This is a genomic window from Streptomyces sp. NPDC001027 (assembly GCF_040299045.1).
Taxonomy (GTDB): domain Bacteria; phylum Actinomycetota; class Actinomycetes; order Streptomycetales; family Streptomycetaceae; genus Streptomyces.
Genome location: NZ_JBEPBI010000008.1, coordinates 1 through 57,117, shown reverse-complemented (window position 1 = coordinate 57,117; position 57,117 = coordinate 1). Strand labels below are relative to the sequence as shown.

Below are 57,117 nucleotides of genomic sequence, written 5' to 3'. Positions count from 1 at the left end.
GTCGAGCTGGGCGACGTCGTCGACCATGACGGTGACGGCGGCGGCGAGCTTCGGATCGGCGGCCAGCTCGGCGTAGCCCCCGCGGTCGGCCGACGGGTACGCGAGGAGGACGTCCTCGAAGCCCGAGCGGGCCAGCCACAGCGACTCGGCGAGGGTGAAGGACATGATCCCCGCGAAACCGTCCTTGGCCAGGACGCGTTCCAGCAGCGTGCGGCAGCGCACGGACTTGCTCGCGACCCGGATCGGCTTGCCGCCGGCCCGGCGGACCAAATCCTCGGCGTTCGCGTCGAAGGCGTCCAGGTCCACAAGGGCGAGCGGGGCGTCGAGGTGGGCGGTGGCCCGGTCGTATCGGGCCCGGTCGGCGGCGCGCGCAGTCATGAAGGAAGCCTGCCAGACAGGATTACCGCAGGGTAGGGGGACGTTCCGGGCTAATGCCCCGGGGGCCGCCGACTGGTTCTCGTTCGAGCGGCGACAAGCCGTAGAGTGACGCGCACGTACGGAGGACGGCTCCGGCCGGACAGCCGCGTCGGGATGCCGGTCCGCCCGCGTGGGTATGCCTGCCCGCGACGGACGACCGGGTCGTGCCGGATCGCCCGGACGAACCGACGGCCCGCGTACGAGAACGACGGCCCGGGGACGAGGAAACGGGGGGTGCATGAGCACGGAAGCACGCCGCGCCTCGGTCCCCCCGCCCCCGGACCTGCCGCCCCACCCCGGCGTCCCGCCCCGCCCGAGCGTGCCGCCCCGCCCGGCCCAGCCGCCCGCCCCCGACGCGGCGGACACCACGACGGTCGGCGCGAGGACCGCCCGCCCCGCCGGCCCCGGCCGGCCCCGGCAGGAGCACCCGCACGGTCCGGCACACGACCGCGAGGAATCCGAGGCCGCGCCGCAGACGACGACCGACCCGGCCGGACGGCAGGCCACGCACCGGACGGCGCCCGCCCCCGGGGCGCCGGCGCCGGACACCGGCGCCACCGAGGACGGCGGTGTGCCCGCCTCCGGGGACGCCGCTCCCCCCAGCCCCCGCACCGCCCCCCGCTTCATGCCCCTGCGGGCCCAGCACACGGACGCCATGACCCCGCCCCCACCCCCCGCGTCGGCCCGCTTCCCGGACACTCCGCCGCCGCCGAGCCGCCCCGCGCAGCCCCCACGGCGCGACGACGCCGCGCGGCCCGCCTCGGCCGACGAACGTCCGCCCGCCGCCCCGCGGTCCGCCCCACCCCACGACTTCCGTCGCGCCCCGCGTCAGGCGAGGCCGGCGCCCCGCCCCACCGACGGCCAGGAAGCCGCCGGCACTGCCGCCGCGCGCCCCTTCACCACGAGCTTCTTCCGCCCCTCGCCGTCCCCCCGCCCCACGCCCCCGGACGCCCCGAGCCCCCCAGCCGCCGAGCCCCCATACCCCACCACCAGCGCCCCCCGACCCCCCACGCCCGCAGAACCGCCGCGCCCCGCGCCCGCCGGTCCCCGGCCTCCCACGGCCGGTCAGCCGCCGCATGCAACGACCGGTGAGGCCCGGCTTTCCGCGCCCGGTCAGCCGCCGCACGCCGCGCCCGGCGGCTCCCGGCCCCCCACGGCCGCCGAGCCGCCGCGCCCCGCGTCCGGCGGTCCCCGGCCCCCTGCGTCCGGTCAGCCGCCGCATGCAACGCCCGGCGGCCACCGGCCTTCCGCGCCCGGCGGCTCCCGGCCCCCCACGGCCGCCGAGCCGCCGCGCCCCGCGCCCGGCGGTCCCCGGCCTCCCGCGGCTGACGAGCCTTTGCGAACCGCGGTCGGGGACGCTCGGCGTCCCCCGTCCGCCGAGGCCTCGCGTCCCTCGGTCGGCGACACCTCGTCCGCCGCCCACGCCGACCGGTCGGCCGGTCAGGCCGCAGGCCGCACCGCCGGCCCTGGTCCCTTCCGGCCCTTCGACCCGTCCCCTCGGCCCGTCCGGCCGGACGCCTCCGGCGTCACCCCGCCGGCCGCCCCGCGCCCCGCCGAAGGCGAAGATCCGCGTGCGTCGGAGCGACGGGGTTTCCGCCCCGGCCCCGCCCCCGCCGACGGCGACGCTCCGCTTGCTTCGGGCCGGCAGGGTTTCCGCCCAGCCCCAGCCCCCGCCGACGGCGACCAGCCGCGTGCGTCGGAGCGGCGGGGCCCGCACCCCGCCCCCGCCGACCGGGACGGCCAGCACCTTGCCGGCGCCGGCGGTGCGCATACGTCCGACCAGGCCTGGACGCCGTTGCCGCGTGACTGGGTGCCCGCGCCGGAGGCGGCCGGCGCCGCCCCGCGCTCCGGCTTCCCGAGGGTCTCGCCGCCGGACGACGGACCGGCGTGGACTCCCGCCGCGTCCCTGCGGCGACCCGACTTCGCCGTGCCGCCCCCGCCCGCGCCCCCCGCACCGCAGGCTCCACGGCGGCCCGAGGCGGCCCCCGACGCGGCGGGCGGACCCGACCCGTCGCTCTCCTGGAGCGCTCCGATGTCCCCGGACGGCGGTCACGGCGCCCGGCGGCCCGTGGTGACGTTCGCCCGGCCCGAGGGATACCGCGACACGCCCTGGATCCTCGGCCGGCGAGGACGCACCGCCGCGGCCGCCGTGTGCGCCGTCCTCGGACTCGGCCTCATCGGCGGTGCCCTGACCGGCAGTTGGCTCGTCGGCGGCTCGGGTGACGGCGGCGATCGCAGTGCCTACGTCACCGCAGGCGGCCTGTGGCACAACGTGCCCGTCGACCAGCTGTTCCCGCCCACGGTGGACGGGCAGGGCGCCGGTCCCGGCGGCGCCGACCGCGCCTGGACGCGGATCGCCGTCGCCCCGGACGGCGGCTGCGCCGGCGCCCTCGACCCGCTGCTGCTGAAGGTCCTCGCCCCCGTCGGCTGCGAGCGACTGCTGCGGGCCACCTATACCGACGCCACCCAGAGTTACGTGACCACCGTCGGCCTGCTGTTCACCACGGCCGACGCGCCCGCCATGCGCTCCCTCGACGCCCGCTTCACGAAGGAGGGCCTGGCGAAACGGGCGGATCTGATGCCCCGTCCGTACGCCGCCAAGGGCACCGCGGCCGCCGCCTTCGGCGACAAGCAGCGCGCCGCGTGGACGATCTCCGTCCTGACGGACGCGCCGGTCGTCGTGTACTCCGTCTCCGGCTGGGCCGACGGCCGCGCCGTGGACGCCCCGCAGCCCGCTCCCGCCGCCACCGCGAACGGCGCCACCACCGCGCCCGCCCAGGCAGGTCTCGGCAACGAGGCCCAGGGCCTCGCCGACCGCATCGAGCGCGGCCTGCGCAAGACCGTCGTCACGCCGCCCTCGGAGCAGCCCTCATGAGCCGACGCACCACCGCCCGCAGGGCGGGCCTCCTCAGCTGCCTGCTCGCGTGCTCCGTGGCGTTCCTGCCGGCCGCCCAGGCCCACGCCGACGGCATCCGCGCCCAGCAGTGGGCCCTCACCGCCCTGCACACCGAGCAGGCCTGGCAGACCACCAAGGGCAAGGGCGTCACGGTCGCGGTCCTGGACACCGGGGTCGAGGCCGACCATCCCGACCTCGTCGGCAACGTCCTCACCGGCAAGGACCTGGTCGGCTTCGGCGCCGTGCGCGGCGACCGCGCCTGGGCCCGCCACGGCACCGCCATGGCGAGCATCATCGCCGGTCACGGGCACGGCTACGGCAACGACGACGGCGTGCTCGGCATCGCGCCGGAGGCGAAGATCCTCCCCGTCCGCGTGATCCTCGAGGACGGCGACGCGCAGCGAGCCAAGGCCCGCAACACCCGGGGGAACGCCCTCGCCGAGGGCATCCGCTGGGCCGCCGACCAGGGCGCCGACGTCATCAACCTCTCCCTCGGCGACGACTCCGCCTCCGCGCATCCCGAACCCGCCGAGGACGAGGCCGTCCAGTACGCGCTGAAGAAGGGCTCGGTCGTCGTCGCCTCGGCCGGCAACGGCGGCGAGAAGGGCGACCACATCTCCTACCCGGCGGCCTACCCGGGCGTCATCGCCGCGACCGCCGTCGACCGCTACGGCACCCGCGCGTCCTTCTCCACCCGCCGCTGGTACGCCACGGTCAGCGCGCCCGGCGTCGACGTCGTCATCGCAGATCCGGATCACAAGTACTACCAGGGCTGGGGGACGAGCGCGGCCTCCGCGTTCGTCTCGGGAGCGGTGGCGCTCGTCAAGGCCGCCCACCCCGGTCTGACCCCGGCGCAGATCAAGAAGCTCCTGGAGGACACCGCCCGCAACGCCCCGAACGGCGGCCGCGACGACTCCCGCGGCTACGGCTTCATCGACCCGGCCGCGGCGATCAGGACCGCGGGCCGCCTCGAGCCGGAGGGGCTGCAGTCCGCGGCCTACGGGGAGCGCTACTTCGGCTCCGGACCGGACGAGGCGAAGACGCAGGACGCCACGTCGAGCTGGGCCGGGCTGCTCGCGGGCGGCGCGGGAGGCGTGCTGCTGGTGACGGCGGTCCTGCTGTGGCGCGGCCGCCGCGAACGCGACCGGCACGAGCCGTACGAGGCCCTCTGAGGCAGCGGCACGCGGCCGGCGCGCTCCGGCGGGGCTACCCGGAGGCGGAAGCGGAGTCGGACGCCGCCGACGCCGACGCGGACGCCGTTGCCGTCGGGGAGGCCGATGCCGAGGTCGCCGACGGGGCCCCGGGGGCCGGTTCCGCAGCGCCGCCCGCCACGACCGCCACCGCCTTCCTCGCCACCGTCTCCACCAGGGAGATCCCCGCGGCCTGCGTCGCGTTGCCGTTCGACAGCACGGCCACCAGGTAGTCGCGGCCGCCGGCCGTCACCCGCCCGACGCTGTCGACGTCCCACAAACCGGTGGCACTGCGGGGCAGCCAGCCGTTCTTCAGCGCCCACGACGAGCCGTCGGCCGCGGCCGAGACGCCCCACTGCTGGCCCGCGGCGATCCGGCCCATCAGGCCCCGCAGGTAGGTCCGCGAGGCCTCGCTCAGTTCCGACGTGTCGCCGAACACCTGCTGCAGCAGGGTGAGTTGGTCGGCGGCCGTGGTCTGGGTCAGCCCCCACAGCATGCCTTCGCCGCCCGCGGTGCCCGTCAGCCCGAACCGCTTGTTCGCCGCGTCCAGCCCCTCGGCCTTCCCGATGCTCCGCCACAGCGCCGAGGCCGAGTCGTTGTCGCTGTCCTCGATCATCGCGGCGGCGTACGCCTTCTCGGCCGCCGTGAGGCGACGATCGGCGTCCTGCGCCTGCAGCAGCAGCGCCGCCAGGATGTCCACCTTCACGATGCTCGCCGTGTCGAAGGCGCTCCCGCCGTACACGGCTGCGGCCCCGGAGTCCATGGCGAGCACCGCCACGGACACGGCGGCCCCGCCCGGCACGGTCACCGACTCCATCGCCGACGCCAGCAGCGCGTCGTGGTCCTCCTCGGGCGCCGCCACGTGCTCCACCGCCACCTTCCCGCCTCCCGGTGCGGACGCCGAGACGGACGGCGTCGTCGCAGTGGACGACGATACGGCTCCCGCGCGCGGGAGGGACCGCGCCTTCACGTAGACGGTCCCGCCCGCCGTCGCCCCGAGGGCGGCGGCCACGGCGAGCGCGACCGGGAGGAACGGGCGGCGCCGGGAGGGACGAGCGCGGCGACTGCGACGTGCTCCGGAGGACTCCATGCCCGCGAGGGTGGAGGCGGCGACTGTGCGGACCGTGGGACGGACGTAAGAGCAGCCTCAGCGGGGACTGAGAATCCCGTGAAAGCGGTCACCGGCCTGTTTCCCGGCCCGCCCCCGCCCGGGCCCGCCCCGGCCCGGCACGAGCCCGGCGGCGTCCCCCCGATAGGGTCGACGACCGTGGCGAACAAGAACATTCCCGACCCCGGCTTCTCCGACGACGACGGCTCCGCCGACCCCCGGCTGAGCGCGGCGCTCGCCGCCTGGGCCGAGGACCGCACCGCCGTGGGGCCGGTGCTGGAGGCCCTCAGGGGCGCCCGGCTCCTGGTGCCCGTGGTGGCCGTCCTCGGCGAGGTGGAGGAGGACGAGAACGGGCTGCGCCGCGAGAAGACCAGCGACATGGCGGTTCCGACCCTGAAGGCCGGCGCCCGCACCGCCCTGCCCGCCTTCACCTGCACCGACACCCTCGCCCGCTGGGACCCCGAGGCCCGCCCGGTGGCCGTCCCCCTGCACCAGGCGCTGCAGGCCGCCGCGCACGAGAAGGCGGACACGCTCGTCCTCGACCTGGCCGGACCGGTGCCCTTCGAACTGACCGGGCCGGCGCTCCTGGCGCTCGCCGAGGGCCGCACCTCCACCGACCCGCTCGCCGACCCGGCGGTCGTCGCCGCGGTCCGGGCCGCCGTCGCCGCCGGACCGGAGGTCGTCCGCGCCCATCTCGGGCCGGGCGGGGCGGACGGCACGCTCGCCCTCGTCCTCGACCCGTCGGCCGATCCCGCCGAGGCCGCCCGGGCGGTGGCCCGGCGACTGGCCGCCGACGAGACGCTGAGGGCCCGCCTGGTGCGCGGCCTCGACCTGGCACTGCTGCCGGCCGGATCCACGCCCCCTGGCGAGCCCCTGTACGTTCGCGGCTGAACCGTCGGCGGATCAGCCGTAGATCGGGCCCGTGTACTTCTCGCCCGGGCCCTGGCCCGGCTCGTCCGGCACGACCGACGCCTCGCGGAACGCGAGCTGCAGCGACTTCAGGCCGTCGCGCAGCGGCGCGGCGTGGAAGGAGCTGATCTCGGTCGTGCTCGCGTCCAGCAGCCCGGCGAGGGCGGTGACCAGCTTGCGGGCCTCGTCCAGGTCCTTGTACTTGTCGCCCTCCTCGGTCAGCCCGAGTTTCACGGCGGCGGCGCTCATCAGGTTCACGGCGACCGTCACGATCACCTCGACGGCGGGGACCTCGGCGATGTCGCGGGTCATCTCGTCGAAGTCGGGGGAGCCGGCCGCATCGCCGGGGGAGGTGTCACTCATGCCCCACACGATAGGACCCGCCGCCCGCCCTCTTGACAGCAGGAGGCGGGCGACGGCTGATTAGCGCCCGCCTGTCCGAGCTGCTAATCTCGTGTAACGACCGGTCGGACACGCGTGCCATCCAGCAGCGGGCCCGGCCCACAAGTGGAGGCTCCGAACTCCCACCCGATCGCCCCCCGAGGGCGGCGGGTCACCCCGGTCAGGCGGTCGCCATCGTTCCGTACGGACGATGGAATCGCCCGGTAGTGCGCCCCGCGATCCTCGCGGCGGTGCTCCGGTAGTGCTTGGAGCCCCGCATGTGATCGTCCGGGGCATTTTTTGTGCGTCGACGTGGTTGAACACATATCGAACACAGACGTTACGTGGCTGTCCGCCAGACTGCCGTGTGGTGCTACCGAGGAGGATCCATCAGCACCGAGCCCCGCATCAACGACCGGATTCGCGTTCCCGAAGTGCGACTTGTCGGTCCCAGTGGCGAGCAGGTCGGCATCGTGCCGCTTGCCAAGGCACTGGAGCTTGCGCAGGAGTACGACCTCGACCTGGTCGAGGTGGCCGCGAGCGCACGCCCGCCGGTCTGCAAGCTCATGGACTACGGGAAGTTCAAGTACGAGTCGGCCATGAAGGCCCGTGAGGCGCGCAAGAACCAGGCGCACACGGTCATCAAGGAAATGAAGCTCCGGCCGAAGATCGACCCGCACGACTACGACACCAAAAAGGGTCACGTCGTCCGGTTCCTCAAGCAGGGCGACAAGGTCAAGATCACGATCATGTTCCGCGGCCGCGAGCAGTCCCGCCCCGAGCTGGGCTACCGACTGCTGCAGCGTCTCGCGGAGGACGTCCAGGACCTCGGGTTCATCGAGTCGAACCCGAAGCAGGACGGCCGCAACATGATCATGGTCCTCGGTCCGCACAAGAAGAAGACCGAGGCCATGGCCGAGGCCCGTCAGGCGCAGGAAGCCCGCAAGGCCGAGGCGAAGGCCAACCCGGGCCGTTCGCAGAACGCCGCGGACGCCGACGCCGTGAACGCCGAGGCCGACGTCGAGGCCCCTGCCGAGGCTTCCGCCGAGGCGTGATCCACGGGACGCGAGTCCCGAGGGCGTATCCGATACAAGCGACGTTCCACCGTGCCCGGTTTCACGACCGGGCACCGGAACGCCACCGACGAGGAGAGAACGGCGCTATGCCGAAGAACAAGTCGCACAGCGGTGCCAGTAAGCGCTTCAAGATCACCGGCTCCGGCAAGGTGCTCCGTGAGCGCGCCGGCAAGCGCCACCTGCTCGAGCACAAGTCGTCCCGCGTGACGCGTCGCCTCACCGGCAACGCCGAGATGGCCCCGGGCGACGCCGCGAAGATCAAGAAGCTTCTCGGCAAGTGACGTCAGGCGCAGCCAACGCGCCTGATCCCTGACCGGGACCCAATCGTTTCCGGGTCGTGTGAGTCCAACCGCGGCCCCGCTACAAGGAGTTAACAAGTGGCACGCGTCAAGCGGGCAGTCAACGCCCACAAGAAGCGCCGGGCGATCCTCGAGGCGGCCTCCGGCTACCGCGGTCAGCGTTCGCGCCTGTACCGCAAGGCCAAGGAGCAGGTCACCCACTCGCTGGTCTACAACTACAACGACCGCAAGAAGCGCAAGGGCGACTTCCGTCAGCTGTGGATCCAGCGCATCAACGCTGCGGCCCGCCAGAACGGCATGACGTACAACCGCCTCATCCAGGGTCTGAAGGCCGCGAACATCGAGGTCGACCGCAAGATCCTGGCCGAGCTGGCCGTGAACGACGCCACCGCGTTCGCCGCGCTGGTCGAGGTCGCGCAGAAGGCACTGCCCGCGGACGTGAACGCGCCCAAGGCCGCGTGACGCCGCGCTGGCTCTGAGCCGACGTCGGTGAAGGACCCGCAGGTTCCATCCTGCGGGTCCTTTGCTGCTGACGCCCGCTGAGGCCGTCCGTTCGGTGCGGGCCGCCGGTGGCCGGTCGCGCGATTCCCCGCGCCCCTGGCCGGACCACTCGCGCCGGCCGAAAGTCAATGGAGTAGCGAAGGTGAACATGCCCCCCGCCAGCCCCGAGCTGATCTCCCCCCGTTCCCCCCGAGTGGCCGCCGCCCGGCGGCTTGCCCGACGGAACTTCCGGGGGAAGGAGCGGCTGTTCCTCGCGGAGGGGCCGCAGGCCGTGCGGGAGGCGGCCGCCCACGGCGGCGACACCCTCACCGAGCTGTTCGCGACCGTCGAGGCCGCCGAGCGCTACGCCGACATCATTGCCGAGGCCCGCGCCGCCGGCGCCCGCGTCCACCTCGCCGACGAGCACGTCATCGCGGAGATCTCCACGACCGTCACCCCGCAGGGGCTCGTGGGCGTCTGCCGGTTCGTCGACACGCCCTTCGAGGACGTCCTCGCCGCCCGGCCGAAGCTCGTCGCCGTCCTGGCCCATGTGCGCGACCCCGGCAACGCCGGCACCGTGCTGCGCTGCGCGGACGCCGCGGGCGCCGAGGCAGTCGTGCTGACCGACGCCTCCGTGGACCTCTACAACCCCAAGGCCGTCCGGGCCTCCGTCGGGTCGCTGTTCCATCTGCCCGTCGCCGTCGGCGTTCCCGTCGAGCAGGCCGTGGCCGGACTGAAGGCGGCCGGGGTGCGCGTCCTCGCCGCCGACGGCGCGGGCGACCACGACCTCGACGACGAGCTCGACCGGCGGACCATGGGCGGGCCCACCGCCTGGGTGTTCGGCAACGAGGCCTGGGGCCTGCCCGAGGAGACCCGCGCCCTCGCCGACGCGGTCGTGCGCGTTCCGATCCACGGAAAGGCCGAGAGTCTGAACCTGGCGACCGCCGCCGCCGTATGTCTCTACGCGTCGGCCCGTGCACAGCGCGCCCCCGGAGGGTGCCGCTCCGTCACCGGCAGCTAGTAGGGTGGCGTGCTCGGGGCTCCTCGTCTGGGAGGTGGGGTACGGGGATGAGTGTCGGCGCCAACAGCGCACCGGGAGCGGCCCGCGCCGCCGGTGACCTGGCCGAACTCGGCATAGACCCCGACGACCTGCCCGACGGGCTCGTCGTCGCCGACGAGCGCGGTCACGTCGTCTGCTTCAACGCCGCCGCCCAGCGCATCACCGCCGTCGCCGCCGCGGACGCCCTCGGACAGCGCCTCGACAAGGCCCTGCCGCTGGAGGACCTCGAAGGCCGCCGCTGGTGGCAGCTGACCGACCCCTACGGCGGCCTCGCCATCCGCGTCGGCCAGCCCGAGCGCAACCTGCTGCTGCCGGGCGGGCGCGAGGTGCTCGTCTCCGTTCGCTACGTACGCGCCGCACCCACCGGGCCCGTCCGCCGGGTGGTCGTCTCTGTCCGCGACACCGAGGCCCGCCGCCGCACCGAACGCAGCCACGCCGAGCTGATCGCCACCGTCGCCCACGAGCTGCGGTCGCCCCTGACCTCCGTCAAGGGCTTCACCGCCACCCTGCTCGCCAAGTGGTCGAGGTTCACCGACGACCAGAAGCGGCTGATGCTGGAGACCGTCGACGCCGACGCCGACCGGGTCACCCGTCTCATCGCCGAACTGCTCGACATCTCGCGCATCGACTCGGGGCGGCTGGAGGTGCGCCGCCAGCCCGTCGACATGGGGGCCGCCGTGGGACGTCACATCCAGGCCTACGTGGCCGCAGGACAGCCCGCCGACCGGTTCCTGCTGCGCATCGAGCAGCCGCTGCCCGCCCTGTGGGCCGACCCCGACAAGGTCGACCAGGTCCTCAGCAACCTCATCGAAAATGCCGTGCGCCACGGCGAGGGAACCGTCACCATTGACGTCACGCCCGCCGCGTCTCCCCGTGAGGGGGAGGAGACCGGTACCTCGGTCACCGTGAGCGACGAGGGCGCAGGCATCCCGGAGGACTCCATGAACCGCGTGTTCACCCGCTTCTGGCGGGGCAGCAAGCGCGGCGGCACGGGCCTGGGGCTGTACATCGTCAAGGGCATCGTCGAAGCCCACGGCGGCGTCATCACGGTCGGCCGCGCCCAGGGCGGCGGCGCGGAGTTCCGATTTACGCTGCCCGTGAGCACTCCGGCGTATCTCACCTGAGATCGGCCGGGCGGCCCGCGGGCGCGTTCGCACACCTCCACCCCGTTAGACTCGGCCTTTGGCACCTTTGTGTCCCAGGGACGGCCCTCTGACCTCTGCGTGAGCCGGTGACGGGGACCTTCAGCCAGACAATCGGAAGACACGGGAAGAGATGTCGGCACCGAATAAGTCGTACGACCCGGTAGAGGTCGAGGCCTTGAAACCGGAAGAGATCGAGCGCATGCGGGACGAGGCGCTCGCCGCCTTCGCCGCCGCGGACTCCCTCGACGCGCTCCAGGAGGCCAAGGTCGCCCACACCGGCGGCGCCTCCCCGCTGGCCCTGGCCAACCGCGAGATCGGCGCGCTGCCGCCGCACGCCAAGGCCGCCGCGGGCAAGCTGGTCGGCCAGGCCCGCGGCGCCGTGAACAAGGCCCTCGCCACGCGTCAGGAGGAGCTGGAGGCCGAGCGCGACCAGCGCGTCCTGGTCGAGGAGGCGGTGGACGTCACACTGCCCCACGACCGCGTGCCGGCCGGCGCCCGCCACCCGCTCACCACGCTGTCCGAGCGCATCGAGGACGTCTTCGTGGCCATGGGCTACGAGGTCGCCGAGGGCCCGCAGGTCGAGGCCGAGTGGTTCAACTTCGACGCCCTCAACATCGGGCCGGACCACCCGGCCCGCGGCGAGGCCGACACCTTCTTCGTGCAGGGTCAGGGCGGCGCCGAGTCCGGCGTCGTGCTGCGCACCCACACCTCTCCCGTGCAGATCCGCTCACTGCTGTCGCGCGAGCTGCCGGTGTACGTGATCTGTCCCGGCCGCGTGTACCGCACCGACGAGCTGGACGCCACGCACACGCCGGTCTTCCACCAGGTGGAACTGCTCGCCGTGGACGAAGGCCTCACCATGGCCGACCTCAAGGGCACCCTGGACCACATGGTCCAGTCGCTGTTCGGCGAGGGCATGAAGACCCGGCTGCGGCCGAACTTCTTCCCCTTCACCGAGCCGTCCGCCGAGATGGACATGGTCTGCTACGTCTGCCGCGGCGAGTCCGTCGGCAACCCCGACCGCCCCTGCCGCACCTGCTCCTCCGAGGGCTGGATCGAGCTGGGCGGCTGCGGGATGGTCAACCCCAAGGTGCTCACCGCCTGTGGCGTGGACCCGGAGAAGTACAGCGGGTTCGCCTTCGGGTTCGGCATCGAGCGAATGCTGATGTTCCGCCACAACGTCGAAGACATGCGAGACATGGTCGAGGGTGACGTCCGGTTCACCCGGCCGTTCGGGATGGAGATCTGATGCGGGTCCCGCTTTCCTGGCTGCGGGAGTACGTCGACCTGCCGGCCACCGAGACCGGCCGTGACGTGCAGGCCAAGCTCGTTTCCGCGGGCCTTGAGGTCGAGACCGTCGAGCACCTCGGCGCCGACCTCAAGGGCCCCCTGGTCGTCGGCCAGGTGCTGACCGTCGAGGAACTGACGGAGTTCAAGAAGCCGATCCGTTTCTGCACCGTCGACGTCGGCCAGGCCAACGGCACCGGTGAGCCCCAAGAGATCGTCTGCGGCGCCCGCAACTTCGCCGTCGGCGACAAGGTCGTCGTGGTCCTCCCGGGCGCGGTCCTGCCCGGCGGCTTCGCGATCGCCGCGCGCAAGACGTACGGCAAGACCTCCCACGGCATGATCTGCTCCGGCGACGAGCTGGGCATGGGCGACGACGGCAGCCACGGCATCATCGTGCTGCCGCCGGAGACCGAGGTCGGCAAGGACGCCGTCGAGCTGCTCGAGCTGGTCGACGAGGTGCTGGACATCGCCGTCACCGCCAACCGCGGCGACTGCCTGTCCATCCGGGGCGTCGCCCGCGAGGCCGCGATCGCCTACGGTCTGCCGCTGCGCGACCCGGCGCTGATCGACGTGCCGGCCCCGAACGCCTTCGGCTACCCCGTGCAGGTCTCCGAGCCGATGGGCTGCGACCGTTTCACCGCTCGCACCGTCACCGGCCTGAGCCCCGAGGCGCGCTCTCCGATCTGGTTGAAGCGCCGGCTGCAGAAGGTCGGCATGCGCCCGATCTCGCTCGCCGTCGACGTCACCAACTACGTGATGATGGAGGTCGGCCAGCCGCTGCACGCCTACGACCGCCACCTGGTGCAGGGCGCCCTCGGCGTCCGCCGGGCCGCGGAGGGCGAGCGGATCGTCACCCTCGACGGGGTCACCCGCACGCTGCACGCCGAGGACCTGGTCATCACCGACGACCGCGGGCCGATCGGCCTGGCCGGCGTCATGGGCGGGGCCGACACGGAGATCGCCGACCACGACGTCTTCGAGGACGGCGGGCGCTCCACGGGTGACGTGGTCATCGAGGCCGCCCACTTCGACTCGGTGTCGATCGCGCGCACCGCCCGCCGGCACAAGCTGTCCTCCGAGGCGTCCAAGCGCTTCGAGCGCGGCGTCGACCCGCAGGCCGCGGCGGCCGCCGCACAGCGCACCGTCGACCTGCTGGTGCTGCTCGCCGGCGGCACCGCCGACGCGGGCGTCACGGAGATCGTCGCACCGTCCGCCCCGCACACGATCAGCATCCCGGCGAACCACCCGGACAAGGTCGCGGGCGTGGTGTACGGCCGCGAGACCGTCGTGCGCCGGCTGCAGGAGATCGGCTGCGACGTCTACGGGCAGGACGAGCTGATCGTCACCGTCCCGTCCTGGCGTCCCGACCTCGCCGTGGCCAACGACCTGGCGGAGGAGGTCATCCGGCTGGAGGGCTACGAGAACCTGCCGTCCACGCTGCCCAAGCCGCCGTCGGGCCGCGGTCTCACGCACCGGCAGCGGCTGCACCGCCGCGTCGGCCGCGCGCTGGCCGGCGCCGGCTACGTCGAGGCGCCGAACTACCCGTTCGTGAGCGAGCAGGTCTTCGACCAGCTCGGCCTCGACGCCGACGACCCGGCCCGCCGTGTCGTGCGGCTCACCAACCCGCTCAACGACGAGGAGCCCGCGCTCCGCACGTCGCTGCTGCCGGGGCTGCTGGCCGCGCTGCGGCGCAACGACGGCCGGGGCTCGCACGACCTGGCCCTCTTCGAGACGGGTCTCGTCTTCCTCCCGCGCGAAGAGCAGGGCGTCGCCGGTCATCTGCCGGTCGACCGTCGTCCCACCGCGCAGGAGCTGGCGTCGCTGGACGCCGTGCTGCCCGAGCAGCCGCGCCATGTCGCCGTCGTCCTCGCGGGCGCCCGCGAGCAGGCCGGCTGGTGGGGCAGGGGCCGTCCGGCGGACTGGGCCGACGCCGTCGAGGCGGCGCGCACGGTCGCCCGCGAGGCCGGCGTCGAACTGGTCGTCCGCAAGGGCCAGTACGGGCCGTGGCATCCCGGCCGGTGCGCCGAGTTCGCGGTGGTCGTGGACGGCGCGGAGCGGGTCGTCGGTCACGCCGGCGAGCTGCACCCGCGAGTGCTGAAGGCGCTGGGCCTGCCCGCCCGCACCTGCGCGATGGAGCTGGACCTCGACGTCCTCGAGGAGGTCGGCGACGACACCCCGCAGGCGCCGGGCATCTCCTCCTTCCCCGTCGCCACGCAGGACGTCGCCCTCGTCGTCGACGGGTTCGTCCCGCACGCCGAGGTCGAGGCCGCGCTGCGCGAGGGCGCGGGCGAGCTGCTGGAGGCGATCCGGCTGTTCGACGTGTACGAGAACGCGGAGCAGCTGGGCGACGGGCGCAAGTCGCTCGCCTACGCGCTGCGCTTCCGCGCCGCCGACCGGACGCTGACGGTCGACGAGGCGTCGGCGGCGAGGGACGCGGCGGTGGCCCTGGCCGGCGAGCGCACCGGAGCCGTCCTGCGCGGCTGACCACGGCGGACCACACCGACGGCGCGGCTCCTTCCTCCCTTCGCGGGGGGCAGGGGGCCGCGCCGTCGGCCGTGTGACCCGAATCGCCGGGCCGCCGCTTTTCGAGGGGGAGCCGACGGCCCGGCGAACCCCTTGCGAGGCATTCCAGTCAAACCGACCGGAAACGCTCGGCGACAGTGCGCACACCCGGCGATCGCAGGCATTCCGTTCGCACCCCGTGTGAAGGCCGTGCCACTAGGCTGACGGCATCGAGGTACCGGGGGGCCACCCATGCAGCCCAACACTCTGCTCGACGCGATCCTGGACGAGGCGGGCATCTCGCACGCCGGCCTCGCCGCCCACGTCAACCAGGCCGGCCGGGCCCGCGGGCTGGCCCTGCGCTACGAGCACACGGCGGTGGCCCGGTGGCTGAAGGGGCAGCGGCCGAGGGGCCAGGTGCCGGACCTGATCTGCGAGGTGCTCGCGGGCCGGCTGCACCGTCCGGTCACCCTCGACGACATCGGGCTCGGCGTCCCCGGCGAGTCGTCCGCCCCGCACGGCACCTCGCTCTCCGGGTTCGTCGAGCGGGCCACCGCGCTGTGGCGCTCCGACGAGCAGCAGCGTCCGCACATCCTGGGCGCGCCCGCCGTCACCGGCACGCCTGCCGTGATGCCGGTCTGGGAGTGGGAGAACCCGCCGGAGGACGTGGACGTCTCGCGCGGCGGCCGGCATCGCGTCACCTCCGCGGACCTGGAGATGCTGCGGGCCGCCCGTACGCACTACGAGCAGCTGTACCGCAAGGCCGGCGGCATCGCGACGCGCAGTCGCATCGTCGGCTTCCTGAACGCCGAGGCCGCCCCGCTGCTGCGCGGCAGCTACACCGACGAGACGGGCCGTCAACTGCACCGGGCGACCGGGGGGTTGGTGGCGGTCGCCGGGATCTGCGCCTACGACTCGGACGCGCACGGACTGGCCCAGCGCTACTTCCACCAGGCGCTCAGACTGGCGAAGGCCAGCGGGGACCGGGGGCTCGGGGCCTACGTCATCGCCCTCCTCGTCAACCAGTCGCTGTTCATGCGGGAGTACCGGCAGGCGGTCGCCTTCGCGGAGGCCGCGCTGCGGGCGGCGGGCAAGCACATCACGCCCGCTCTCGCCTCGGACCTGTACGCGATGCAGGCCAAGGCGTACGCGCACCTCGGCGACGGCACGAGCGCCCTGTCGTGCATCCGGCGTGCGGAGACGGCCGCCGATCGCATCCTGCGTGGACGCGAGCCCGACGAGACGGGCTATGTCCAGCCGGGCCTGGTCAACGTCCAGGTGGCGGAGGCGCTGCTCAGCCTCGGCGACCTGGCCGCGGCCGCCGAGCACGCGGCGGCCGCCGTCGGCACCCCGGCGCACGACCGGGGCCGGGTGCACCGGCTGGCCATGCTCAGCACGATCGAGCTGCGGCAGGGCAATCCCGACAAGGCGGTGGTCACCGCGATGGAGATGGCCGAACAGGCCCGGGGGATGGAGTCGCAGCGGCTGCGCGACAGACTCCGGGCGGTGCGCGAGCACCTGGTGCGCAGCGGCTGCGCCGGCACGGCCGAGGCCGCCGAACTCATCGACGGGGCGCTGCGCGTACCGCTGTAGACGGGGCCGGCCGCCACCGTCGACGCATGGTTCCTGCTGCGATATTGCCACTTACTCGACGGAAGGTGGCAGAACCGTGCAGTGGACGAAACAGAACGAGCAAACTGTGTATGAAAACCGCTGGTTCAGCGTCAACCTGGCAGATGTGGAGCTGCCCGACGGTCGGCACCTCGACCACTTCCTCATACGGCTGAGGCCGGTCGCCGTGGCCACGGTCGTGAACGCGGCGAACGAGGTGCTCCTGCTGTGGCGGCACCGTTTCATCACCGACAGCTGGGGCTGGGAGCTCGCGGCGGGCGTGGTCGAGGACGGCGAGGACGTCGCCCGCGCCGCCGCCAGGGAACTCGAGGAGGAGACCGGCTGGCGGCCGGGGCCGCTGCGCCACCTGATGAGCGTGGAGCCGTCCAACGGGCTCACCGACGCCGTCCACCACATCTACTGGTCGGACCGCGGGGAGTACGTGGGGCATCCGGTGGACGACTTCGAGTCGGACCGCCGGGAGTGGGTTCCCCTGGAGGCCGCCCCCGACCTGGTCGCCCGGGGGGAGGTCCCGGCCGCCAACATGGCGGCGGCGCTGATGCTGCTGCACCACCACAGGATCGGCTGAGCCCGTGGCCCCGGACCCCGCGGGCCCGCCCGGGTGCGCGTGCGGGGCGCGGGCACACCCGGCGGGTGAACGCCGAGGGCCCGGCGCCGCACGAGCAGCGCCGGGCCCGTCCCGCACGGGGTCGGCCGTCAGTACGTGTAGAAGCCCGAGCCGGTCTTGCGGCCGAGGCGGCCGGCGTCGACCATGCGCTGGAGCAGCGGGGGAGCGGCGTACAGCGGCTCCTTGTACTCGTCGTACATGCTCTGCGCCACCGAGGCCACGGTGTCCAGGCCGATCAGGTCGGACAGCTTGAGCGGGCCCATCGGGTGGGCGCAGCCCATCTCCATGCCGTTGTCGATGTCCTCGCGGCTGGCGATGCCCGTCTCGAACATCCGGATCGCGGAGAGCAGATACGGGATCAGCAGGGCGTTGACCACGAAGCCGGAGCGGTCCTGGGCGCGGATCGCGTGCTTGCCCAGCACCTTCTCCGCGAACAGCTGCGCCCGGCCGAGCGTGCCCTCGGAGGTGGTCAGCGCCGGGATCAGCTCGACCAGCTTCTGCACCGGGGCCGGGTTGAAGAAGTGCACGCCGACGACCTGGTCGGGCCGCGAGGTGGCGACCGCCAGCTTCACCAGCGGGATGGAGGAGGTGTTGGAGGCGAGGATCGCGTCGGGGCGGGTCACCACCTGGTCGAGGACCTGGAAGATCTCCGTCTTGACCTGCTCGTTCTCCACCACCGCCTCGACGACCAGATCGCGGTCGGCGAACTCGCCGAGGTCCGTGGTGAAGCTCAGGCGCGCCAGCGTCGCGTCGCGCTCCTCGTCGGAGATCTTGCCGCGCTCGGCGGCCTTGGCCAGGGAGTTGAACAGCCGGGTACGGCCGATCTCCAGGGCTTCGCCGGTGGTCTCGGCGACCTTGACGTCGAGACCGGCGCGGGCGCAGACCTCGGCGATGCCCGCCCCCATCTGGCCGCAGCCCACCACTCCGACCCGTTCGATGTCGGTCACATCGTCCCTTTCGCCGCGCTGACTTCGTTGGCAGGGGCACGCCCACCGGATTCCGTCAGGCCTGCTCCGATCGTGCACGTTACTAGCAAGTATCGATGATCGATCGCCGGGGTGGGGGCATGCTGGGGCCCGACACGATCCGTGACCGTACGGATCCGCGGAGTATGTGGGGATGTGTGCGATGGGGCGACTGACCCGGCGGGCGTTCGCGCTGGCAGCGCTGTCGGCGTTCACCACGACGGGTGCGGCGGCCGCTCCCGCGGGGGAGCGAAGAGCGACGACCGAGATGCGGGGGATGTGGCTGGCGACCGTCTCCAACCGCGACTGGCCGTCCCGCTCCGGCCTGTCCGCCGCGGCGCAGCGCGCCGAACTGATCGCGCTGCTCGACCTGGCGGTCAGCAGACGGCTGAACACGGTGGTCTTCCAGGTGCGCCCCACCGCCGACGCGCTGTGGCCCTCGCCGTACGAGCCGTGGTCCCAGGTGCTCACCGGCGTCCAGGGCCGCTCGCCCGGCTGGGACCCGCTGGGCACGGCCGTCACGGAGGCCCACGCGCGCGGACTGCAGCTGCACGCCTGGTTCAACCCCTACCGCGTCGCCACCCACGACGACCCCACGAGGCTCGTCGCCTCCCATCCCGCACGCAGGAATCCGGACTGGCTCGTCCCGTTCGGCGGGAGGCTCTACTACAACCCGGGCCTGCCGGAGGTCCGCGCTTTCGTCCAGGACGCCATCCTGGACGCGGTCCGCAAGTACCCCGTGGACGCCGTGCACTTCGACGACTACTTCTACCCGTACCCGGTGGCCGGCCAGACCTTCGACGACGAGGCCGCCTACGACGCCCACGGCGGCGCCTTCTCCAGCCGGGCCGCCTGGCGGCGCGACAACGTCGACCGGCTGGTGCTGGAGACCGCCGCGCGGATCAAGGCCGTACGGCCCACGACCCAGTTCGGCATCAGCCCGTTCGGGGTGTGGCGCAACGCCTCCACCGACCCGCGCGGCTCCGCCACCCGGGCGCTGCAGTCGTACGACGACATCCACGCCGACACCCGCAAGTGGGTGCGCCAGGGGTGGATCGACTACGTCGTGCCGCAGCTGTACTGGAACATCGGGCTGTCGGCCGCCGACTACGCCAAGCTCGTGCCCTGGTGGGCGGAGGTGGCGAGGGGCAGCCGCACCCGGCTGTACATCGGCGAGGCCCTCTACCGGGCGGGCGATCCCACGCAGCCCGCGGCCTGGCAGGACCCGGCCGAGCTGTCGGACCACCTCGACCTGGCGGCCCGGCATCCCGAGGTGCGCGGCCATGTCTTCTTCGCCGCCAAGGACGTGCGGACGGACCGGATCGGGGCGATGCAGAAAGTGGTCTCCGACCACTACCCGAGTCGGGCGGAGGCTCCGCGGTGAGCCGGGGCCGCGGAGCCCGCGCCGCGTGTCACGACCGGGGCTCCCCGGCCGACCTGTGACGGATCTCGGTGTCGGGGCCGGGTGAGCACACACCGACGTGCCCGTCCTCGAAGCGGACGCGGTACGGGGGGCTGCCCGCCTGGCCCATCACCTCGAGGATCTCGCCGACCTTGTCGTGTTGCCCGACCACCCTGCCGTGCTGGACGAACTGGTCGCCCTCGGTTGCGCGCATCTGTGGGCCCTCCTCACCGGGTGCGGGAGCGGCGGCGCGTTCCTGGACTAGCCGCGCGCCCGCTGTGTGACGGCGATGCAGACGAGCACGGCTGCCGCCGTCAGCGGAGCGGCGGGCGTGAGGTGCTCGCCCAGCAGCAGCACCGACCACACCAGTGTGAGCAGCGGCTGGGCCAACTGCAACTGGCTGGCCTTGGGAACGCCGATGGCCGCCATGCCGCGGTACCAGACCACGAGGCCGAGGAACTGCGAGCCCGCCGCGACCCACAGCAGCCCGGTCACGCTGTGCACGGTCAGGTCGGCGCTCTCGTGGGCGAGCGCCAGCCAGGCCGCGGGCACTCCGACGGGCAGGCAGAGCACCAGCGCCCAGCCGATGACCTGCCAGCCCGGCATCACCCGGGCCAGCCTGCCGCCCTCGGTGTAACCGGCGGCGCACACCAGCAGCGCCCCGAACAGGTACAGGTCGGCCGTGGTCAGGGCCCCGCCGCTCTGCTGCACGGTGAACGCGGCGACCGCGCAGGCGCCGGCCACGGCCGCCGCCCAGAACGTGCGGGACGGGCGCACACCCATGCGCAGGGCGGACAACAGCGCCGTCGTCAGCGGCAGCAGACCGACCACGACGGCGGCGTGCGCGGTGGTGGACGTCCGCAGGGCGAGCGTGGTGAGCAGCGGGAAGCCGACGACCACCCCGCCGGCGACGACGGCGAGCCCCGCCCAGTGCCGCCGGGCGGGCGGCGGGATGCGCAGCGCGAGCAGACAGGCGCCCGCGATCAGAGCGGCCAGGACGCTGCGCACGGCGACCAGCGCCCACGGGCCGAAGCCCTCCAGTCCCCAGGCGGTGGCGGGGAAGGTCAGGGAGAAGGCGACGACCCCGAGGGCGGCCTGCAGGGTGCCGTGACCGCTCGGCCGGGAGGTGTTGACCGCTATCGCCGTCGGTGCAGTAGCGCTACTCTGTACTGTCATGCAAGAGCGTAGCAGTGTGGGTGAGCTGGCGGATCGGCTGCGGAAGGAGCTCGACCGCTACTCTCCCGGTGGAAAGCTCCCGTCGAGCCGGGCCCTGGTCGAGAGATTCCGGGTGAGCCCGGTGACCGTGTCGCGGGCGCTGGCGCAGCTGGCCGCGGAGGGCCTGGTGGTGACCCGGCCCGGCGCGGGCGCCTTCCGGACCCGGCCGACGCGCGCCGCGGCCGCGCCCGCGGCGGACACCTCCTGGCAGGAAGTCGCGCTCAGCGCGGACGGAGCCGCCGACCTGGTCCCGCGTTCGGTGGACGCCTCGGGCGTCACGGTGTCGCTGGCCGCTCCGCCGCCCGGTGTGATCGAGTTCAACGGCGGCTATCTGCACCCCTCGCTGCAGCCGGAACGCGCGATGGCGGCGGCCCTGGCGAGGGCCGGGCGGCGTCCCGGAGCCTGGGGGCGGCCGCCCATGGAAGGGCTGCCCGAGCTGCGCGAGTGGTTCGCCCGGGCCATCGGCGGCTCGCTCACCGCGGCCGAGGTGCTGGTGAGCGCCGGCGGCCAGGCCGCGCTCACCACCGCCCTGCGCGCCCTCGCCCCGCCCGGCGCACCGGTCCTGGTCGAGTCGCCGACCTACCCCGGCATGCTGGCGATCGCCCGGTCGGCGGGGCTGCGCCCGGTGCCGGTGCCGGTCGACCCGCACGGGGTGCGACCACAGCTGCTCGCCGACGCGTTCCGGGCCACCGGCGCCCGGGTGTTCGTCTGCCAGCCGCTGTTCCAGAACCCGACCGGCGCCGTGCTCGCCGCCGACCGGCGCCCGCAGGTGCTCCGCATCGCCCGGGAGGCGGGCGCGTTCGTCGTCGAGGACGACTTCGTGCGCCGCCTCGCCCACGAGGACGCCGGGCGGCTGCCGAGGCCGCTGGTCGCCGACGACCCCGACGGCGTCGTCGTGCACGTCGGTTCGCTGACCAAGGCGACCTCGCCGAGCTTCCGGGTCAGCGCGCTGGCCGCGCGTGGACCGGTCCTGGAGCGGCTGCGCGCCATCCAGGTCGTCGACACCTTCTTCGTGCCCCGCCCGCTGCAGGAGGCGGCGCTCGAACTGGTCGGCTCGCCCGCCTGGCCCCGACATCTGCGGACCGTCGCCGCCGAGTTGCGCAGCAGGCGGGACGCGATGACCTCCGCCCTGCGGCTGCGACTGCCCGAACTCGAGCTGCCGCACATCCCGTCCGGCGGCTACCACCTGTGGCTGCGGCTGCCCGACGGGGCCGGGGACGCCTCCAGCGCCCTCGGCTCACAGACCGAGGCGGCGTTCACGGCCGCCGCCCTGCGGGCCGGCGTCGCCCTCACTCCCGGCCGGCCCTACTTCAGCGCCGAGCCCCCGGCCGCCCACGTACGGCTGAGCTTCGCCGCCGTCGCCGGGACGGAGGAGATCGCCGAGGGCGTCCGGCGGCTGCGGGCGGCGTGCGACGAGGCGCTGCCCGCAAACCGTTCGACAGCGTGAACGCCGTCCTGTGAGGATCCGGCCATGACTGCCACGGACGCCACCAACCGGATCCCGGCCCTCGCCGAGGGACACGAGATCTCCACCGACCCCGCCCGCCTCGACGCCGAGCGCGTGCACCGCTGGCTGTCCACGGACGCGTACTGGGCGTCCGGCCGCGAGCGGGAGAAGCAGGACCGGGCGATCGACGCCTCGCTGAACTTCGGCGTGTACGACACGGCGTCCGGCGAGCAGGTCGCCTACGCGCGGGTCGTGACGGACCTCGCGACCTTCGCATGGCTGTGCGACGTCTACGTGGACCGCGCGGCGCGGGGGAAGGGCATCGGCACCGCGCTGGTCGCCGCCGTCCGCGAGCACCTGCGTCCCCATGGCCTGCGGCGCATCCTGCTCGCCACCCACGACGCGCACGGGGTGTACCGGCAGGTCGGCTTCGAGGCGCTGGAGAAGCCCGACAACTGGATGGCGCTGATCTTCGACAAGCCCGGCACGGTATGACCGCGCTGTTTTCTGGCGACTTGTCCCACGGACCTTGACCCGTCGGTAAGTTTTCTTCCGGTCGTCCGCCGACACCCCTTGACCTGCGCAGTTACGCGGCCCACCATCTCCGCATGCCACTTCGGGTCACTTTCGTCGCCGCCGCTCGCAGCTCCCCGCTGCTCGCGGAGCGCTTCGAGGACGACCGGCCGCTGGACCCGGCGGGCTGGGGCGAGGTGCAGCGCGCGGCCGGCGAGCTGCTGCCGCTCGCCGCCGCCGAGCTGCGCTACTGCTCGCCGACCCCGCGCAGCCGCGCGACCGGGGACGCGCTCGGGTACGCCCCGCTGGTGCAGCTCGCGCTGCGCGACTGCGACATGGGCCGCTGGCGCGGGTTCACGCTCGGCGAGGCGATGGCGCGGGAGCCCGCGGCCGTGGACGCCTGGCTGGCCGACCCCCTGGCGACCCCGCACGGCGGCGAGTCCCTGCTCGCGTTCATCTCGCGGGTGGGCGGCTGGCTCGACACCCGGCCGGTGGAGGACGGCTGCCGCATCGTCGCCGTCGCCGAGCCGAGCGTGATCCGCGCCGCCCTGGTGTACGCGCTGAAGGCGCCGCCCGCGACGTACTGGAACATCGACGTGCGCCCGCTGTCCACGACCACCGTCACCGGCCGCGGAGGCCGCTGGAACCTGCGCCTCGAAGGAGCGCCGGTTCAGCCCACGCGCGCGTAGTCGGTGACGAGGAGCAGGTCCTTGGCGGGTCCGGCCACGCGCCAGACCGACCGCCAGCGGTCCGCGTCACGGACGGTGAACTCGCCCCGGTAGAGGTCCGCCGAGCAGGGGTGGTCGGCCACGTGGCGTCCGGTCGTGAGATCCAGGTCGTGGAAGGGGCGGCCGTCGGCGAACCGCACGTCGGCCGTGCCGGGTCGTGACCCCGGCAGAAAGCGCAGCGTGCGCGCGGCGGGCCGGGCGACGCCGAGCCAGACGAACGTGCCGCACTCCTCGTGCAGCAGCCCACCGCCCACAGGCGACCCGCCGTCGGCAGGCGACCCGTCGTAGGCAAGCGGTCCGCCGCCCGGGCGCGGTCCGCCGTCCTCCCCGGGGTCGTCGCGGTGCGGCGCGCCGAACACCGTGACGCCCTCGAAGCGGCCCTCGCCGCCGCCCGCCAGGTCCCGCACCGACCGCTCCACCCGCCAGCTCCCCGCGAGGTACGCCAGCACGTCCGGCACTGGCCGGAACTCGCCCATGGGACGCCGCCCTCCGTCACTCCCGCCGCCGCACGCCCCATTGACGTGCCTCGGTCACCTCCCTATCTTGCCGTTCGCAGTGCTGATCATCGTTTGGTATCTCGAACGACTCGCAGAGAACTCCCCCCATCGAGCCGCGGAGTCATTCATGTCACGCAGCACCACCCGCACCATGCGCACCACCCGCACCGCGCACGCCACCCGCTCCGCCCGAACGCGCTGGAGAATCGGCCTTCCCGTCACCGCCCTGCTGACCGCCGCCGCCCTCCTCCCGGCCCCGGCGCACGCCGAGTCCGTGACCGACTACACCATCAGCGTCGACCCGTCCGCCAAGGGGGCGAAGATCGACGACACGATGTACGGCGTCTTCTTCGAGGACATCAACCGGGCGGCCGACGGCGGCCTGTACGCCGAACTCGTGCAGAACAGGTCCTTCGAGTACGCCGCCGTCGACAACAGGTCGTACACCCCGTTGACCTCCTGGGCGGTCGAGGGCGCGGCACAGGTCCTGAACGACGCCGGCCGTCTCAACGACCGCAACCGCAACTACCTCTCGCTGGGCGCGGGCTCGTCGGTGACGAACTCCGGGTACAACACCGGCGTCCGGGTCGAGCAGGGCAAGAAGTACGACTTCTCGGTATGGGCCCGCGCCGAGGACGGCGCCACCCTCACCGTGAGCCTCCAAGACGCCGGCGGCGCGCTGGCCGCCGCCCGCACGGTGGCCGTCCGCAAGGGCGGCTGGTTCCGCTACCAGGCGTCCTTCACCGCCCTGCGCACCAGCAGCGACGGCCGGCTGACGGTGGGCTCCTCGGCCGCGGCCGCCCTCGACATGGTGTCGCTGTTCCCCCGGGAGACCTACCGCAACGAGCCCAACGGACTGCGCAAGGACCTCGCCGAGAAGGTCGCCGCCCTGCACCCCGGGTTCGTCCGCTTCCCCGGCGGATGCCTGGTGAACACCGGTTCCATGCAGGACTACAGCGAGGCGTCCGGCTGGCAGCGCGCCCGCTCCTACCAGTGGAAGGACACCGTCGGACCCGTCGAACAGCGCGCCGTCAACTCCAACTTCTGGGGCTACAACCAGAGTTACGGCCTCGGCTACTACGAGTACTTCCGCTTCGCCGAGGACGTCGGCGCGATGCCGTTGCCCGTGGTCCCCGCTCTGGTCACCGGCTGCGGCCAGAACCGGGCGGTCGTCGACGAGGCGCTGCTCAAGCGGCACATCCAGGACACCCTGGACCTCATCGAGTTCGCCAACGGCCCGGTCACCTCCCCCTGGGGCAGGAAGCGCGCGCAGATGGGCCACCCTCGGCCCTTCGGGCTGACCCACCTCGAGGTCGGCAACGAGGAGAACCTGCCCGTCGAGTTCTTCGCCCGCTTCAAGGAGTTCCGCTCCGCGGTCGAGGCGAAGTACCCGGACGTCACCGTCATCTCCAACTCCGGTCCCGACGACTCGGGTTCGACCTTCGACACGGCCTGGCAGCTCAACCGGGACGCCAAGGTCGGCATGGTCGACGAGCACTACTACAACAGTCCGCAGTGGTTCCTGCAGAACAACGACCGCTACGACTCCTACGACCGCGGCGGCCCCAAGGTCTTCCTCGGCGAGTACGCCTCCCAGGGCAACGCCTTCAAGAACGGCCTGGCCGAGGCCGCGTTCATGACCGGCCTCGAACGCAACGCCGACGTCGTCAAGCTCGCGTCCTACGCGCCGCTGTTCGCCAACGAGGACTACGTCCAGTGGCGCCCGGACCTGGTGTGGTTCAACAACCACGCCTCCTGGAACTCCGCCAACTACGAGGTCCAGAAGCTGTTCATGACCAACGTCGGCGACCGTGTGGCGCCCTCGACGGCCACCGGCACGCCCTCCCTCCAGGGCCCGATCACGGGCGCCGTCGGCCTGTCGACCTGGGCGACCAGTGCGGCGTACGACGACGTGCGGGTGACCGGCGCGGACGGCGCGTCGCTGCTGAGCGACGACTTCTCCGGCGACGCCTCGCGGTGGACGCACACCGGCGGCGGCAGCTGGTCGCTGCAGGACGGGCAGTACGTGCAGACCGACGCCGCCGCCGAGAACACCATGGTCTCGGCCGGTGACGCCGCCTGGCACGACTACGACCTGCACGTGAAGGCGGTCAAGAAGTCCGGCAAGGAAGGGTTCCTCGTCGCGTTCGGCGTCAAGGACACCGGCAACTACTACTGGTGGAACCTGGGCGGCTGGAACAACACCCAGTCCGCCGTCGAGCAGGCCGTGGACGGCGGAAAGTCGACGCTGATCTCCAAGCCCGGCTCCGTCGAGACGGGCCGCGCCTATGACGTCGACGTCAAGGTGCGCGGCCGCCAGGTGACGCTCTACCTCGACGGCCAGGAGTGGGGCAGCTTCACCGACGACAAGCCGGCCGAGCCGTTCCGGCAGGTCGTCACCAAGGACCGCAAGACCGGCGACCTGATCGTCAAGGTCGTCAACGCGCAGTCCTCGGACGCCCGCACGGCGATCGACCTCGGCGGCGCCAAGGTCGCCTCCAGGGCGAAGGCGATCACCCTCGCCGCGGCCCCGGACGCGGTCAACACGGAGACCGGCACGCCGGTCGCTCCGGTGACCTCCACCGTCACCGGAGTCTCCGGGAGGTTCACCTACACCTTCCCGGCGAACTCGATCACCTTCCTGCGTATCCGGCAGCGGTAGCGGGCAGCGGCAGCGATCCCGGCGGGCAGGGGCGGGCCACCGCTCGGCCACCGCTCACGCCCGCCGGGATCACACCCGTCACGTCCGACGGCGCTGTCGCCTCCCCGTGTCGCCCGGTCGGTCGCAAACGATCACTCGAACCCCTTGCCTGATTGCATAAAAGTGCATCGAAACGTATAGTCATGCCATCCAGGAGGAGGAGTCATGGTGGTACGTGCGGCGGTGGCCGGAGCGAGCGGGTACGCGGGCGGAGAGCTGCTGCGCCTGCTCCTTACGCACCCCGAGGTCGAGATCGGCGCCCTGACCGGCCATTCCAACGCCGGGCAGAGGCTGGGCGGACTCCAGCCGCACCTGCTGCCGCTGGCCGACCGTGTGCTCCAGGAGACCACCCCCGAGGTCCTCGCCGGACACGACGTCGTCTTTCTCGCCCTGCCGCACGGCCAGTCCGCGGCCGTGGCCGAGCAGCTCGGCCCGGAGGTCCTCGTCGTCGACATGGGCGCCGACTTCCGGCTGAAGGACCCGGCCGACTGGGAGCGGTTCTACGGCTCCGCGCACGCCGGGACCTGGCCCTACGGCCTCCCCGAACTGCCGGGCGGCCGCGCGGCGCTGGAGGGGTCCAAGCGCATCGCGGTCCCCGGCTGCTATCCGACGGCCGTCTCGCTCGCGCTCTTCCCGGCGTACGCGGCGGGCCTGACCGAGCCGGAGGCCGTGATCGTCGCCGCCTCGGGCTCCTCCGGCGCCGGCAAGGCGGCCAAGCCGCACCTGCTGGGCTCCGAGGTCATGGGGTCCATGTCGCCGTACGGCGTGGGCGGCGGTCACCGGCACACCCCGGAGATGATCCAGAACCTCAGCACCGCCGCGGGAGAGCCGGTCTCCGTCTCCTTCACGCCCACCCTCGCGCCGATGTCCCGCGGCATCCTCGCCACGTGCAGCGCCAAGGCCAGGCCCGGCGTCACCGCCGAGTCCGTGCGCGCCGCCTACGAGAAGGCCTTCGCCGACGAGCCGTTCGTCCACCTCCTCCCCGAGGGGCAGTGGCCCGCGACCGCCTCCGTCTACGGCTCCAACGCCGTCCAGGTGCAGGTCGCGTACGACGGGGCCGCGGATCGCGTCATCGTCGTGAGCGCCATCGACAACCTGACCAAGGGCACCGCCGGCGGCGCCCTGCAGAGCATGAACATCGCCCTCGGCCTCGACGAGACCACCGGGCTTTCCACGATCGGAGTCGCACCGTGAGCGTCACGGCAGCCAGGGGATTCACAGCGGCGGGCATCGCCGCCGGGATCAAGGAGAACGGCAACCCGGACCTGGCCCTCGTGGTCAACGGCGGGCCCCGCCGCGCAGCCGCCGGCGTCTTCACCTCCAACCGTGTGAAGGCCGCGCCCGTGCTGTGGTCCGAGCAGGTCCTCAAGAGCGGCGAACTGACCGCCGTCGTGCTGAACTCCGGCGGCGCCAACGCGTGCACCGGGCCCAAGGGCTTCCAGGACACGCATGCGACGGCCGAGAAGGTCGCCGAGGCGCTGGACATCGGCGCGGGCGAGGTCGCCGTCGCCTCCACCGGCCTCATCGGCGTCCTGCTCCCCATGGACAAGCTGCTGCCGGGGATCGAGACCGCCGCAGGTCAGCTCTCCGAGCACGGCGGCGAGAAGGCCGCCATCGCCATCAAGACGACGGACTCCGTCCACAAGACGTCCGTGGCCCAGGGCGACGGCTGGACCGTCGGCGGCATGGCCAAGGGCGCCGGCATGCTCGCCCCCGGCCTCGCCACCATGCTGGTCGTCCTCACCACCGACGCCGACGTCGACAGCGGGACCCTGGACAAGGCGCTGCGCGACGCCACCCGGGTCACCTTCGACCGCGTCGACTCCGACGGCTGCATGTCCACCAACGACACCGTGCTGCTGCTCGCCTCCGGCGCCTCCGGCGTCGCTCCGTCGTACGAGGAGTTCGCCGCGGCCGTGCGCACCGTGTGCGACGACCTCGGCCAGCAGCTCATCCGCGACGCCGAGGGCGCCAGCAAGGACATCAAGATCGAGGTCGTGGGCGCCGCCAGCGAGGACGACGCCGTCGAGGTGGGCCGCTCGATCGCCCGCAACAACCTCCTCAAGTGCGCCGTCCACGGCGAGGACCCCAACTGGGGCCGGGTGCTGTCCGCGATCGGCACCACGAAGGCCGTCTTCGAGCCCGACCGGCTCAACGTCGCCATCAACGGCGTCTGGGTCTGCCGCAACGGCGGCGTCGGCGAGGACCGCGACCAGGTCGACATGCGCTACCGCGAGGTGCACATCGTCGCCGACCTGGCCGCCGGCCCGGAGTCGGCCGTCATCTGGACCAACGACCTGACCGCCGACTACGTCCACGAGAACAGCGCGTACTCCTCATGAGCAACGTGACCCGCAGACACACCGCGCTCCCCAAGGCCCAGATCCTCATCGAGGCGCTGCCCTGGCTGGTCCGCCACAACGGCAAGACCGTCGTCATCAAGTTCGGCGGCAACGCCATGATCGACGAGGACCTGAAGGCCGCCTTCGCCCAGGACGTCGTCTTCCTGCACCACGCCGGCATCAGGCCGGTCGTCGTGCACGGCGGCGGCCCGCAGATCAGCGCCGCCCTCGACCGGCACGGCATCGTCAGCGAGTTCAAGGCAGGCCTGCGCGTCACCACCGAAGAGGCCATGGACGTCGTACGGATGGTGCTCGCCGGGCAGGTCCAGCGCGAGCTGGTCGGCCTGCTCAACCAGCACGGTCCGCTCGCCGTCGGACTGACCGGCGAGGACGCGCACACCATCACCGCCACCAGGCACCAGCCGCAGATCGACGGCGAGCCGGTCGACATCGGGCGGGTCGGCGAGATCACCGCGATCGACACGGGCGCCATCGAGGCACTGCTCGCCGACGGCCGCATCCCGGTCGTCTCGTCGATCGCCCGGAGCCAGGACGACGGACATGTCTACAACGTCAATGCTGATACGGCGGCTGCGGCACTCGCTGCTGCTCTGGGCGCCGAAACCCTCATGGTCCTCACGGACGTCGAGGGCCTCTACGAGGACTGGCCCAACAGCGACGAGGTGATCAGCCGCCTCACCGCCTCCCAACTGGAAAAGCTGCTGCCGGAGTTGAGCTCCGGCATGGTCCCGAAGATGGAGGGCTGTCTGCACGCCGTGCGAGGCGGCGTGACCACCGCCCGGGTCATCGACGGGCGCGTCCAGCACTCGATCCTGCTGGAGATCTTCACCGACGAAGGCATCGGCACGATGGTCGTGCCCGACGGACAGGGGGAGCCGTGAGCGACGCCAACCAGGAACTGACCGCGCGGTGGCAGAGCGCGTTCATGAACAACTACGGCACCCCGCTGCTGCCCCTGGCGCGCGGCGAGGGCAGCCGGGTCTGGGACGCCGACGGCAAGGAGTACCTGGACTTCGTCGGCGGCATCGCGGTGAACGCCCTCGGTCACGCCCACCCGGCCGTCGTCGAGGCCGTGAGCCGGCAGATCGGCTCCCTCGGCCACATCTCCAACTTCTTCATGGCAGAGCCGACCGTCGCGCTCGCCGAACGGCTGCTGCGGCACTTCGGACGGGACGGCAGGGTCTTCTTCTGCAACTCGGGCGCCGAGGCGAACGAGGCCGCCTTCAAGATCGGCCGGCTGACCGGACGGACCCGTGTCGTCGCCACCGAGGGCGCGTTCCACGGCCGGACCATGGGCGCCCTCGCGCTCACCGGCCAGCAGGGCAAGCGGGAGCCGTTCCTGCCGCTGCCCGGCGACGTCACCCATGTCCCGTTCGGCGACGCCCAGGCTCTGGCCGCCGCCGTGACCGAGGAGACCGCGCTCGTCGTCCTCGAGCCGATCCAGGGCGAGCTGGGCGTCGTCGTGCCGCCCGCCGGGTATCTGAAGGCCGCCCGCGCCATCACCGCGGCGACCGGCGCGCTGCTGGTCCTCGACGAGGTGCAGACCGGCGTCGGCCGGACCGGGCAGTGGTTCGAGTACCAGGCCCACGAGGGCGTCCTGCCGGACGTCGTCACGCTGGCGAAGGGCCTCGGCGGCGGACTGCCGCTGGGCGCGACGGTCGCCTTCGGCCGGGCGGCGGACCTGCTGCAGCCGGGCCAGCACGGGACCACCTTCGGCGGCAACCCGGTCGCCTGCGCCGCCGGCCTCGCCGTCCTCGAGACGATCGAGAACGAGGGGTTGCTGGAGAACGTCAAGCGGCAGAGCGAGAAGTTGCGGGACGGAATCGAGGCCCTCGGCCACCCGTTGATCGATTATGTCCGGGGGGCCGGCCTCCTCCTGGGTATCGTGCTCACCGAGCCCCTCGCGCCCCAGGTGCGTCAGGCGGCTCAGGAGGCCGGGTTCCTGGTGAACGTGCCCGCCCCCGACGTCATCCGGCTGATGCCGCCGCTGAACCTCGGCGACGGCGAGGCGGAGGCGTTCCTCGGGGCGCTGCCCGGCATCCTCGACGCAGTGAACGGGGACCGATCCGGAGAATGAGACGACGATGAGTCAGGCGCAGGACCATGAGCACCCGGGAGCCAACGGGCCCGCCGTGCCGCAGACCCGCACCGCGCGCCACCGCCGGATCGTGGACATCCTCAACCGGCAGGCCGTGCGCTCGCAGAGCCAGCTGGCGAAGCTGCTGTCGGACGACGGGCTGAGCGTCACCCAGGCGACGCTCTCCCGGGACCTGGACGAGCTGAACGCGGTCAAGATCCGCAACACCGACGGCGACCTGATCTACGCGGTGCCCAGCGAGGGGGGATTCCGCACCCCTCGGGCGCCGCTCGGGGAGTCGGCGAAGGAGGAGCGGATGCGGCGGCTGTCGCAGGAGCTGCTGATCTCCGCGGAGGCGTCCGCCAACCTCGTGGTCCTGCGGACCCCTCCGGGGGCCGCGCAGTTCCTCGCCTCGGCGATCGACCAGGCCGAGCTGCACGACATCCTGGGGACCATCGCCGGCGACGACACGCTGCTGCTGATCAGCCGGGAGGCGACCGGGGGGCAGGCGCTCGCCGATCATCTCCTGCGGTTGGCGCAGAACGGCCACTGACGGCTGCCGCCGGGGGTGGGCCGCTTTCGTGTGCGGGTGCGGGTCCTGTGGGGGTGGGTTGCGCAGTTCCCCGCGCCCGTATGCCGTGGGTTGCCCGGGTGGGTCGCTGCGGGTCCGGTGGGGCTTGTTGCGCAGTTCCCCGCGCTCCTGAGGGGGTGGGTTGCTCGTGTGGGTCGCTGCGGGTCCGGTGGGGCTTGTCGCGCGGTTCCCCGCGCCCCTATGCCGTGGGTTGCTCGTGTGGGTTGGCCTGCGGGTCCGGTGGGGCTTGTCGCGCAGTTCCCCGCGCCCCTACGGGGTGGGGTGCGGGGGGTTCGCTGGTGGGGTGGGGTCAGCCCAGGCGGGATGCCAGGCCGCCGGTGCAGCGGACCTCGTCGCCTGCGGTGATGAGGAGGGCCTCTACGTCCGGGAGGGACTCCAGCCAGCCCAGCGCCTCCCGCGAGCCCATCGCGAAGGCCGCGGTGGCCCAGCAGTCCGCCCAGGTCAGCCGGGGCGTCACCACCGTCACGGCGACCAGGTCGGTCACCGCGGAACGGCCCGTGCGCGGGTCCACGATGTGGGCGCCGCGCTCAGACGTCCCGGAGGTCGCCACCGCGAGCTCGTCCGCGCCCGCCGCCGAGACCACCGCCGCGAGCCCGCCGGGACGCAGCGGGTCGGACACGCCGACCCGCCACGGCCGCTCGGGCCCGGGGACGCCCAGCAGCTGCACGTCCCCGCCGCCGTTGACGCTCACCCCGCTCACGCCCGCCGCCGCGATCAGCCGGGCCGCACGCTCGGCGGCCCAGCCCTTCACGATGCCCGTGGGGTCGAGCCGGCCCTGGTAGCGCATGCTGAACCAGCCGTCGCTTGCCCGTTCCGCCTCGGCGCCCAGCTCCAGCACCTCGGCCACCTCGGGATCGCACTCCTCGAGCGTCAGCTCGCCGCGCGCCAGCCGGGACACCTGGCTGTCCTCGCGGTAGGTGCTGAACACCTCGTTCACCCGGTGCAGCGAGGCGACCGCCTCGTCCAGCGCCGTCCGCACCGCTTCGGCGTCGCCGCCGCGGACGTCGAAGGAGAAGACGGTCCCCATGACCTCTTCCGCGTGCCGCACCACGGCCGGGGCCGCCGCCGACTCGGCCACCGTGTCAGACACCGGCCTTGTCCAGTGCGGACTGCAGGGACTTCTTGTAGCCCTCGCTGGTGTAGGTGGCGCCGGAGACGGAGTCGATGTCGGCGCTGCCGGCGGCGACCGCTTCCTGGTTGAGCTTGGGGACGGAGAGCTGGGTCTTCTGGTCGCTGGTGCCGCCCTTGGGGGCCTGCACCGCCTCGGCCTTGGTGATCTTGCCGCCGGCGACCGTGATGCGGACCTGCACCGGCCCGTACTGCGTCTGCTCGACGCTGCCGGTGACGGTCTTGGCCTGCGCGGCGCCCGAGGAGCCGGAGGACGAGCCGGACCCGGAACCGCCCGCGTTCCCGGAACCGCCCGCGCTCCCGGAGCCCGACGACGCCCCCTTGCCCGCCTTCGCCTTGTCCAGTGCGGACTGCAGGGACTTCTTGTAGCCCTCGCTGGTGTAGGTGGCGCCGGAGACGGAGTCGATGTCGGCGCTGCCGGCGGCGACCGCTTCCTGGTTGAGCTTGGGGACGGAGAGCTGGGTCTTCTGGTCGCTGGTGCCGCCCTTGGGGGCCTGCACCGCCTCGGCCTTGGTGATCTTGCCGCCGGCCACCGTGATGCGGACCTGCACGGCCCCGTACTGCGTCTGTGCGGCGTCCCCGGTGAACGTGCCGGCGGCCTGCGCGCTCCCGGAGCCCTGGGAGGCCCCGGCGCTCGCGTTCGCCTTGTCGATCGCCGACTGCAGGGACTTCTTGTAGCCCTCGCTGGTGTAGGTGGCGCCGGACACCGTGTCGATGTTCGCGCTCTGCCGGGCGACCACCGCGGCGTTCAGCTTGGGGACGGCCAGCTCCGTCTTCTGGGTGCTGGTGCCGCCCTTGGGGGCCTGCACGGCCTCCGCCTTGGTGATCTTGTTCTGGACGACGGTGATGCGGACCTGCACGGCCCCGTACTGGGTCTGGGCCGCGTCACCGGTCATCGTTCCCGACACGACGGCGCCCGCACCGCCCTGGGCGGCCTCCTGCGCCGCGGCGCCGCCGCCCGCGCCTGCCGCCTGTGCGGCGCCCGGGTCGGTCGAAGGCTTCAGCGACAGCAGCAGCACGACCCCGGACACGGTGGCGGCGGTGGCCAGCACGACCCGCCGAAGCGGGTGACTCTTCCTCATCGCTTACTGAGCTCCTGATTCCCGTTGGTGGCGAGGTTCCCGTGCGTACGGGTCGCTCACATCTCGAACGACTCGTGGTGGATGCGGCGGGCGGGGACCCCGGCGCCGCGCAGCGCCTCGTACACGCCCTGGGCGAAGCCGTTCGGCCCGCACATGAAAACGTCGTGGCTGTCGATGTCGGGGATCTTGCGCTGCAGCGACTCCGCCGAGATGTCGGGGCGCTCCCCGTCGGGGCTGTTGACGGCGTACATCAGCCGCGCCCCGCGCTCGTCGGCGATCTTCGCCAGCTCGTCCCACAGGGCCAGGTCCTGCGTGCTGTTGGCCCGGTACAGCAGGGTGATGTCACCGGCCGCGCCCGGCAGCGTCTCGAACAGCGCCCGCATCGGGGTGATGCCGACCCCGCCGGCCACCAGCAGCACCTTGCCGCGGCTGCGCCGGGAGGCGGTCATCGCGCCGTAGGGTCCCTCGGCCCAGACCTTGGTGCCGGGCGTCAGCTCGCGCAGCGCGGCGCTGTGGTCGCCGATCGCCTTGACGGTGATCCGCAGCAGCTCCGGGCGGGGCGCCGCGGAGAGCGAGTACGGGTGGGAGCTCATGCGCATTCCCGGCGCCATGAACCGCCAGCGGAAGAAGTGACCGGCCTCCGCGCCCATCCGGTGCAGCTTGCGTCCGCCGATCAGCACCGACACGATGCCGGGCGTCTCCTCGATGACCGCCTCGACGTACATGCGGTGGCGCAGGTTCAGCCGCACGGGGGTGATGACCCGGTACCAGACGACCAGTGCGGTGACCGTGCCGTACAGCGCGTACCAGGCGGTCTTCGCGGTCGGCTCGACGGCGAAGTCGTTGCCGGTGGTGATCTGGTGCCAGAACGTCAGGAACACGGCCGCGTACGTCATCAGGTGGATGTGGTACCAGGTGTCGTACGGCATCTTGCGCCGCACCGGGCCGATGGACACCACGCCGATCAGCACCAGCAGACCGGTGCCGATGGCGGCCTTGCCCATGTCGGGCAGCTGGTTCACCGAGTCGACGGTCTGCGAGACGATGTCGCCGAGCGACTTCCCGGCCTGCAGCGCGTATCCCCACATGATGAGGAACACGTGCGCGAAGGTCAGGCAGAGCGTGTACCGGCCGCTCATCGCGTGCCAGCGGGCGACCCGGTCCGAGCCCACCCGGCGCTCCAGGGCGGGCACGCGGGCCATCTGCAGCACGACGAGCGCCATCAGGTACCCGGCGAGCAGACCGGTGATCCGTCCCGCGTTGAGGATCTTGCTGTTGTCGTCCGCGATGTTGGGCGTGTTGTCCCACCACAGCCACAGCACGCCCGCGGCTCCCGCCCAGACGGCGATCAACAGCGGCACGGCCGGGGAGCGGCGCGGACGGATGCGGCGCATCGTCTGGCGGCGGGCGGCACGGCCGCCGGCGATCGTCGTGGTCACTGTTCCTCCGTGGGTGCGGACCCTTGGCCCTCAGATACGGGCCGCGGCCGCGGAGCGTTCAGTTGCGGCGAGAGTCCCACGCGGAGGGTCGCCGACGGACGTGACCGTCGGTAACCGGCGTCGGGGGCGGCGTACGCCCCGGCTCAGTACCGGGTGATCGCGGTCGGCCCGTTCGCCGTGCCGATCGCGATGTGCGGCCGTCCGTCCGGACGGGCCCACGCGAGGATCCGTCCCATCGCCGCGGCTGGTACCGACACGCAACCCGCCGTCGCCCCGCGCCCGTCGACGTGCAGAAAGATCCCCGCGCCCCGATGGCGCACCGGCTTGCGGTAGTTGAAGCCGATGACGAGGGCGTGCGCGTACTGAGCGCGATAGGCGACCAGGTGCTCGGACTCGCCGGCCCGGCAGTCGGCCGGGCGCGGCTCGGTCCACCGGTTGTAGGCGCGGGAGGCGTTGTCCTGGCACCACCAGGAGTCCTCGTGGACCGGGCGGTACGGGTACGACGTCCCGCTCGGCGGCGCCTGGACGCCGAAGGCGAAGGGGAGGTCGTACAGGCCCGTCGGGGTCGTGTCGCCGCCCTGCCGGCGTGCGGCGCCCTCGACGAGGCCCCTCGCGCCGAACCGGGAGGGAGCGGAGCCGGCCCGCACCCATCGCCCGTCCCGAAGGTCCCACCACTCGACGACGCCGACGGAGGAGCCGGTCCCCGGGGCCAGGGCGGTGATCAGCTGGGCGCCGGGGCCCGGATCCGCCATGCGCGCGGGCAGAGGAACCCCACGCGGCGCCGGCGCCCCGGCAGGCGGGGCCGCCCCGGCCCCGGGGGCCGCGCCGAGCGCGAGCAGGGCGGCGACGGCGAGGCAGGCGGCGACACGAGGAGACATGCGAAGACGCTAAGGGCGCACGTCGTCGCCGGCAGTCCGGGAGGGGCCGACCGTGCGTCAGCGCGGCGGCTGCGCCTGCTCTGCCTGCTGCGTCGGCTGTGCGTGTTCTGCGTGCTGCGCGTGCGGCGGGAGCGGTTGCAGCGGCGGGAGCGGGAGGGGCAGCCCGGGCAGGCCGTCGATGCTCGTGGCGATGTGGTCCTTCTTGGCGAAGTACGCGCCGAGCGAGACGTCGTCCTCCCGGGCGAAGCGCTTGCCGTGCAAGGCGCGATCCTCGTCGTAGGTCATGAAGGGCACCGCGTATCCGCAGGTGTCCCGGACGAGTTCGGCGTGCACCACGATGACCGCGCGCAGTCCGTGCGCGCTGGGGTCGATGTCGGGGAAGCGTCCGAGGAGTTCGCCGAAGCGGGGGTCGTCGCGGAAGACCGGCTCGCCCCGGCCGTGCACCCGCACGATGTTCGGCGGCCCCTGGAAGGCGCACCACATCAGGGTGATCCTGCCGTTCTCCCGCAGGTGCGCGACGGTCTCGGCGTTGGAGCCGGCGAAGTCGAGGTAGGCCACGGTGTGCTCGTCGAGCACGGCGAACGACCCCTTGAGGCCCTTGGGGGAGAGGTTGACCGTGCCGTCGCCGGACAGGGGCGCGGTCGCGGTGAAGAAGAGGGGCTGCTCCTCGATGAACGAACGGAGCCTTCCGTCTATGCGCTCGTAGGTCTTTCCCATGGTTCCGAAGTATCCGGGAAAGTATTTCGCGTGTCTAAGGAAATAGGGGGTCTTCCCGTGCGACCGCGTGTACGCGCGCCGCGGCGGCCGCCCCTGGCCGGTGCTGTCCGTCCCGGGGCGGCCGCCGCGCCTGTCACATCACTTGTTCAGCGTGCAGGCGGCGAGGACGTTCAGGCCCTGCGGCTTGGTGCCCTTGCGGCCGATCGAGATGGCGATGCGGTCGATCGTGGACTCGCGCTTGCCCTTCAGGGGGCCGAGGATGGCGTTCTGGACGAAGTTGGGGCCGCCCTGGCCGACGGTGTTCTGCAGGCGGGTGTTGGCCTCGTTGATCTGCGTCTGGAGGAGGGCGAGGTTGCGGTCGACCTCGGCCTTGGCGGTGGCGGGGACCGCGGGCAGTTGCGACGCCACGTCGGGGCAGGTGATCGTGCCGACAGCGCCCGCGTTGCCCGCGTTTCCGGCGTTGCCCTGGTTCCCCTGGTTCCCCTGGTTGCCCTTGTTTCCGTTGTTGCCCTGGCCCTGGTTGCCCTGGCCCTGGTTGCCCTGGCCCTGGTTGCCCTGGTTGCCCTGGTTGCCCTTGTTTCCGTTGTTCGCGTTGCCCGCCGCCGGGGCGGCCGCGCCGCCCGCGTTCAGCGTGCAGGCGGCGAGGGCGTTGAGGCCCTGCGGCTTGGTGCCCTTGCGGCCGATCGAGATGGCGATGCGGTCGATCGTGGACTCGCGCTTGCCCTTCAGGGGGCCGAGGATGGCGTTCTGGACGAAGTTGGGGCCGCCCTGGCCGACGGTGTTCTGCAGGCGGGTGTTGGCCTCGTTGATCTGCGTCTGGAGGAGGGCGAGGTTGCGGTCGACCTCGGCCTTGGCGGTGGCGGGGACCGCGGGCAGCTGCGACGCCACGTCGGGGCAGGTGATCGTGCCGGGACCGGCGGCCAGCGTCTGGGCGTTGGTCGCACCGCCCTTGGACGACGACTCCCCGGCGAGAGCGGAGTTCACGACCACCGCGCCGGTCAGGGCCAGAGCGGCGGCCGCGCCGATGACGACCACACGACGCTTGTTGTACTTCGGAAGAGCCCTGGACATGCGGATGCCTCACTTGGGTCAGGAGTGGGTTCGTTTCACGCGGCCGGCGTTCAGCGGTGAGTACGGGTAAGCGGTTGCCCTTGTTCAAGGGATCTTCAAAAAGTCTTCGCAAGTCATCGGGGCCCCCGCTCCGCGCACGTCGGATTGACGAATCATGCAGAGCTCTGCATAATCATGCAGGTCGGTGAATGCAGCGGTGAGGAGCAACGCAAGTGAGCAGCAACAGCGGTGACGTACGGCTCTGGGGCGGTCGTTTCGCCGACGGTCCCGCCGAGGCCCTGGCGAAGCTGTCCGCGTCCGTCCACTTCGACTGGCGGCTCGCTCCCTACGACATCGCCGGTTCCCGCGCCCACGCGCGCGTGCTGCACAAGGCGGGCCTGCTCACCGAGGACGAGCTGACCCGGATGATCGCGGGCCTCGGCGAGCTCGAGGCGGACGTCGCCGACGGCTCGTTCGTGGGCACGATCGCCGACGAGGACGTCCACACCGCCCTGGAGCGCGGTCTCCTCGAGCGCGTCGGCCCCGACCTCGGCGGCAAACTCCGCGCAGGCCGCTCCCGCAACGACCAGATCGCCACCCTCTTCCGGATGTACCTGCGCGACCACGCCCGGATCGTCGGCGGGCTGATCGCCGATCTCCAGGACGCGCTGGTCGGCCTGGCGGAGGCCCACCCGGACGTGGCCATGCCGGGCCGCACCCACCTCCAGCACGCCCAGCCGGTGCTCTTCGCCCATCACGTGCTCGCCCATGTGCAGTCCCTGTCCCGGGACGCCGAGCGGCTGCGTCAGTGGGACGAGCGCACGGCCGTCTCGCCGTACGGCTCGGGCGCCCTGGCGGGCTCCTCCCTCGGCCTGGACCCGGAGGCCGTGGCCGAGGATCTCGGCTTCGAGCACGGCAGCGTCGGAAACTCCATCGACGGCACCGCCTCGCGGGACTTCGTCGCGGAGTTCGCCTTCATCACCGCGATGATCGGCGTGAACCTCTCCCGGATCGCCGAGGAGATCATCATCTGGAACACGAAGGAGTTCTCCTTCGTGACGCTGCACGACGCCTTCTCCACGGGTTCGTCGATCATGCCGCAGAAGAAGAACCCCGACATCGCGGAGCTGGCGCGCGGCAAGTCCGGCCGTCTGATCGGCAATCTGACCGGGCTGATGGCCACCCTCAAGGCCCTCCCGCTCGCGTACAACCGCGACCTCCAGGAGGACAAGGAGCCGGTCTTCGACTCCTGCGACCAGCTCGAGGTGCTGCTGCCGGCCTTCACCGGCATGGTCGCCACCCTGACCGTGCACCGTGAGCGCATGGAGGAACTGGCCCCGGCCGGCTTCTCGCTCGCCACCGACATCGCCGAGTGGCTCGTCAAGCAGGGTGTGCCGTTCCGTGTCGCGCACGAGGTCGCCGGAGAGTGCGTCAAGGCGGCGGAGGCCGAGGGCAAGGAGCTGGACGAGCTGACGGACGACCAGTTCGCGAAGATCAGCGCCCATCTGACCCCCGAGGTCCGCTCGGTCCTGAACGTCCCGGGCGCGCTGGCCTCCCGCAACGGCCGGGGCGGCACCGCCCCGAGTGCGGTCGCGGTCCAGCTGGCCGAGGTGAAGGCGAACGTGCGCGCGCAACACGACTGGGCCACCGCCAAGCAGTGACACCGGGGTGACACCGGGGCGGCGTGCCCGTTCGGGGTGCGGGGCCCGCGCGCCGGTCACGGCGCTGTCGCGCGGGCCGAGCCCTCGCCGCGCACCCCGCGCGCGGATGTCCCGCCCGCCCCGCACGCCGAAGGGGACGCCGTCGCGGGTTACGTTGGTCGTCAGCCGTACCGGAGCCGACCGAACGGAGCCCGCGATGCCCTTCGCCCGCCTCGCCGCAGCGACCACCCCCACCTGCCACATCGGCTTCGGGCTCGCCGCCGTCGGCCGCCCCGGCTACCTCAACCTCGGCCGTGACCGGGACCTCCCGCGCGACCGCAGCGTCGAGGCCCTCCGCGCCCGTACGCACGAACTCCTGGACGCCGCTTACGCCCAGGGCGTCCGCTACTTCGACGCGGCCCGCTCGTACGGCCGTTCCGAGGAGTTCCTGGCCGGCTGGCTCGCCGCCCGCCCCGACGTCGACGACGTGGTCGTGGGCAGCAAATGGGGGTACACCTACACCGCCGACTGGTCGACGGACGCCGAGACGCACGAGGTCAAGGATCACGGGCTCGCCACCTACGAACGCCAGCGCCGGGAGACGGAAGGCCTGCTCGGCGACCGGCTCGACCTCTACCAGATCCACTCGGTGACCCCGGACAGCCCGGCCCTCACCGACAAGGAGCTGCACGCGAAACTGGCGGAGGCCGCCGCGCGCGGCCGCACGGTCGGCTTCTCCACCAGCGGTCCCGCCCAGGCCGACGCGATTCGCGCCGCGCTCGCCGTGACAGTCGACGGCGAGCCCCTCTTCCGCACCGTCCAGTCGACGTACAACCTCCTGGAGACCTCGGCCGGCCCGGCCCTCGCCGAGGCCCGTGAGGCCGGACTCACGGTGATCGTGAAGGAGGGCATGGCCAACGGGCGTCTCGCCGGTCCGGCCGCACCCGACGTCCTCAGGTCGGTGGCGCAGGAGACGGGTTTGGACTGTGACGCCGTCGCCCTCGCCGTGATCCTGCGCCGACCCTGGGCCGGCGTCGTCCTCTCCGGCGCGGCGACGGCCGCCCAGCTCGCGTCCAATCTGCACGCAGCGGTCGTCGACCTCGACGACGACCAGCTGGACCGGTTGAACGTCCTGTCGGAGGACCCGCAGGCCTACTGGGAGCGGCGCAGCCGACTGCCCTGGCACTGAGCGCCCACCGCGTTCGGGCGGGTTCGCACCTCTGCCGCCACGCTGAGACGCGCACCCTCAGAATGAGACATCCATGTCTCACATGGGCTACTCTTGTCTCATGGCTGTCGATCGTGACCACGTGCTGCGCAGTGCCGCGTCCCTGCTGACCCGAAAATCCACCGCGACGATGGACGAGGTCGCCAAGGCGGCCGGGATCAGCCGGGCCACGCTGCACCGCCACTTCGCCGGGCGCGACGCGCTCGTGCGCGCCCTGGAGTCCCTCGGCATCGCGGAGTGCGAGTCCGCCCTGGAGGCGGCCCGACCGGACGACGGCCCGGCCCCCGACGCCGTACGCCGGCTCGTGCGGGAGTTCGAACCGGCCGCCGCCCTGCTCGCCTTCCTCTACACCGAGAACCAGCTCTTCGAGGGCGAGCAGCAGAATCCGGGCTGGACCCGGATCGACGAGCGCATCGCGGCCTTGTTCCGGCGCGGCCAGGCCGACGGCGACTTCCGCATCGACCTGACCCCCGCCTGGCTCACCGAGGCGCTCTACGGCCTGCTGGCCTCCGGAGCCTGGGCGGTCTCCGAGGGCCGGGTCGCCGGCAAGGACTTCACGCACATGATCACCGAGCTGCTGCTCGGCGGCGCACTGCGCCACTAGGGCCGCGCCGCTCGACACCGCAACCGCTCGACACCGCCACCGCACGTGGGCGCCGACTGCTCGGCGCCCCCATTGACCGACCCAGCTCACGAACAGAGGAACCATGACCAGCACCCTGCAGCCGGCGACCACGACCGAGGCGGTGAAGCGCCCCGACCGTTGGCTGGCGCTGTCCGTCCTCGTGCTCGCCGTGCTGCTGGTGGCCGTCGACGCGACCGTCCTCGGTCTCGCGACCCCGTACATCAGCGAGGACCTCGAACCCTCCGGAGCGCAGCTGCTCTGGATCGGCGACGTCTACTCGTTCGTCATCGCCGGTCTGCTCGTCTCGATGGGCAGCCTCGGCGACCGCATCGGCCGCAAGCGGATCCTGCTCCTCGGCGCCACCGCTTTCGGCCTGATCTCGGTCCTCAACGCCTACGCGACCTCCCCGGAGACGATGATCGCGGCCCGCGCCCTGCTGGGCGTGGCCGGAGCGACCCTCATGCCGGCCACCCTCGCCCTGATCCGCAACCTCTTCCACGACCCGCGCGAACGCAGTCTCGCGGTCGGCATCTGGGGTGCGACGGCCTCGGCGGGCACCGCGGTCGGCCCCATCGTGGGCGGCTTCCTCCTCGAGCACTTCTGGTGGGGCTCGGTCTTCCTCATCAACCTGCCCGTCATGGTGGTGCTCGTGGTGGTCGGCGTGAAGACGCTGCCCGAGTCCAGGAACCCCGACCACGGTCCCTGGGACCTGATCAGCGTGACGCTGTCGCTGGTCGGCGTGATCGCCGTCGTGTACGCCGTGAAGGAGGTCGCCGGTCACGGCCCGAGCTGGGAGACCCTCGCCGCGGCCGTACTGGGCGCCGCGGCACTGTGGGGCTTCGTGCGGCGTCAGTTCGCTCTGCCGGTCCCGCTGCTGGACATGCGGCTGTTCCGCAGGCGCGGCTTCAGCGGTGCGGTGCTGGCCGACCTGCTGACCGTGCTCGGCATGTCCGGCCTGGTGTTCTTCCTCTCCCAGTACCTGCAGTCGGTGCAGGGCAGGCGGCCGCTGGAGGCGGGGCTGGCCGAACTGCCCGCGGCGGTGGGCGCGGTGACGGCCGGTCTGCTGGCGGGCCGCGTGGCGCGCCGCTTCTCGGTGCGGGCCGTGGTCTCCGGCGGCCTCGCGGCGATCGGCCTGGCGCTGGCCGCGCTGACGACGGTCACCGGGACCACCGGCTACCCCATGTTGGGCGCGGCCCTGCTGGTGGTCGGCGTGGGCGCCGGGTTCTCCTTCACGGTGACCGCGGACGTCATCCTGGGCTCGGTGCCGAAGGACCAGGCGGGCGCGGCCTCGGCCGTCTCCGAGACGGCGTACGAACTGGGCGCGGCGCTCGGCATCGCCCTGCTCGGCTCGATCGTGACCGGCGTCTACCGGGGCTTCGCGGCCCCGGCGGGCACGCCGCAGGAGGCGCACGAGTCGTTGGGCGGGGCGGTGGAGGCGGCGGGGCGCCTGCCGTCGGCCGAGGGCGCGCAGATGCTGGCGTCGGCCCGCGAGGCGTTCGTCGACGGCCTCGCGGTGGCGTCCGGAGTGGGCGCGGCGGTCCTGCTGGCGGCGGCGGTGGCGGCGTGGTTCCTGCTCAGGGGACAGCGCCTGGAGACCGCGGGCTGAGCGAACCGGCCCGCGACCCGCAGAACGCCCCCCGTACAACAGTGTCCCCACGTCACCCGGCAGGACCGGGTGGCGTGGGGACACGCCGTTCCGCCCGGAGGGGCTACGCCGCCTTGGCCTTGGTGGCGTACATGTCCACGTACTCCTGGCCGGACAGCCGCATGACCTCGGTCATCACGGAGTCGGTGACGGCCCGCAGCACATAGCGGTCCCGGTCCATCCCGTCGTACCGGGAGAACTCCATCGCCTCGCCGAACCGGACCGTCACCCGGCCCGGACGGGGCATGCCCGCTCCGCCCGGCTGCAGCTTGTCCGTGCCGATCATCGCGAACGGCACGACGGGCGCGCCCGTCATCAGCGTCAGCCGTGCGATGCCGGTGCGGCCCCGGTAGAGACGGCCGTCGGGGGACCGCGTCCCCTCGGGGTAGATCCCGAAGACGTTGCCCTCCTCCAGGATCCGGCGTCCGGTCATCAGCGCGGCGACGCCGCCGCGGCCGCCGTCCCGGTCCACCGGGATCATGCCGACCCCGGTGAAGAACCAGGCCATCAGCCGGCCCTTGAGGGTCCTGCCGGTGACGTACTCGTCCTTGCCGATGAAGAAGACCTGTCGGTCGCACACCAGCGGCAGGATCATCGAGTCGATGAAGGTGAGGTGATTGCCCGCCAGGATCACGGGGCCGTCGCCCGGGATGTGCTCCGCGCCCTCGACCCGGGGGCGGAACATCAGGCGCATGACCGGTCCGAGCACTGCCTTGATGAGCGCGAAGCGCGACAACGAGCCCTCCGATGTCAAGGGAAAACGGTATGAGTCTGTGCAGGTGAGGACGATACTCGCGGGCCGGGGGCAGACGCACATCGGGTCACCCAGGTCTTACGCACTGTTGACGTTTGTTTACCTGTACGGCCGCATCGCCGCCCGCCCGTAGCCCGCTCGTCATCCAGACGGAACGAGGCGAACCGCCCCGGACCCGCAGAGGGGCCCGGAGAGGGGCCGGGAGAGGGCCCTGAGCCTCGCCGCAGCCCTGCCGCCGCCCGCCGCGGCCGCCGTCGCACCCCGGCGATGAGCGGGTTCCCCGGCCGCCCCCGCCGAATCCCGCGCCGAATCCCCGCGTCCGACGACCCGTCACCTCGGCGGACCGCGCGGACCGCATCCGTCGTAGGCGACCTCACGCACTCGGCGTACACCACGTGCCGTCCGCCGTCCTCCGCGTGTTGGGGCCGAGGTCTCCCGGAGGTCATGTACACGCCCCTACCATCGGCCCGCACGGACGAGCCGACGGCTGGGAGGCCCCTCATGGGAACGCAGGACACGCAGGAGTCGAACGAGCAGGCGCGCGCGGGCGGCACCGGGCGACGGGCGCTCCTCGGTGCGGCCGTGCTCGGCGCCGGAGGCGTGCTCGGTCTGTCCGGCACGGCGTCGGCCGCCGAGGCGCGCCACAGGGGAGGCGGCCTGAAGAGCCTTCCGGCGCCCACGGTCATCGGTCATCGCGGCGCGAGCGGCTACCGCCCCGAGCACACCTTCGGCTCCTACCAGCTCGCCCTCGACCTGGGGGCCGACATCGTCGAGGCCGGCGACCTCGTCCCCACCCGGGACGGCCACCTCGTCTGCCGGCACGAGCCGGAGATCGGCGGGACGACGGACGTCGCCGCCCACTCCGAGTTCGCCGACCGCCGCACGACGAAGGTGCTCGACGGCGTCCCCACCACCGGCTGGTTCACCGAGGACTTCACGCTCGCCGAGCTGAAGAGACTGCGGGCGATCGAGCGCATCCCTGCCAACCGCCCGCACAACACGCTCTACGACGGCCGCTGGGCGATCCCCACCTTCGAGGAGGTCCTGAAGTGGCAGGACGAGCAGACCCGTAAGCGGGGCAAGCAGGTCTGGATCTACCCCGAGACCAAGCACCCCACCTACTTCCGCAAGCTGGGCCTGGGGCTGGAGGAGCGGGTCGCCAAACTGCTGCACAAGTACGGCAAGGACCGGAAGAACTCGCCGGTCGTCCTGCAGTCGTTCGAGCCGACCAGCATCCAGCGCCTGAACAAGCTGGTCGACAACCCGCTCGTCGTGCTGTTGTCCACCGCCGCCTCCCGCCCCTGGGACTTCGTCGAGACGGGCGACCCGCGCACCGTCGCCGACCTCGTCACGCGGGCCGGTCTGCGGGAGATCGCCGGGTACGCGCAGGGCATCGGACCCACCCTCGACCTGGTCATCCCCAAGGACGCGGCCGGCAGGCTGACCACGCCGACCACCCTGGTGAAGGACGCCCACGCTGTCGGCCTGATCCTGCACCCCTACACCATGCGCAACGAGAACCCCTTCCTGCCCGCCGACTTCCGCAAGGGCTCGGACCCGGACGCCTACGGCGACCCCTTCGCCGCGTTCCGCACCTACTTCGCGACCGGCATCGACGGTGTCTTCACGGACAACCCGGACACCGGGGTGCTGGCCCGCGCGGACTTCGTCAACGGCTGATTCCTCGTTGGGGTGACAGTCTGCGGCCCGGGCAACCGACCGTCCGGGCCGCCGCATCGTGGGGCATATGACCCCCGACTTGCTCGCCTCCCTGCACCCGCTGCTCAGCGCGGAGGCCTCCGCGGAGGCCCCCGCCGCCGGCGCCGACCCCGGTGACCTGGAGCAGGCGGTCTGGCTCCGGCTGCTCGAACGCCTCGCCGCCGACGGCCCGCCCCGCGATCCCGAGGGCTGGCTGCGCCGGGCCGTCCGGGCGGAGGTCCGCCGCACCCGCCGCACCACCCGTCATGAACAGCCGTACGAGACCGAGCCCGTCGACGACGCGGAGCGCGGACCCGAACAGCTGGCCCTGACCGCCGCCCGCCACCGCGCCCTGCGTGAGGCCGTGGCCCGGCTGCCCGGCCGCTGCTCGCGTCTCCTGCAGGCCCTGCTCTCGCCCGAGGACCTCACCTACCGGGAGATCGCAGGGAAGTTGGGTATCTCACAGGGCAGTCTCGGACCGGAACGTTCCAGATGTCTGGGATGTCTTCGCCGTTTGCTCGCACCGGAGGTTGCGGCTCCCGAAGTGCGGGGATAGGAGTGAGGGACCACAGGCGATCAGGTGAGCGGGAGGCGTGCGCACATGGGCATGAGCGTGACCATCTCGGTGGCGACCGAGCAGGATGCCGAGCAGATTTTCAGACTGCAGTACCTGTGCTTCCAGAGCGAAGCCGCGCTGTACGGGAACTACCGCATCGCCCCGCTCGTGCAGAGCCTCGACTCGGTCCGGCAGGAACTCGCCGCCGACTGCGTCTTCGTGGCCCGGCTGGGCGACGAGGTGGTCGGCTCGGTGCGCGGCACCCTCACCGAGGACGGCGCCGCCGCCATCGGCAAGCTCTGCGTCCATCCCCGACTCCAGGGGCACGGCATCGGCGCACGGCTGCTGCGCGCCGCCGAGTCGGCGCTGGGCGGCGAGCGCGGCGCCAAGAAGTTCCGCCTCTTCGCAGGCCACCGCAGCGAGGGCAACCTCCGCCTCTACCGCCGCGTCGGCTACGAGACGGTCGGCACCTCCCAGGGCACGGACGGCGTGCCGATGATCGTCCTGGAGAAGCAGGCCGGCGAGTACGCCGCTACGGCGTAGCCGTACGGGACGTGCGCAGCCAGTACAGGGCCGACACCGGCAGCAGCACGGGGATGAACACGTACCCCATCCCGAAGTCGGACCACACGGTCGGCTCGGGGAAGGCGGACGGCTGGACCAGGGTCCAGGTCCCGACGATCAGCACGCCCGCGAGTTCGGCGGCGCAGCACAGCCGCGCCGCCCTGCGGGCCGTCTCGCCGCCCCGCACCAGCGAGTACGTGATGAAGCCGTACACCACGCCCGCCACCGCCGACAGCGTGTACGACAGCGGCGCCCGGTCGAAGTGCGCGGCGATCTCGTACGCCGACCGGGACACCGCCCCGACCACCATCACGCCGTAGAACCACACCAGCAGCATCCCGGGCCCGCTGATCAGCCGGTCCGGCTTCTCCTGCACCGCCGTCATCTCAGCCTCCCCAGATGTCGAAGAGCCGCACCTCGAGCACGGCGAGGACCACTCCGCCCGCGGCGACCGTCACCGAACCCCACCGGGTCCGCTCGGCCAGCGACATGAACCCGGCCGTCGGCACGCACGCGAACGCGCCCAGCAGATACGCCACGAAGAGCGTGGTGCCCTGCTCCGGCTTCTCGCCCCGCGCCAGCTGGACGATCCCGATCACGAGCTGGACCGTGGCCAGCAGCGCGACCACGGCCATCCCGATGAAGTGCCAGTCCTTGGTCGGCTGGTCGCGGTAGGCGGCCCAGCCGCACCAGGCGGCGAGCAGCAACGCGGCGACGCCGGTCGCCGTCGTCAGGGCATCAAGCATGCAGCGACCTTAATACGGCGTAACAGGCGCCCCGCGGTCGGCCCCGGGGACCCGTGGGACCGGCGGCACGACCGTGGCGTCGGCCACAGCCCGCCGGGCCCGCGACCGAGCCGACGACCGGGCGCCGACCGCCCGCCGACCGTGCGCTGCGGGGCCCGCTCGCCTCGTCGCCGCAGGTCAACGGCGCGTGCGCGGGGATCTCCGGATGCGGGTCGGGAGCGCCGACCGCTGTCCACGTCTGTCCAGCATGCGGACAGGCGGGTCTCGGTCAGGACCGTACGTCTGCTTTACTGATGCTCATGACCACGATGAGCAGCCGCATCCGCGCGACCGAGGCGACCATGACGCCCGGTGCTCGTTGTCTGTGTCGAATGTGCGCCTTCTAGAGGGCCCCCGCACCACCCCAGAGCTCGCGCCCCGAAGCGAGACGCCGTGGCAGGTCCGTACGCCGCATGCCCGCCGTACGTGAGCTGAGCCGCGCCCCGCGCACATGTCTCTCCCCGGTTCCTTCCGCCACGGCGAGAACCGTGTCGCGCCCTGACAGCCCGCATCCGTGCGCCCGGGCACACCCACGCCCGCGCACTCGACAGTGACGGAAACCCCCACGTGATCACCACCACGGGCCTGACGAAGATCTATCGGACCAACGGCTCGCGCGGCCGTGAGGTCACCGCCCTGGACGGCGTCGACCTGCACGTACGCGAAGGCGAGGTGTACGGCGTCATCGGCCGTTCCGGCGCCGGAAAGTCCTCGCTCATCCGCTGCGTCAACCTCCTGGAGCGCCCCACGGCCGGCACGGTCACCGTCGACGGGCGGGACCTCACCGCGCTCGCCGGGCGAGGGCCCCGCGCCGGACGGGAGCTGCGACAGGCGCGCAGCCGGATCGGCATGGTCTTCCAGCACTTCAACCTGCTGTCCTCGCGGACCGTGCAGGACAACGTCGAACTGCCGCTGGAGATCCTCGGCTCCTCCGGGAAGGAACGATCCCGCAAGGCGCTGGAGCTGCTCGACCTGGTCGGGCTCGCCGGTAAGGCGAAGGCCTACCCGGCGCAGCTGTCCGGCGGCCAGAAGCAGCGCGTCGGCATCGCCCGCGCACTCGCCGGCGACCCGAAGGTGCTGCTCTCCGACGAGGCGACCAGCGCACTCGACCCGGAGACCACCCGCTCGATCCTCCAGCTGCTGCGCGACCTCAACCGGCAGCTGGGCCTGACCGTCCTGCTCATCACGCACGAGATGGACGTGGTGAAGTCGATCTGCGACTCCGCCGCGCTCATGGAGCACGGCAGGCTCGTCGAGTCCGGCACGGTCAGCGAACTGCTCGCCACCCCGGGCTCCGAACTGGCCGCCGCGCTCTTCCCGGTCGGCGGCGAGGCGAGCGGCCACGACCGCACCGTCGTCGACGTCACCTTCCACGGCGATGCCGCCACCCAGCCCGTCGTCTCCCAGCTGTCGCGCACCTACAACATCGACATATCGATCCTCGGCGCCGCGGTCGACACCGTCGGCGGCCTCCAGATCGGCCGGATGCGCATCGAACTGCCCGGCCGCTACGAGGACAACGTCGTGCCCATCGGCTTCCTGCGCGAACAGGGACTGCAGATCGACGTCGTGGACCGCGCGTCCCAGGAACCCGCGCTCATCGAGGGAGGCGTCAAGTGAGCTGGTCGGAGATGCAGCCCCTGCTGACGCAGGCCTGTGCGGACACCTTCTACATGGTCGGCTGGTCCACCCTCGTCGCCGTCGCCGCCGGCCTCCCGCTGGGCGTCCTGCTGGTCCTGACCGACCGCGGCGGGCTGCTCCAGAACGTCCTCGCCAACAAGGTCATCGGGCAGGTCGTGAACGTCGCCCGCTCGATGCCCTTCATCATCCTGATGGTGGCGCTGATGGACTTCACGCGCACCGTCACCGGCACCACCATCGGCCGTGACGCCGCGATCGTGCCGCTCGCCATCGGCGCCATCCCGTTCTTCGCACGTCTGGTCGAGACGGCTGTCCGCGAAGTGGACGGCGGGCTCGTCGAGGCGGTGCAGTCGATGGGCGGCGACACCTGGACGATCGTGCGCAAGGTCCTCGTCCCGGAGTCCCTGCCCTCCCTGGTCGCCGGCGCCACGACCACAGTCGTCACCCTCATCGGCTACTCCGCCATGGCCGGGACCGTCGGCGCCGGCGGACTCGGCGACATCGCCATCCGCTACGGCTACCAGCGCTTCCAGACCGAACTGATGTGGGTCACGGTGGCGATCCTCGCCGTCGTCATCTCGCTCATCCAGTTCGCGGGCGACTTCACGGCCCGCTCCCTGCACCGCCGCGGCGGCGGCTCGGGCCCCGCCCCCAAGCTCCGCCTGCTGAAGGCGAAGAGGCCGGCCGCCGCCGACGTCGGCAAGGTCGCCTGAGCCCTCCACGGGCCGCACACCGGACTCCCCGCACCACCCGAAGCGGGGCCAGCACCACCCTTCAGGAAAGGCACTTTTCGTGCGTAACACCGCCAAGATCACCACTGCCGTCCTCGCCGCCGGAGCCCTCACCCTCGGACTCACCGCCTGCGGCTCGGACAAGGACTCCGGCGCCGACGCGAACGCCACGCTGACCGTCGCCGCCACCCCCACCCCCCAGGGCGAGATCCTCGACTACATCAAGGACGACCTCGCGGCGAAGGCCGGCCTCAAGCTCGAGGTCAAGGAGTTCACGGACTACGTCACGCCCAACACGGCGGTCCAGCAGGGCGAAGTCGACGCCAACTACTTCCAGCACCAGCCGTACCTCGACGACTTCAACGAGAAGAACGGCACCGACATCGTCGCCGTGCCCGGCGCCACGGTGCACCTCGAGCCGCTCGGCCTGTACTCCCGCAGCGTCAAGAAGCTCGACGCCCTGGAGAGGGGCGCCACCGTCGCCCTGCCGAACGACACCACCAACGAGGCCCGCGCGCTCAAGCTCCTGGAGGCGGGCGGTCTCATCGGGCTCAAGCCCGGCGTCGGTTACGACGCGACCCCCAAGGACGTCGCCTCCAACCCCAAGGGCCTGAAGTTCAAGGAGCTCGAGGCGGCGCAGTTGCCGCGCTCCCTCTCCGACGTGGACGCCGCCGTCATCAACGGCAACTACGCGCTGGAGGCCGACCTCAGCCCGGCGAAGGACGCCCTGGTGGCGGAGTCCGCGAAGGGCAACCCGTACGCCAACTTCCTCGCCGTGAAGAAGGGCGACGAGGGCGACCCGCGCGTGAAGAAGCTGGCCGGGCTGCTCACCTCGCCCGAGGTGAGGAAGTTCATCGAGGACAAGTACGACGGCGCCGTCGTCGCGGCCTTCTGACCCGAGCCCTGCGACGCACACGCACGGGGTCCGCGCCTTCACCCGGTGTGGACCCCGTGGTGGGGTTCCGGGCCCACATGCTGCATGCTGGGCAGTTCAGCCGGCCCTGACGGGACGGCAGGTGTCACCCGAGGTCCCGAAGGTTACGGAGCGGCGCATGACGAGCACCTTCCCCAACATCTCCATCAGCACGGAGCGGTTGGTGCTGCGACCCCTCGACGAGGACGACGTGACCGCCCTGGCCGACATGATGAACGACGAGCAGGTCACGGCCTGGACCGCCGTGCCCCAGCCCTTCGACGAGGCGGCCGCCCGGCGCTGGATCGCCGAGTACGCCCCCGACGAACGCACCGCGGGACGCGGCCTCGACCTCGCCGTCACCGAGTTCCTCACCCAGCGCCTGGTCGGCCTCGTCCAGCTCGCCAAGACCGACTGGCACGTCCGCTCCACCGAGCTGTCGTATATCACCGCCCCCTGGGCGCGCGGCGAGGGCTATGCCTCCGAGGCGGCGCTGGCCACCGCCCAATGGCTGTTCACCGACCAGAAGTTCGAGCGCATCGAGCTGCGCACGGCTGCCGACAACACCGCATCCCAGCAGGTCGCGCAGAAGATCGGCTGCATCAGCGAGGGCGTGCTGCGCGGCGCCTGCATAGCGCGCGCCCGCGCCGGGGACGGATCCTGGAACGAGGTGCGCACCGACTACATCGTCTACAGCCTCCTCCCGGAGGACCTCGACGGCGGCGGCGAGCACTTCGCGGAGAGCGGCGAGTTCACGTCGTACGCCGACTGGAACTGACCTCGCCGCAGGTGTCACCGCCGCCGCCCCCGCCCGCCGACCAGGTACCCTCACGGAGCCCGCTGCCTGCGTGAACCCGGGGGAGACTGACGAGATGGCCGACCGCGTCACGGTGATCGGCTGGGACGGCTCGCCGCTGACCGACGCGGCCCGCTCCGCTCTGAGCGCCGCCACGCTGGTGGCCGGCGCCGCCCACCACCTGGCGCTGCCCGAAGTGCCGCCCGGCGCGGAACGCATCCGGCTCGGCAGCGTCGCCCTCGCCGCCCGCCGCATCACCGGCCACCGTGGCACCGCCGTCGTCCTCGCCGACGGCGACCCGGGCTTCTTCGGCGTCGTACGGACCCTGCGCGCGCCCGAGTTCGGCCTGGAGGTCGAGGTCGTCCCGGCGGTCTCCGCCGTCGCCGCCGCCTTCGCCCGCGCCGGAATGCCCTGGGACGACGCCCAGGTGGTCGTCGCCCACCGGCGCACCCTGCGCCGGGCGGTCAACGTGTGCCGCGCCCACACCAAGGTCGCCGTCCTCACCTCCCCGGGCGCCGGTCCCGCCGAGCTCGGCCTGCTCATGGAGGGCGTGCACCGCACCTTCGTGGTCTGCGAGGAACTCGGCACCGCACGCGAGCAGGTCAGCGTCGTCACCTCCGACAAGGCGGCCGACCACACCTGGCGCGACCCCAACGTCGTCATCGTCATCGGCCCCGCCGGCCCGGCGACGGCCGGGGACGGCGGCTGGATCGCCGGCCGTGACCCGGGCGCCGGCCCGCGCGGCTGGACCCTGCCGGCCGACGCCTACGGCGGCGGGCTGGGCGAAGGGGAGGCGCCGCTGCTGCGCGCGGCCCAACTCGCCCACCTCGGGCCGCGGACGGGCGACCTCGTCTGGGACATCGGCTGCGGCAGCGGCGCCTTCGCCGTCGAGGCCGCGCGGGCGGGGGCCGCCGTCATCGCCGTCGACCGGGACATGCTGGCCTGCGCCCGCACCGACGCCGCCGCGCGTCGGCACGGGGTCCAGCTTCAGATCGTGCGCGGCGACGCCCCGCACGTGCTGGAGAACCTGCCCGAACCGGACGTCGTCCGGGTCGGCGGCGGGGGAGCGGCCGTCGTCTCCGCGGTCGCCGACCGCCGCCCGCAGCGCGTCGTCGCCCACGCGGCCACCCGGGACGCCGCCGAACTCGTGGGCCGCGACCTGACCGAGCACGGCTACCGTGTCGAGTGCGCCCTCGTCCAGGCCGTCGAACTCGACACCAGGGCCTGGACGGAGACGGAGCGGAGCGTCGCGTTCCTGCTCACGGGGGTTCTCGCGGACCGCGGGCCGCAGCCCGGTTCGCCCGCCCGGTGATCCTGTTGTCGTACCGCGCGCGGTAGGCTGGCCGATCGTCGTACCGCTTCCGGTCGCCCGGCGCTTCGTCGGTCAATGTCCGGAAAACACCTCCCTTTTGGGCAGGGTGTGGTACGGCAGAACCGGAGGACGCGCAACGTGGCGCAGTCCACAGCGGAGCGTCGCGGATCAAGCTGTCGCGACGACACGATGGCCGGGACAATGCCACTGTATGGCTTTGTCGCTTTTTCGAGCGGGTCGTTCGTGCCGCTGGGCACGGACGCTCGTTCTCACTGCGGGGCGGATGGTGCGCCGCTCCGGGCGAGCTGGTCGTAGGAGCACTAAACCGATGGGCGAGGGGTACGCATGACCGACACCGGCCAGGTCCCGGGCGAGGCGCTGCCGGAGAACGCAGGCATGGTGGAGCAGCCGGGCGCCCCCGCGCACGGTGCGTACGCCTACCTCTCCGAGTCCCCCGCCGAGGACGAAGACCTGTTGCTGCTGCCGGGCGCCCAGAGTGCATGGGGCAACGAGGTGGCCCCGCCGGCCCCGGAGCCGGTGGTCGAGGCGGTGCACGAGCCGGGCCCGCACGAGACGGACGGCCGCGACAGCGGCTCGGTCGACCTCAGCGGCGTCCGCCTGCCCGGCGCGTCGGCGCCGCAGGCGGCCCCGCGCCGCCCCCTGCACCTCGGCCCGCCGATCCCCGACGCCTCCGCCAGCCCGGTCCGCTCCCTCGCCGACCGCGGTCCTGCGGGCGCGCCGGTCCGTCAGCCCGGCCCGTCCGCCTCCGGACCCGAGTACCTCGACGTGCCGCAGTTGCGCGAGATGCCGCTGCAGGGCGCGTCCCCCTGGGGCGCCGCACAGGTCACGGCGCAGACGCCGGCCGCATCCGGGGTGACGACCGTGCAGGCGGACGTGCCGGCCCAGGTCGCGGCGCAGCAGCAGGGCGAAGTCGCGGGCGTGGCCCAGGCCGTGGTGGCCCGGGTGGCGACCGAGGCGATCGCCGCGACCGCCCCGCAGGAACCGGCGGCGGAGCACGCGGGCGAACCCGAGACCGCCTCGCCGCAGACGTCGTCCACCGGGTCGTACGGGGTCGTCGACCCCGGTGAGCTGCTGGGCGCCGCCATGATGGCGGAGGCCGGTCAGGACCTCGCCGAGGCCGCGGACGCGCCCCTGTCCGGCGACGACCGGCCGGCGGACGTCCCCGTGGAGCCGACGCCTTCGCTGCCGGCCGACGAGGATGCCGCGGCGGCGTCCCGGACGCCGGAAGTCGCCGAACCGGACGGGCACGGCGCCGCCGAGGCGGTCGGCCCCGCCGAGCCGGCCGCCCCTGCGGAGGCCGCCGAACCCGCCGAGCCCGTGGCCGACCCGGCAAAGACCCCGGACTCCGCCGTGGCGGCCCCCGCGGCGGAAGCCGCCCAGGAGCCCGAGCCGCGGATGCAGCCCGAGGCCCAGGCGCCGGAGGCCCGTCCCGCCGACGCGCCTGCCCCGGCTCCGCAGACGCCGGCGGAGACCGTCCCGGTCGCCGACGCGCCTGCCGTCCCGGAGACCGTGCAGGTCGCCGAGCCCGCCTCGGCCCCGGAGGCCGAGTCCGCCCCGGGCGGAGAAGGCGAGGAGGCCGAGGCTCGGCAGCCCGCCGAGACCGTGACCGAGGAAGCGGCCGAGACGCCGGAACCGACGGAGTCCGCCCCCGAGGTCCCGGAAGCCGGGCACGTGCAGAGCGCCGACGCCGTGACCGAGCCGGTCGGTGCGCAGGCAGACCCCGCAGCAGCGGAGCAGCCCGCCGAGCCGGCCCCCGACGCCCCGCCCGCCCCGCAGACCCAGCCGACGGACGCGGAGCCGGAGAACCAGCCCGCGCCCGAGCCCGAGCCCCTGACCCCCGCCGCGGCCCACATCGCGGTCCCGGCGTCCCACACCCCGGACGCCCCGCAGCCTGCCGACGCCTACGACGGGTCCACCCAACCGGAGTCCGAGACGGCCGCCGCCCCCGAGGCGCACCTGACGGAGCCGCAGCCCGAGCCGGAGGCAGGACCGGAGACCGGGCCTGACGAAGTGGCGGCGCAGACCCGGTCGACCCCCCGCCCGGAGTCGACCCCCCACCCGGACCCGACGGCCCACCCGCAGCCGACGGCCGTCCCCGACCCGTCCGCCGCCGAGGAGCCTGTCGCCGAGGAGCCTGTCGCCGAGGAGCTCGTCGCTGCCACCGCCGCCCCCGAGCCCGCGACGTTCCTCGCGGACGCCGTCCCCGCTCCGCAGCCCGCGCCCGCGCCGGCGGACGACGCGTCGGGCGCCGACCTCGTGACCGCCGCCCCGCAGGGTCCCCAGCCCGCGCCGGGACCGCCGGAGACGGACCACGCGGCGCACCGGACGCCGGAAGCCCCGTCCGGGCACGTCGTGCCGGAGTCCGTGTCACAGCAGCCCTTGGGGCAGTTCGTGCCGGTGGACGCAGCGGCGCCCGCCCCGGCGCACCTCGCCCCGGCCTCGCCGCACCCGGGCGTGCCCGCGACCGAGGAGCAGCCGGTTCCGCAGCCGTCCCCCGAGGCAGCCGAGGAAGCGGCCGGTGAGGAGCCGTCCGCCGCCGAGGCCGCCGCCCCGGACCTGCCCGCCGTCACGATCCCCGCCCCCCGCGAGACCGCGCCCGAAGAGACCGCGCACAGCCAGGCTTCCACCGGCGAGACCGGCCACGCCCCGGCCGCCGCCGACACCGCGGACGCCCGGCAGGAGGCCGGTGTCCCCGCGTCCGCGGCCGTCGACCCCGAGGTCGTGCAGAGCCCGGAGAGCCTGCGGACCACGGACGCCGAGCAGGACGACGAACCGGCCGCCGGGGAAGGCGCGCGCGTGTCGGCAGGGCCCGCCGCGCCCGGGTACGGCGACGCCGAGCGCGAGGCCGTCCTGAAGGTCATGCGCGAGCGCCGCGACATCCGCAACGGCTTCCGCGACGACCCGATCCCGCACGAGGTGCTGCTGCGCGTCCTGGAGGCCGCCCACACCGCGCCCTCCGTCGGCCACTCGCAGCCCTGGGACTTCGTCGTCATCCGCTCGGCCGACACCCGGCGCGCGATGCACGAACTGGCGGTCCAGCAGCGTGACGCGTATGCGAAGTCGCTGCCGAAGGGGCGTGCGAAGCAGTTCAAGGAACTCAAGATCGAGGCCATCCTCGACACCCCGGTGAACATCGTCGTCACCGCCGACCCCACCCGCGGCGGCCGGCACACCCTCGGCCGTCACACCCAGCCGCAGATGGCGCCGTACTCCTCCGCGCTCGCGGTCGAGAACCTCTGGCTCGCCGCCCGCGCCGAGGGTCTGGGCGTCGGCTGGGTGAGCTTCTTCGACGAGCGCGAGATGGTGCGCGCGCTGGGGCTGCCGGAACACCTCGAGGTGGTCGCCTACCTCTGCGTCGGCTACGTCGACGAGTTCCCCGAGGAGCCCGAGCTGATGCAGGCGGGCTGGGCCAAGCGCCGTCCGCTGTCCTGGGTCGTCCACGAGGAGACGTACGGCCGTCGCGCGCTGCCCGGCGAGGACCCGCACGACCTGCTCGCCGAGACCGTCGCCAGCGTCCGCCCGCTCGACGCCAAGGCGCTCGGCGAGGCCTGGGAGCGCCAGAAGCGGATGACGAAGCCCGCCGGGGCGCTCGGCATGCTGGAGATCATCTCCGCGCAGCTGTCCGGTCTGTCCCGGCAGTGCCCGCCGCCGATCCCGGAGCCCGCGGCCGTCGCGATCTTCGCGGGCGACCACGGCGTCCACGCGCAGGGGGTCACCCCCTGGCCGCAGGAGGTCACGGCGCAGATGGTCGCCAACTTCCTGGGCGGCGGAGCGGTCTGCAACGCCTTCGCGAGCCAGGTGGGCGCCGAGGTGTGCGTGGTGGACGTGGGCGTCGCCGCCGAACTGCCCGCGACCCCGGGGCTGCTGCCCCGCAAGGTCCGCGCCGGCACGTCCGACATGACCACCGGCCCCGCGATGACCCGCGAGGAGGCCAAGCAGGCCATCGAGGTCGGCATCGAGACCGCCCGCGACCTGGTGGCGGCCGGCAACAAGGCCCTGCTCACGGGCGAGATGGGCATCGCGAACACGACTGCGTCCGCAGCGCTCATCTCGGTCTTCACGGGCGCCGACCCCGCCGAGGTCACCGGCCGCGGCACCGGCATCAACGACGAGACGCTCGCGCGCAAGACCGAGGTCGTGCGCCGCGCCCTGGACTTCCACCAGCCGGACCCGGCCGACCCGATCGGCGTCCTGGCCGCGATCGGCGGCTTCGAGCACGCGGCGATGGTCGGTCTGCTCCTGGGCGGGGCGTCCCTGCGCACGCCGGTGATCCTGGACGGCGTCAGCGCCGGCGCCGCCGCCCTGGTGGCCCGTGCGATCGCCCCCGAGGTCCTCGCGGCCTGCATCGCGGGCCACCGCAGCGCCGAGCCCGGTCACGTGGCCGCCCTGAACAAGCTGGGACTGCGTCCGCTCGTGGACCTCGAC

General features: G+C 72.9%; 50 protein-coding genes and 1 pseudogene (1 of these 51 only partly in view). 35 read left to right on the top strand and 16 right to left on the bottom strand.

What is annotated here, in order from left to right; translation table 11 throughout:
- A protein-coding gene (locus ABT300_RS04810; RefSeq protein ID WP_351672154.1) for an amino acid deaminase/aldolase crosses the window boundary here: on the bottom strand, positions 1-378 show its beginning. Its footprint begins 825 nt before the window's first position; 378 of the gene's 1,203 nt are visible here — the first part of the coding sequence; its start codon is at positions 376-378; the stop codon falls past the left edge of the window.
- A gap of 2,110 nt (positions 379-2,488) precedes the next feature.
- Between ABT300_RS04810 and ABT300_RS04805 the strand changes: the two genes are divergently transcribed.
- Positions 2,489-3,292 carry a hypothetical protein gene (locus ABT300_RS04805; protein WP_502977880.1) on the top strand — a complete coding sequence of 268 codons (804 nt, stop codon included), beginning with the start codon at positions 2,489-2,491 and terminating at the stop codon, positions 3,290-3,292.
- Entirely contained in the window at positions 3,289-4,485 is a 1,197-nt protein-coding gene (gene mycP, locus ABT300_RS04800) for a type VII secretion-associated serine protease mycosin (protein ID WP_351672152.1), read from the top strand. The genes ABT300_RS04805 and mycP overlap by 4 nt, the downstream gene beginning before the upstream one ends.
- Positions 4,486-4,519: 34 nt before the next feature.
- On the opposite strand, the gene ABT300_RS04795 is transcribed toward mycP, so the two are convergent.
- Positions 4,520-5,593, bottom strand: a complete 1,074-nt coding sequence (locus ABT300_RS04795) for a serine hydrolase (protein WP_351672150.1) — start codon at positions 5,591-5,593, stop codon at positions 4,520-4,522.
- Positions 5,594-5,770: 177 nt separating this feature from the next.
- Here ABT300_RS04795 and ABT300_RS04790 point away from each other — a divergent pair, with 177 nt between their 5' ends.
- A complete protein-coding gene (locus tag ABT300_RS04790) occupies positions 5,771-6,502 on the top strand; it encodes an SseB family protein (protein WP_351672148.1) in 732 nt (243 codons plus the stop codon).
- Between the two features lie 12 nt (positions 6,503-6,514).
- On the opposite strand, the gene ABT300_RS04785 is transcribed toward ABT300_RS04790, so the two are convergent.
- The gene (locus tag ABT300_RS04785) at positions 6,515-6,883 is read right to left on the bottom strand and encodes a DUF1844 domain-containing protein (protein WP_351672146.1); all 369 of its coding nucleotides are present in this window, start codon (positions 6,881-6,883) and stop codon (positions 6,515-6,517) included.
- A gap of 383 nt (positions 6,884-7,266) precedes the next feature.
- Between ABT300_RS04785 and infC the strand changes: the two genes are divergently transcribed.
- From infC to ABT300_RS04740, 9 genes are all read left to right on the top strand, one after another.
- Positions 7,267-7,956, top strand: a complete 690-nt coding sequence (gene infC, locus ABT300_RS04780; protein WP_351672223.1) for a translation initiation factor IF-3 — start codon at positions 7,267-7,269, stop codon at positions 7,954-7,956.
- Positions 7,957-8,063: 107 nt separating this feature from the next.
- The gene (gene rpmI, locus ABT300_RS04775) at positions 8,064-8,258 is read left to right on the top strand and encodes a 50S ribosomal protein L35 (protein WP_003977225.1); all 195 of its coding nucleotides are present in this window, start codon (positions 8,064-8,066) and stop codon (positions 8,256-8,258) included.
- A gap of 96 nt (positions 8,259-8,354) precedes the next feature.
- Positions 8,355-8,738 (top strand): 50S ribosomal protein L20, encoded by a 384-nt coding sequence (gene rplT, locus ABT300_RS04770; protein ID WP_057580434.1) that lies wholly within the window; start codon positions 8,355-8,357, stop codon positions 8,736-8,738.
- A 187-nt stretch (positions 8,739-8,925) separates the two neighbouring features.
- Positions 8,926-9,777 carry a TrmH family RNA methyltransferase gene (locus ABT300_RS04765; RefSeq protein WP_351672221.1) on the top strand — a complete coding sequence of 284 codons (852 nt, stop codon included), beginning with the start codon at positions 8,926-8,928 and terminating at the stop codon, positions 9,775-9,777.
- A 47-nt stretch (positions 9,778-9,824) separates the two neighbouring features.
- On the top strand, positions 9,825-10,940 hold the full coding sequence (locus ABT300_RS04760) for a sensor histidine kinase (RefSeq protein WP_351672144.1): 1,116 nt from the start codon (positions 9,825-9,827) through the stop codon (positions 10,938-10,940).
- Positions 10,941-11,091: 151 nt separating this feature from the next.
- Positions 11,092-12,210, top strand: a complete 1,119-nt coding sequence (gene pheS / locus ABT300_RS04755) for a phenylalanine--tRNA ligase subunit alpha (protein ID WP_351672142.1) — start codon at positions 11,092-11,094, stop codon at positions 12,208-12,210.
- The gene (gene pheT, locus ABT300_RS04750) at positions 12,210-14,732 is read left to right on the top strand and encodes a phenylalanine--tRNA ligase subunit beta (protein ID WP_351672140.1); all 2,523 of its coding nucleotides are present in this window, start codon (positions 12,210-12,212) and stop codon (positions 14,730-14,732) included. Before pheS ends, pheT begins: the two co-directional genes overlap by 1 nt.
- Positions 14,733-15,002: 270 nt before the next feature.
- Positions 15,003-16,343, top strand: a complete 1,341-nt coding sequence (locus ABT300_RS04745; RefSeq protein WP_351672138.1) for an NsdA family TPR-like regulatory protein — start codon at positions 15,003-15,005, stop codon at positions 16,341-16,343.
- 76 nt (positions 16,344-16,419) lie between these two features.
- A complete protein-coding gene (locus ABT300_RS04740; protein WP_351672135.1) occupies positions 16,420-16,950 on the top strand; it encodes an NUDIX hydrolase in 531 nt (176 codons plus the stop codon).
- Positions 16,951-17,078: 128 nt separating this feature from the next.
- Here ABT300_RS04740 and ABT300_RS04735 read toward each other — a convergent pair whose 3' ends face one another.
- On the bottom strand, positions 17,079-17,936 hold the full coding sequence (locus tag ABT300_RS04735) for a 3-hydroxybutyryl-CoA dehydrogenase (protein WP_351672132.1): 858 nt from the start codon (positions 17,934-17,936) through the stop codon (positions 17,079-17,081).
- Between the two features lie 181 nt (positions 17,937-18,117).
- Between ABT300_RS04735 and ABT300_RS04730 the strand changes: the two genes are divergently transcribed.
- Entirely contained in the window at positions 18,118-19,338 is a 1,221-nt protein-coding gene (locus tag ABT300_RS04730; protein ID WP_351672129.1) for a glycoside hydrolase family 10-like protein, read from the top strand.
- A gap of 28 nt (positions 19,339-19,366) precedes the next feature.
- On the opposite strand, the gene ABT300_RS04725 is transcribed toward ABT300_RS04730, so the two are convergent.
- Both ABT300_RS04725 and ABT300_RS04720 read right to left on the bottom strand, forming a co-directional pair.
- On the bottom strand, positions 19,367-19,570 hold the full coding sequence (locus ABT300_RS04725) for a DUF1918 domain-containing protein (RefSeq protein ID WP_351672126.1): 204 nt from the start codon (positions 19,568-19,570) through the stop codon (positions 19,367-19,369).
- A 47-nt stretch (positions 19,571-19,617) separates the two neighbouring features.
- Positions 19,618-20,532, bottom strand: a complete 915-nt coding sequence (locus tag ABT300_RS04720) for a DMT family transporter (RefSeq protein WP_351672123.1) — start codon at positions 20,530-20,532, stop codon at positions 19,618-19,620.
- On the opposite strand from ABT300_RS04720, the gene ABT300_RS04715 reads away from it, so the two are divergent.
- From ABT300_RS04715 to ABT300_RS04705, 3 genes are all read left to right on the top strand, one after another.
- On the top strand, positions 20,531-22,018 hold the full coding sequence (locus ABT300_RS04715) for an aminotransferase-like domain-containing protein (protein ID WP_351672120.1): 1,488 nt from the start codon (positions 20,531-20,533) through the stop codon (positions 22,016-22,018). The two genes, ABT300_RS04720 and ABT300_RS04715, sit on opposite strands and share 2 nt — an antisense overlap.
- A gap of 24 nt (positions 22,019-22,042) precedes the next feature.
- On the top strand, positions 22,043-22,513 hold the full coding sequence (locus ABT300_RS04710; RefSeq protein ID WP_351672117.1) for a GNAT family N-acetyltransferase: 471 nt from the start codon (positions 22,043-22,045) through the stop codon (positions 22,511-22,513).
- A gap of 113 nt (positions 22,514-22,626) precedes the next feature.
- On the top strand, positions 22,627-23,220 hold the full coding sequence (locus ABT300_RS04705; protein ID WP_351672114.1) for a histidine phosphatase family protein: 594 nt from the start codon (positions 22,627-22,629) through the stop codon (positions 23,218-23,220).
- Here ABT300_RS04705 and ABT300_RS04700 read toward each other — a convergent pair.
- Positions 23,202-23,735: a DUF6314 family protein gene (locus ABT300_RS04700; protein ID WP_351672111.1), complete on the bottom strand. Its 534-nt coding sequence runs from the start codon at positions 23,733-23,735 to the stop codon at positions 23,202-23,204. The genes ABT300_RS04705 and ABT300_RS04700 overlap by 19 nt on opposite strands.
- Before the next feature lie 148 nt (positions 23,736-23,883).
- Here ABT300_RS04700 and ABT300_RS04695 point away from each other — a divergent pair, with 148 nt between their 5' ends.
- From ABT300_RS04695 to ABT300_RS04670, 6 genes are all read left to right on the top strand, one after another.
- Complete coding sequence (locus ABT300_RS04695) at positions 23,884-26,418, top strand: alpha-L-arabinofuranosidase family protein (RefSeq protein WP_502977879.1); 2,535 nt, start codon at positions 23,884-23,886, stop codon at positions 26,416-26,418.
- A gap of 204 nt (positions 26,419-26,622) precedes the next feature.
- Positions 26,623-27,651 carry an N-acetyl-gamma-glutamyl-phosphate reductase gene (argC, locus tag ABT300_RS04690; protein WP_351672108.1) on the top strand — a complete coding sequence of 343 codons (1,029 nt, stop codon included), beginning with the start codon at positions 26,623-26,625 and terminating at the stop codon, positions 27,649-27,651.
- Positions 27,648-28,799, top strand: a complete 1,152-nt coding sequence (argJ, locus tag ABT300_RS04685; RefSeq protein ID WP_351672105.1) for a bifunctional glutamate N-acetyltransferase/amino-acid acetyltransferase ArgJ — start codon at positions 27,648-27,650, stop codon at positions 28,797-28,799. The genes argC and argJ overlap by 4 nt, the downstream gene beginning before the upstream one ends.
- Positions 28,796-29,701 carry an acetylglutamate kinase gene (gene argB / locus ABT300_RS04680; protein ID WP_351672102.1) on the top strand — a complete coding sequence of 302 codons (906 nt, stop codon included), beginning with the start codon at positions 28,796-28,798 and terminating at the stop codon, positions 29,699-29,701. The genes argJ and argB overlap by 4 nt, the downstream gene beginning before the upstream one ends.
- Positions 29,698-30,897, top strand: coding sequence for an acetylornithine transaminase (locus ABT300_RS04675; RefSeq protein WP_351672099.1), 1,200 nt, complete (start codon positions 29,698-29,700; stop codon positions 30,895-30,897). Before argB ends, ABT300_RS04675 begins: the two co-directional genes overlap by 4 nt.
- 7 nt (positions 30,898-30,904) lie before the next feature.
- Positions 30,905-31,450 (top strand): arginine repressor, encoded by a 546-nt coding sequence (locus ABT300_RS04670; RefSeq protein WP_057580416.1) that lies wholly within the window; start codon positions 30,905-30,907, stop codon positions 31,448-31,450.
- A gap of 328 nt (positions 31,451-31,778) precedes the next feature.
- Here the strand turns inward: ABT300_RS04670 and ABT300_RS04665 are convergent, their stop codons facing one another.
- The 6 genes and pseudogenes from ABT300_RS04665 to ABT300_RS04640 all read right to left on the bottom strand — a co-directional run bounded on the left by ABT300_RS04665 (position 31,779) and on the right by ABT300_RS04640 (position 37,804).
- Complete coding sequence (locus ABT300_RS04665; RefSeq protein WP_351672096.1) at positions 31,779-32,579, bottom strand: FAD:protein FMN transferase; 801 nt, start codon at positions 32,577-32,579, stop codon at positions 31,779-31,781.
- Positions 32,572-33,513 (bottom strand): FMN-binding protein, encoded by a 942-nt coding sequence (locus ABT300_RS04660; protein ID WP_351672217.1) that lies wholly within the window; start codon positions 33,511-33,513, stop codon positions 32,572-32,574. Before ABT300_RS04660 ends, ABT300_RS04665 begins: the two co-directional genes overlap by 8 nt.
- A gap of 242 nt (positions 33,514-33,755) precedes the next feature.
- On the bottom strand, positions 33,756-35,138 hold the full coding sequence (locus ABT300_RS04655; RefSeq protein ID WP_351672093.1) for a ferredoxin reductase family protein: 1,383 nt from the start codon (positions 35,136-35,138) through the stop codon (positions 33,756-33,758).
- Positions 35,139-35,281: 143 nt separating this feature from the next.
- A complete protein-coding gene (locus ABT300_RS04650) occupies positions 35,282-36,016 on the bottom strand; it encodes a L,D-transpeptidase family protein (RefSeq protein WP_351672090.1) in 735 nt (244 codons plus the stop codon).
- Between the two features lie 141 nt (positions 36,017-36,157).
- Positions 36,158-36,733: pseudogene (locus ABT300_RS04645) on the bottom strand (pyridoxamine 5'-phosphate oxidase family protein); the annotation flags it as partial.
- Positions 36,734-36,871: 138 nt separating this feature from the next.
- The gene (locus ABT300_RS04640; protein WP_351672087.1) at positions 36,872-37,804 is read right to left on the bottom strand and encodes a hypothetical protein; all 933 of its coding nucleotides are present in this window, start codon (positions 37,802-37,804) and stop codon (positions 36,872-36,874) included.
- A 212-nt stretch (positions 37,805-38,016) separates the two neighbouring features.
- Between ABT300_RS04640 and argH the strand changes: the two genes are divergently transcribed.
- The 4 genes from argH (at position 38,017) to ABT300_RS04620 (ending at position 42,882) form a co-directional block, all read left to right on the top strand.
- Positions 38,017-39,444 (top strand): argininosuccinate lyase, encoded by a 1,428-nt coding sequence (gene argH / locus ABT300_RS04635; protein ID WP_351672084.1) that lies wholly within the window; start codon positions 38,017-38,019, stop codon positions 39,442-39,444.
- 196 nt (positions 39,445-39,640) lie between these two features.
- Positions 39,641-40,612, top strand: coding sequence for an aldo/keto reductase (locus ABT300_RS04630; protein WP_351672081.1), 972 nt, complete (start codon positions 39,641-39,643; stop codon positions 40,610-40,612).
- 100 nt (positions 40,613-40,712) lie between these two features.
- Positions 40,713-41,255 (top strand): TetR/AcrR family transcriptional regulator, encoded by a 543-nt coding sequence (locus ABT300_RS04625; protein WP_351672078.1) that lies wholly within the window; start codon positions 40,713-40,715, stop codon positions 41,253-41,255.
- A 103-nt stretch (positions 41,256-41,358) separates the two neighbouring features.
- Positions 41,359-42,882, top strand: a complete 1,524-nt coding sequence (locus ABT300_RS04620; protein ID WP_351672075.1) for an MFS transporter — start codon at positions 41,359-41,361, stop codon at positions 42,880-42,882.
- Positions 42,883-42,985: 103 nt separating this feature from the next.
- Here ABT300_RS04620 and ABT300_RS04615 read toward each other — a convergent pair whose 3' ends face one another.
- The gene (locus tag ABT300_RS04615; protein WP_351672215.1) at positions 42,986-43,657 is read right to left on the bottom strand and encodes a lysophospholipid acyltransferase family protein; all 672 of its coding nucleotides are present in this window, start codon (positions 43,655-43,657) and stop codon (positions 42,986-42,988) included.
- A 519-nt stretch (positions 43,658-44,176) separates the two neighbouring features.
- Here ABT300_RS04615 and ABT300_RS04610 point away from each other — a divergent pair.
- The 3 genes from ABT300_RS04610 (at position 44,177) to ABT300_RS04600 (ending at position 46,472) form a co-directional block, all read left to right on the top strand.
- On the top strand, positions 44,177-45,355 hold the full coding sequence (locus ABT300_RS04610; protein WP_351672072.1) for a glycerophosphodiester phosphodiesterase: 1,179 nt from the start codon (positions 44,177-44,179) through the stop codon (positions 45,353-45,355).
- A gap of 67 nt (positions 45,356-45,422) precedes the next feature.
- A complete protein-coding gene (locus ABT300_RS04605; protein WP_351672069.1) occupies positions 45,423-45,929 on the top strand; it encodes an RNA polymerase sigma factor in 507 nt (168 codons plus the stop codon).
- Positions 45,930-45,974: 45 nt separating this feature from the next.
- Positions 45,975-46,472, top strand: a complete 498-nt coding sequence (locus ABT300_RS04600) for a GNAT family N-acetyltransferase (RefSeq protein ID WP_057580404.1) — start codon at positions 45,975-45,977, stop codon at positions 46,470-46,472.
- Here the strand turns inward: ABT300_RS04600 and ABT300_RS04595 are convergent.
- On the bottom strand, positions 46,462-46,878 hold the full coding sequence (locus ABT300_RS04595; RefSeq protein ID WP_319281496.1) for a hypothetical protein: 417 nt from the start codon (positions 46,876-46,878) through the stop codon (positions 46,462-46,464). The two genes, ABT300_RS04600 and ABT300_RS04595, sit on opposite strands and share 11 nt — an antisense overlap.
- Position 46,879: 1 nt before the next feature.
- Positions 46,880-47,239: a hypothetical protein gene (locus tag ABT300_RS04590; protein WP_351672064.1), complete on the bottom strand. Its 360-nt coding sequence runs from the start codon at positions 47,237-47,239 to the stop codon at positions 46,880-46,882.
- A 606-nt stretch (positions 47,240-47,845) separates the two neighbouring features.
- Here ABT300_RS04590 and ABT300_RS04585 point away from each other — a divergent pair.
- The 6 genes from ABT300_RS04585 to cobT form a co-directional block, all read left to right on the top strand.
- Positions 47,846-48,898: a methionine ABC transporter ATP-binding protein gene (locus tag ABT300_RS04585; RefSeq protein ID WP_351672061.1), complete on the top strand. Its 1,053-nt coding sequence runs from the start codon at positions 47,846-47,848 to the stop codon at positions 48,896-48,898.
- Entirely contained in the window at positions 48,895-49,632 is a 738-nt protein-coding gene (locus ABT300_RS04580) for a methionine ABC transporter permease (RefSeq protein ID WP_351672058.1), read from the top strand. Before ABT300_RS04585 ends, ABT300_RS04580 begins: the two co-directional genes overlap by 4 nt.
- 79 nt (positions 49,633-49,711) lie before the next feature.
- Entirely contained in the window at positions 49,712-50,545 is an 834-nt protein-coding gene (locus ABT300_RS04575) for a MetQ/NlpA family ABC transporter substrate-binding protein (protein ID WP_351672055.1), read from the top strand.
- A 157-nt stretch (positions 50,546-50,702) separates the two neighbouring features.
- A complete protein-coding gene (locus ABT300_RS04570) occupies positions 50,703-51,341 on the top strand; it encodes a GNAT family N-acetyltransferase (protein ID WP_351672052.1) in 639 nt (212 codons plus the stop codon).
- 94 nt (positions 51,342-51,435) lie between these two features.
- Positions 51,436-52,671, top strand: a complete 1,236-nt coding sequence (gene cbiE / locus ABT300_RS04565; protein ID WP_351672049.1) for a precorrin-6y C5,15-methyltransferase (decarboxylating) subunit CbiE — start codon at positions 51,436-51,438, stop codon at positions 52,669-52,671.
- Between the two features lie 345 nt (positions 52,672-53,016).
- Positions 53,017-57,117: nicotinate-nucleotide--dimethylbenzimidazole phosphoribosyltransferase (cobT, locus tag ABT300_RS04560; RefSeq protein ID WP_351672046.1), on the top strand; the 4,101-nt coding region annotated here is incomplete at its 3' end.

Excerpts from the sequence above, each read along its gene's own strand:
- mycP (WP_351672152.1), top strand. The coding sequence starts at position 3,289 with ATGAGCCGACGCACCACCGCCCGCAGGGCGGGCCTCCTCAGCTGCCTG.
- ABT300_RS04795 (WP_351672150.1), bottom strand. The coding sequence starts at position 5,593 with ATGGAGTCCTCCGGAGCACGTCGCAGTCGCCGCGCTCGTCCCTCCCGG.
- ABT300_RS04785 (WP_351672146.1), bottom strand. The coding sequence starts at position 6,883 with ATGAGTGACACCTCCCCCGGCGATGCGGCCGGCTCCCCCGACTTCGAC.
- rpmI (WP_003977225.1), top strand. The coding sequence starts at position 8,064 with ATGCCGAAGAACAAGTCGCACAGCGGTGCCAGTAAGCGCTTCAAGATC.
- ABT300_RS04765 (WP_351672221.1), top strand. The coding sequence starts at position 8,926 with ATGCCCCCCGCCAGCCCCGAGCTGATCTCCCCCCGTTCCCCCCGAGTG.
- ABT300_RS04760 (WP_351672144.1), top strand. The coding sequence starts at position 9,825 with ATGAGTGTCGGCGCCAACAGCGCACCGGGAGCGGCCCGCGCCGCCGGT.
- pheS (WP_351672142.1), top strand. The coding sequence starts at position 11,092 with ATGTCGGCACCGAATAAGTCGTACGACCCGGTAGAGGTCGAGGCCTTG.
- pheT (WP_351672140.1), top strand. The coding sequence starts at position 12,210 with ATGCGGGTCCCGCTTTCCTGGCTGCGGGAGTACGTCGACCTGCCGGCC.
- ABT300_RS04745 (WP_351672138.1), top strand. The coding sequence starts at position 15,003 with ATGCAGCCCAACACTCTGCTCGACGCGATCCTGGACGAGGCGGGCATC.
- ABT300_RS04730 (WP_351672129.1), top strand. The coding sequence starts at position 18,118 with ATGGGGCGACTGACCCGGCGGGCGTTCGCGCTGGCAGCGCTGTCGGCG.
- ABT300_RS04725 (WP_351672126.1), bottom strand. The coding sequence starts at position 19,570 with ATGCGCGCAACCGAGGGCGACCAGTTCGTCCAGCACGGCAGGGTGGTC.
- ABT300_RS04715 (WP_351672120.1), top strand. The coding sequence starts at position 20,531 with ATGCAAGAGCGTAGCAGTGTGGGTGAGCTGGCGGATCGGCTGCGGAAG.
- ABT300_RS04720 (WP_351672123.1), bottom strand. The coding sequence starts at position 20,532 with ATGACAGTACAGAGTAGCGCTACTGCACCGACGGCGATAGCGGTCAAC.
- ABT300_RS04710 (WP_351672117.1), top strand. The coding sequence starts at position 22,043 with ATGACTGCCACGGACGCCACCAACCGGATCCCGGCCCTCGCCGAGGGA.
- ABT300_RS04705 (WP_351672114.1), top strand. The coding sequence starts at position 22,627 with ATGCCACTTCGGGTCACTTTCGTCGCCGCCGCTCGCAGCTCCCCGCTG.
- ABT300_RS04700 (WP_351672111.1), bottom strand. The coding sequence starts at position 23,735 with ATGGGCGAGTTCCGGCCAGTGCCGGACGTGCTGGCGTACCTCGCGGGG.
- ABT300_RS04695 (WP_502977879.1), top strand. The coding sequence starts at position 23,884 with ATGTCACGCAGCACCACCCGCACCATGCGCACCACCCGCACCGCGCAC.
- argC (WP_351672108.1), top strand. The coding sequence starts at position 26,623 with ATGGTGGTACGTGCGGCGGTGGCCGGAGCGAGCGGGTACGCGGGCGGA.
- argB (WP_351672102.1), top strand. The coding sequence starts at position 28,796 with ATGAGCAACGTGACCCGCAGACACACCGCGCTCCCCAAGGCCCAGATC.
- ABT300_RS04670 (WP_057580416.1), top strand. The coding sequence starts at position 30,905 with ATGAGTCAGGCGCAGGACCATGAGCACCCGGGAGCCAACGGGCCCGCC.
- ABT300_RS04660 (WP_351672217.1), bottom strand. The coding sequence starts at position 33,513 with ATGACCGGTGACGCGGCCCAGACCCAGTACGGGGCCGTGCAGGTCCGC.
- ABT300_RS04650 (WP_351672090.1), bottom strand. The coding sequence starts at position 36,016 with ATGTCTCCTCGTGTCGCCGCCTGCCTCGCCGTCGCCGCCCTGCTCGCG.
- ABT300_RS04640 (WP_351672087.1), bottom strand. The coding sequence starts at position 37,804 with ATGTCCAGGGCTCTTCCGAAGTACAACAAGCGTCGTGTGGTCGTCATC.
- ABT300_RS04630 (WP_351672081.1), top strand. The coding sequence starts at position 39,641 with ATGCCCTTCGCCCGCCTCGCCGCAGCGACCACCCCCACCTGCCACATC.
- ABT300_RS04625 (WP_351672078.1), top strand. The coding sequence starts at position 40,713 with ATGGCTGTCGATCGTGACCACGTGCTGCGCAGTGCCGCGTCCCTGCTG.
- ABT300_RS04620 (WP_351672075.1), top strand. The coding sequence starts at position 41,359 with ATGACCAGCACCCTGCAGCCGGCGACCACGACCGAGGCGGTGAAGCGC.
- ABT300_RS04610 (WP_351672072.1), top strand. The coding sequence starts at position 44,177 with ATGGGAACGCAGGACACGCAGGAGTCGAACGAGCAGGCGCGCGCGGGC.
- ABT300_RS04605 (WP_351672069.1), top strand. The coding sequence starts at position 45,423 with ATGACCCCCGACTTGCTCGCCTCCCTGCACCCGCTGCTCAGCGCGGAG.
- ABT300_RS04600 (WP_057580404.1), top strand. The coding sequence starts at position 45,975 with ATGGGCATGAGCGTGACCATCTCGGTGGCGACCGAGCAGGATGCCGAG.
- ABT300_RS04595 (WP_319281496.1), bottom strand. The coding sequence starts at position 46,878 with ATGACGGCGGTGCAGGAGAAGCCGGACCGGCTGATCAGCGGGCCCGGG.
- ABT300_RS04590 (WP_351672064.1), bottom strand. The coding sequence starts at position 47,239 with ATGCTTGATGCCCTGACGACGGCGACCGGCGTCGCCGCGTTGCTGCTC.
- ABT300_RS04570 (WP_351672052.1), top strand. The coding sequence starts at position 50,703 with ATGACGAGCACCTTCCCCAACATCTCCATCAGCACGGAGCGGTTGGTG.
- cbiE (WP_351672049.1), top strand. The coding sequence starts at position 51,436 with ATGGCCGACCGCGTCACGGTGATCGGCTGGGACGGCTCGCCGCTGACC.